A 57,671-nucleotide genomic window follows, 5' to 3' on the forward strand; every position below is an offset into this window, starting at 1 on the left:
TTAGCCAAATGGCTGGGCTGGGGAGAAGGCTCAATGAGTATCAAGGCGCTGCTGACGGACAATTTTTACGCTTCGCTCCAAAATTGCCGCAGAGCACGGCGTTAAATTGTACGAGGTAGTAAGTGGTATCACCTGAAATATTGCATGAACTTGCACTAAAGCATTCTGACAAAACTAAGTTTTTTACAGTTTCGTTTTTCTTCTTCTTAGTATGTTTCTTTTATATTGCAGGCAACAGTGCGAGTCAGCAGTTGAGCTTAACCGGAGTGTTCGGTTTGCTGTTTGGTTTTGCCGCAGCACAGTGCTTTTTTATCGTGTGTTTTTTGCTGTCCTTCAGAAGCTTGGGCTCCCGGCAATCCGCCGATCCAATGTGGTACTTAGTGAGCAGAGTTTTAGAATGGGTTAAAACCATTATTATGTTATTGGTGCTTCCAATGCCTTTAATAGCTCTAATAATCACAGTTTTTGTATTTATCGGGCAAGCAATTTAACAAATTGCTTAATTTCGTTCCGGCCGCAAAAAAAACGCGGCCTCCACCGGACTGCCTACGCGTTGCTTCGGCACCCGTTTATGGCGGCGTTAAATTTTTTAAGGATAGTTAAGTGGTCAAGGTCGCAATTATTTTTCACTCAGCATCAGGCACGACAAAGAAACTTGCTGAAGCAGTAGCTTCGGGCATTCGTTCTGTTTCTGGGGTTGATGCTGTTATTGCTGAAATTGTTGGTACTGATATTGTTGAGGGGCGTTTTAAAAACTTAGCGCTGATAGAACAACTCAAAGATGTCGATGCAATGGTTTTCGGCTCACCCACATTTATGGGTTGTGTATCGGCGCAATTCAAAGCTTTTGCTGATGCTACAGGCGATCTTTGGGCTGAAAAAGCTTGGTCTAATAAAATTGCCAGTGGTTTTACCATTGGCTCGAATTTAAGTGGTGATCAGTTGAACACCATTCAATACATGCAAATTTTCGCAAACCAACATGGCATGTTATGGGCAAGTTTAGATATACCAGGTAACTGTGATGCCGAAGGGCGTAACAGGCTTGGCGCTCAATCTGGCTTAATTGCACACTCTAAAGATGGCGAACTAAATGCGATCGATTTAGTAACAGCAAAGTATCTGGGGCAGCGTGTTGCCAATGTTGCCAAGAGATTTGTAGCATAAAAAAATATAACAATCTGTGTCATTCAGGGCCTACGCCCCTGCGATGCTCACAAGTTCGCGCGCATGCGCGGGGCGTTACGCGCTAAGTATTCATTTTCTTCGCACAACCATTTTTATTTGTGGTGTTTTTGCTGCGCTGCGTCAGCCCATTAGTAATGCGTTAGCAGGCTGCCTGGAATGTTTAGTTACAAATTTCAGTTTTCTTTTAACCCCCGCTGAAGTTAAGTTGTGCTTTCAATGTAAACAAACATCGGAGTTTGTATTATGCTGGTTTTTTTGCACATTTTGACTGGCACAGTCGCACTCATTAGTGGTGCATTAAGTTTTGCAGTGACAAAAGGCAGCAATTTACATAAAAAATTCGGGTTGGCTTTTGTTCTTTCAATGATAGTAATGACCATTTCAGGTGCATTATTAGCGTTTCTCGCTACGGAAAAGCTTAATATGGTTGCTGGTCTTGTAACATTTTATCTTGTGGTTACGGCTTATTTAACCGTTCACCCTCCTAAGAATAATGCATTAATAATCCATTCAATTTTTATGACTTTAGGTTTTACCATCGGAGTTTATGCAATTTATACCGGTTTAACCGCGTTAAACAATGGTTTGTCGTCAATAGACGGCAATCCTGTGCAAGCTATCATTGTTTTTGGTGTAATATCACTTTTAGCAGCGGCTTTAGATATCCGTGTGATAGCGAAAGGAAGGCTTAAGCACAAATGGCAACTCGTTCGCCATGTTTGGCGCATAGGTTTTGCCATGCTTATTGCCACCGCCTCTTTTTTTCTTGGGCAGTCTCAGGTTATTCCCGACGCGATGAGAAATATCTATACCCTTGCTGGGCCGGTGTTACTGGTTTTATGTTTAACAGCATATTGGGTTATTCGCGTTAGTATTTGGGGTTTAAAGAAGCGAACGACAGCGCAGACGCAAACGGCAGCTGCACAGTCGTCACGCTAAATTTTGGCATTAGCAGGTTTTCGGGTTTTAACGGTTTTATTCAGTAGTTTTATTCTGGCTTTGCTCGCGTTTGGTTTTGTTAGCGGCAGCGGCAAAAGTTTTAGTTCGCTAGTTTGTGGGTTTGCAGCAAACGGTTAGTAAATTGGCGTTGCTCTTCTTGGTTAGGTAAGCAAATGAAGTTGTTTTTATTTTCGGTATTGTTGCTGGTCTGTTTTACGTTGAGTGCCGCCACACCATATGAATTACCACGAAGTTCAGTGATTGAGCTTGAAGAAAAATCCAGTGGGCGTATTTACCCCGTGTTTATTCAGCTGCCTGCTTCCTACGCCGCGAATACTGACCAAACTTACCCGATTATTTACCTTACCGACGCGCATTACAGCTTTCCAATTGTGAGTGGTGCCATGCGTTTTCCGATGAACAGCGGCCTAATGCAGCATGTAATTATTGTGGCGGTATCGTATGAGAAAGGTTCGGCGGGTGCCAGCAGCAGGATCAGAGACTACACGCCAACATCAGCGAAAGCCTGGAAGCAGCAGACTGGCAATGCTAAAGCGCACATGGCTTTTTTACGTGAAACCGTAATGCCATTTATTGAGAGCCAATATAGGGCGAGCAAAACGGATCGAACCTTTGTCGGTAATTCACTGGGCGGTTTGTTTGGTGCTTATATTTTATTTACTGAACCGGATTTGTTTTCCAGCTACATATTGGGGAGCCCATCGGTTTGGTTTGATGATAACGCAATACTAAATATCCCCTTGACCAAAGCAAAGACGAAGATAAAAGTGTATTTATCCGTAGGCGAGTATGAAACGCCAGCTTTTGGCGAAGGGCAAGACATGGTTGCAGGTGCCATGCAGCTCAGAGACAGAATTACGGCATTAAGCAACGCAGAGATGGAGCTAAACTTTGTCGTCGTTGCAGGTGCCAGCCACGCCACAGCATTCCCGACTACGGCCATTCAAGGTTTGGATTGGCTATACGGTATAAAACGAAAATGATGTATCACAAACTGCGTCATTCAGAGCCTGCGGCCGCCGACGCTCATATGTTTACATGCACACGCTGGACTTAGCTCATTTAGGAAAAATAGGTGTTAATTTGATAGTTCGTGAAGCAAAGCCTGACGATGCGTTAAGATTGACTAAATGGTATAACCAGTTGGTTAATAACCCTGCAGTAAATGTAGAACCGGAACAAATACAGGCTTTTTCTGACGATGCTCGCTCAAAACTAGCGCCGCTACTTTTTACAGCTAACAACATTCAAGGATGAGAAATGCCCTCTGCTAACAATAAATATCTTCTGGCTGCGGCAATATGTTGTTTTGCCGCTGCACTTGCTCATCTTGGCTGCATTGTGTTTGGCGGCGATTGGTATCGCTTCTTTGGTGCAGGTGAGCAGATGGCCCGTATGGCGGAGCAGGGGCTTTGGTATCCGACTATCGTTACCGCTGTTATCGTTTTGGTGCTGTTAGTGTGGGCGCTGTATGCTCTGTCGGGCGCAGGAATAATAAAGCGTTTACCGCTGACAAGATTAGCGCTACTGCTGATTAGCAGTATATTTTTACTGCGTGGCGTTGCCTTTGTTGGCTTAATGCCAAGGTTCCCGGAAAACAGCCTGACGTTTTGGTTAGTGAGTTCGGCTATCTGTTTATTGATTGGTAGTCTTTTTGCGGTAGGTTGTTGGCAGCAATGGTCAGTGTTAAGTAATAAAAACGCTTAGTTGTTTTATCGGGCGCTTATTTAAAAGCAGAAGATTGCAAAAACGCCAACTTCTGTTTAGATTGAATAGCAACGCTAACCGACAAACAGGACGTAATAATGAAAACACGGCTAAGTGCAATGATTGCTGCGGCGATACTCACTGCAGGCACAGTATGTGCGGCAGCCCAGGCGAACACGCAAGACTATAAACTGGTGACGGTGGCTGGCTACCTGAACTTTTACTTGTTGAACTTAAATGCCTGTCAGGATTTTCACCCGTCGGTGCGCCAAAGCGCCTATGATGCAGAAAAAAATCTGTATCCGTATTTAGATAAACTGTACAGCAAAATGGGCGGTGAAAAGGGCGCAAACCAGCAAATGGTGTCTGACATCGTAATGAAGCGCCGCAACATGCTAAACGCGCAGATTGCTGAAGGTGATTTTACCGTAGAGCATTGCCAGGCCGTGGTGAAAATTTTAACTGAAGATGGCTTAGATAAAACCCTGCTAAGCGCTGTGGAATAAAAAAGGCGCTATGGAATAGTCGCAAGTGCAGTGGAATAGCACTAAGCATAGCCGTGTTACTTTTTCACCCGGTCACCAACGCCAGCCACGTGCTGGCGTTTTTCATTTTGCCGCTGTTGTCTATTGTCTGTTACACTTGGCGCCGCTCAGGTGCAGCTTAACGCTGCTGAAAAGGGAAGCAGGTGAAACGCCTGCACTGTACCCGCAACTGTAATACGCGCTGCAAGCAACAGCCACTGGTACCTTACCGGGAAGGCGCTTGTGGGGTATCGCGTTAAGTCAGGAGACCTGCCCGGGCTTACATAACGTCTCTGTGCGGGAGTTCACAGCAGCGCCAGAGCCCAGGTTTTGCCCCGGCTGGCTGCTGCATGGTCAGGAGTACTGGTGTGCTGAAGGTATCTGGGTTGTCGCTGCAGTTGGGGAGTCAGCTTGTACTGCAGGATATTGCATTTTCGCTGCCACAGCAGGGGATCTTGGGCGTTATTGGCCCCAATGGAGCCGGTAAAAGCAGCCTGCTTAAGCTTATTTCGCGCGCATTGCCGCCCACTTGTGGCCAGATTTTGCTGCGCCAACGTCCGCTTAGCCAATACACTAACCAGCAACTGGCCCGCACCCTGGCGGTGGTAAGCCAGCATCCGCCACCGCTGTTTGCGCTGACGGTATTTCAGGTAGCGGCCATGGGGCTGTTGCCGCATAAAAGCTGGTTTGAAACCACCAACAGCAGCGATCGCGCCAGTGTAACGCGGGCGCTAAATAAAGTAGGCCTTGCCAATAAGGCTGACGTCTTAATTGATACCTTATCCGGTGGTGAACTGCAGCGGCTGTATATCGCCCGCGCACTGGTACAGCAACCGGCGCTGTTGCTGCTGGACGAGCCCACTAACCATCTGGATGTACAATATCAGCATCAGGTGCTGCAGCTTCTGCGCGAGCTGAATATTCCGGTGCTGGTGTGTATCCACGATTTAAACCTGGCGGCGCTTTATTGCGACAGCTTGTTATTGCTAAATAAAGGCCATCAGGTGGCTTTTGGTACCCCAGAGCAGGTATTGCAGCATCAGCAGTTACAGCAGGTATTTGCACTAGAGTGCCAGGTAAGCCGCCATCCGGCGCTGGATAAACTGCAAATTACTTTTTTACCACCGGGAGCGGCATAACCATGGTTAAACTTGCCGCACGCTTAAGTTTGCCACGTCAGCGCAACTACCCGCTGATGTTACTTATTACCTTGCTGCTGTTAGTGGCCAGCGCTGTGTTCAGTTTAACCTTAGGCAGCGCTGAAATTTCTATCAATGACATCATCGCCGTATTGTTTGGCACAGCAGGTACGCCTGCACTGGCCGATACGGTGATCTGGCAGATCCGCCTGCCGCGTTTACTCTGCGCCATGCTGGTGGGGGCAGGGCTGGCCGTCAGCGGCGCCATTTTACAAAATGTCAGCCGTAACCCGCTGGCCGACCCTTATTTGTTTGGCTTAATGGCCGGCGCCGGCCTGGGCGCTACCATTGTTAGCGTAGTGCTGCCGGCGCAGTTATTCAGCGTGGCGGTGGGGGCTTTTGCCGGGGCCTTGCTTGCGGTAGCGCTGGTGTTTGTGTTTTGTGCCGGCCAGCACTGGCGCAAGGTCGAGGTGACCCTGTTGGCCGGCGTGGCGGTGTCTTTTATGTTAAGCGCGCTTAGCAGCTTTATTTTGTACTTTGCCGAGCCCTTTGCCGCCAACCGGGTGATGTTCTGGTTAATGGGCAGCTTAAGCCGCACCGACTGGCAAAGCGTATTGCTGCTGGCGCCGGTAACCCTGCTGGTGCTGCTATTGGCGCTGGCGCTGCGCCGGCAATTGGATGCGCTGCTGTTAAGCGATGAAAGCGCCCGTACCCTGGGGGTTAACACCAGCCGCTTACGGTTAGTGTTACTGCTGGCGACGGCGTTGTTAACCGCCTGCATTGTATCGCAGTGTGGCGGTATTGCCTTTGTCGGTCTGATGATCCCGCATTTGGTGCGCCGGTTGTTTGGCGTTACTTCGCTACATTTACTCACGGGTTCGGCGCTTTTGGGCGCTCTTTTTCTGATCTGGGTCGATAACCTGGCGCGTACTGTGCTGCCACAACAGGAGATCCCGCTGGGGGTAATTACCTCACTGGTGGGCAGCCTATTCTTTTTAACCCTAATGCGGGCAAAGCAGACCTAGCATGAGGCAACAATGACAGACAGCATAAAACAGCAGCGGCACCAGGCGCGCCAACAGCGGCTGAAAACACAGGTAGATGCAGCAGTGGCCGCCGCCACCACTGAAAAGGGCCTGCTGCTGGTGATAACCGGCAATGGTAAAGGCAAGTCTACTTCGGGTTTTGGCACGGTAGCGCGGGCGGTGGGGCATGGCCTGAGCGCCGCTGTGGTGCAATTTATTAAAGGCAGCTGGGATTGTGGCGAGCGCAATTTATTATCGCAGCATGGCGTGCAATTTGCCGTGATGGCCACCGGCTTTACCTGGGATACGCAGGATAAAGCCGCCGATATGGCAGCGGCTGAGCATGTGTGGCAGCAGGCCGAGCAGTTTTTAAGCGATGCTGCTATTGATCTGGTGTTGCTGGATGAACTGACCTACATGGTCAGTTATCACTATCTTGAGCTGGAGCGGGTAGAGCGCGCCTTAATAAATCGCCCGGCCGGGCAGCATGTGGTGATTACCGGCCGCGCTTGTCATCGCCGGCTGATAGAGCTGGCCGACACGGTAAGCGAAGTACAAAACCTCAAGCATGCTTTTGATAACGGCATTAAAGCGCAGCGGGGTATAGACTGGTGAAATACGCACTGTTGTTGCTGGTGCTGCTGTGCGCAGTTGCTAATGCCAGCACGGACACAAACACCGAAGCAGAGCGCACGCCGATGCGCATTATCGCGTTGGCGCCACATATTACCGAGATGCTGTTTGCCATCGGCGCCGGCGATAAAGTGGTGGCGGTAAGTGACTACAGCGACTACCCGGCGCAGGCGCAAAGCCTGCCCAGTGTCGCCAGTTATGCCAGTATTAACTTAGAAGCCGTGCTGGCGTTAAAACCAGATGTAGTTATTGCCTGGCGCAGCGGCAATCCGGCTGCTGAGCTGGCCCGCTTAGAGGCACTGGGTATCCGTATCGCCTACTCTGATCCGCTGACGCTTGACGATATCGCGAGCGAACTTATTCAGCTTGGTGAGCTAAGTGGCCAGCAAGCGCAGGCGCAAGCCGTGGCACAGGCATTTAGCCAGCAGTTAGCCGAGCTTAGAGCGCAGTACCAACATAAAAAGCCGCTGCCGGTATTTTTTGCCATGGGCACAGCGCCGCTGAGCACGGTGGCCAACAATGCCTGGCCGCAGCAAATGTTAACGCTGTGCGGCGCGCAAAATGTGTTTAACCGGGTTAAAGGCGATTATCCGCAAGTGGGTATAGAGCAGCTGCTGCTGGCGGCGCCAGAGCTGATTATTCAACCGGTAAAACAGGTTGATATGGCTGATTGGCGCTACTGGCAACGCTTTAGCGCGCTGCCAGCGGTTAAAAAGCAGCAGTTTTTAGCGATAGAGGCCGATCTTATTTACCGCACTACGCCCCGCACTATTAGCGGGATCCGCCAGCTGTGTCAGGGCATAGATGCGTATCGCTAGAGGGTTAACTGTTTAAGCTACTCATCAGCTCGTTGGCGCGGCGCATCAGGCGCTCTGCGGTGCGAACCTGGTTCGACTGCAGCAACTCGCCGGACATCGCCAGATATTTATCCGCCAGTTTGCGCCTAAGCGCCATATGCAGCGAGAAATCTGCCGGTACCTGAGCATTAAACTGCTGTAACTTATCATATACCGCATCAACATCATTGGCTTTGGCGCTTTGCTGTAATTCCTGCTCCAGTAGCGAAAAGCTGTGCTGATAGAATAGCTCAGCCGCCTGATAAGGAAACTCGGCTGGCTGGCCGGCATTCGCTGCCTGGCGATAGGCCGCCATCGCCTCTACTGCGCTGGCAAGCTGCCGGCCCTGACTTACCAGTGCCTGAGTGTCGCTATAATCGGCAAACATCAGCTCACCCACCCGGATCAGGTGTTTAAGTGCTACTGCATCATTGCTGGCCACGGCCTGGTTAAAGCTGTCGCGGTAAACGGCCGCCTCGTCGGCGCTTGGTTGCAGCAGATAACGCCGCTCAATGCGGGTTAATTCTGCTGCCAGCTTGTATGGATCATTGCCTTCTGGCTGCGGTGCATATTGCTGGTTTAGCAGCAGCTGGCTTAACTGGCCGCGCAGTACTTCAAGCGCTGTTTGCTTGCTGCGCGCCATACTGCTACTCAGATCGGTCAGATAATGTGAGTCGGGATAGAGTGCCGTGGCCTGCGCCAGAATTTGTTCAATTTCAGGGTAATTGGGGTAGTTAAAGCTGCGATCGCTTAACAGTAAATCAATTTGCTGCTCAAAATGGCTGATCAAGCGCCGTTGTTGGCTGCGTAGCACAGCTTCGCGCTGTAGCAAAGGGGTATCGGCTAGTTGCACGGCCTGTAATAGCTCGGCTGGCGACGACTCAGACAACTGCTGATACAACGCCTGCTGCGCTGTTAACTGCGCGCTTTGTGCCTCGGCTGCCAGCAGCACCTGTTGTTGTTGCTGATGATATTGCCAGGCGCCAACACCTAACAGCGCAACCGCCGCAGCGGCGCCAACCGGCCGCCACAGCGGCCGGCTAAGCTGTTGCATAATACCGCTAATGCTGGTGCTGCGTGCTGCGCCATCAAACACCAGACCGCGTTTTAATGCCTGCCACTGCAATACATTAACATGAGCGGGTTTAGGCGCTTTTTTTTGCGCCGCTGCGGCTTTATCGGCCGGTAGCCGGTCAAACGGATGTTTGCTGCTTAACAGCTCATACGTCAGGCAGGCAAAGGAAAACACATCATCGGCGACACAAGGGCTGTTGCCGGCCAGTAACTGGGCGCTGGCATAGGCCGGCGTGTAGCCACTTAACGGCGCGGTTTGGCTTTGCTGCTCGGCGGCGTAAATATCGTGATTAAGTTGCAGTTTTTGCGCCACGCCAAAATCCAGCACTTTAACTTCACCGGCACGGTTTACCATAATATTGGCCGGTTTAAGATCGGCGTGCACTATGCCTAAGCGATGGGCGTAATTCAGCGCGTCTGCTATCTGCTGTAGCAGCTTTAACGCTGACTTTAACGGCAGTCCCTTAGGTTTGTAGCGTTTAATAACCTGCTCCAGGCTCTCACCGTCCAGGTACTCCATCACAATAAAATACAGGCCGTTGTCACTATCAACATCGAACACCCGCACTATATTAGGGTGGGCAAGTTGCTGGGTTCTATGCGCTTCTTGCAACAACAGCTGCAACGCTTCGGTCTGATCAACAAATTGCTGCTGTAATACCTTAATCGCCACACTGGCGTTACTTACTCCGGCCTGTTGTAAAAAGATATCGGTAGCACGATAAATATCGCTCATACCACCAGAGCCAATTTTATGCTCCAGCAGATAACGCTGTTTAATCAGCATGCCCGTTTCCAGCGTGGTGGTGGCTTTGCTGCTGTCTTTGCTGGCTTTTAGTTTTACGGCAAAACGGGTTTTATCCGCATCCATAGCGGTGTCGTTGCTCAGGCTGTTAACACTGGTACTGTCCTGTGTTGTCATTATGTACTCCTTGCCAAACCCGGTGGGGTGAAAAAATCACTAACTGATGCAAAATGTCAAAATTTGCGCAATTATTTCACAAATATCCGCTATCGTCACGACTGTATTTAACTTATGTGTTAATTTATCCGCTATTGACGTAACAATAAATTTAACTTAACCTTTGCGGCCGATTTATGGTTAATAAATTGTGTTGCTGACAGCCAGGAGTTTAATGTGGGGCAAAGGGATATGTTACTTGAATTGTCAGTGTTGAGTTACCACCGTTTATCACCCCGTCAGGTCGCGGTAAAGCGCTTCGACAGCCAGGGCGGCAGTTTAGGCCGCAGTGAGCAGGCGGATTGGTATTTACCTGATCCCGAGCGGGTAGTGTCGGGCGTGCATGCCATTATCAGCTTTCAACAGGGCCAGTTCCGTATTACCGATCAGTCGACCAACGGCTTATTTGTTAACCGTTCGGTAGAGCCTTTAGGGCAGGGCAACAGCCACAGTTTACATCACGGTGACATTTTGTGTTTGGGCGATTACGAGATCCAGGTGGCGCTGATTGATAGTGTGTCAGCTGAGAAAAGCACCGAGCACAGCCTGATTGCAGAGAATACGCAAAAGCCGCCGCTTAACCGCCACACCGACGCAGCAGCGGGCTTAACCATTGGCCAGCTTGCACCAGCGGCCATTACGCCGACGTTTAATTCTCAGCCGCTGTTTAACGCCGCTACAAGTAGCACAACTAATGCCAGTAGTGTCACTGGCGCACCCGCCCGCCAGACGCCGGTGAGCAATAGTTTGGCGTTTAACGCAGAGAGCACTTTAACGCTGGATAACTTGGATCAGCACTTTCATGCCCCGGCGGCGCTTATTCCTGACGATTGGGAAAGCCCCTGGCAAGAGGAGCCGGCGACAGCCTTAAGCCCGGTAAAACAGCCACTTTCTGCTCCCAGCGGCAAAAGCCAGCCTGGTAACAGCAGCGACAGTGCCTGTGTACAGGCCTTTATCCGTGGCCTGGGGCTATCAGAGGCAAACCAGGCCGCCATGCAAAACGAACAGTGCTGGCTGCAACTGGGCCAGGCGCTGCAACAAGCGCTACAAGGCGTGATTGCAGTGATGCATGAACGCTCGCAGGTGAAAAGCAGTTTTCGCGTCAACCAAACCACTTTTCAGCAGCGGGAAAATAATCCGCTGAAATTCTCTGCCAATCTCGATGATGCCTTTCACAACCTGTTTAACCGCCCGGGCAGCAGCTTTATGCCGGCGCGTCAGGCCATTGCTGAAGCCTTTAGCGACATTAGCCGGCATGAGGCCGCGATTATCGCCGGTGCTCGCGGCGCCATGTCGGGCCTGATGGCAGAGTTGGCACCTGAAAGATTGGAAGCGGCTGATTATGGCAGCAACTTGTTTGATAAGTTAAATCCGGCACAGCGCCAGGCACGGTTATGGGCCAGATATAAAGCGCTGCATCAGGAATTGGCTGGCGAGGTTAATGATAAACACAAACAGGGCGTGAATGATGATTTTATCAGCGCCTACGAAGCTTATCTGCGTCAGGGTTAACACGCCGTTTTGGCAATAAAACCATCAGGAGTAGTACAAATGAATAGCTTAAAAGCACTGTTGTTGCTGCTATTAACCATGATCTTTTTAAGCGGTTGTCAGGCGGTATATGCCACCTTTCCACCGTCGACCAAGTTACATTTTCGGGTAGCGGCTGATATTAACCCCGATGCCGAGGGCCGCCCCTCGCCGGTGATCATTAAAGTGTATGAATTAGCCTCAAAAACGGTGTTTGAAAACCAGGATTTTTTTGCCCTGTATGACAACCCCGAGGCCATTTTACGCACCGATTTACTGAAAAAAGATGAGCTGGTGTTTGAACCGGGCCAGCGCAGCGAATATAAAATGGCGCTGCAACCGGCGACCAAGGCTGTGGCAGTAGTTGCCGCCTACCGGGATATTGAAGGCGCCCGCTGGCGCGCTGTGGTTGATGTAAAACCGACCGGCTATGACGATTTTTATGTCTATGTCGACAAACTGGCGGTGTATATCCGTGAGCATGACTTAGAGCGCAAGCGTTAAGCGGCCTTTGGAGCAACAGCCATGAGTGATTACAGCCGCATAGCCTGGTCTGAAGGCTTGTTTTTACGCCCGCAGCATTTTCAGCAGCAGGAGCGTTTTCATGATTATTGCCGCGTGCAGCAAATGGCGATGCAATTGCCATACAGCTATGGCATCCGGCAGCTGACGGTTGATCATCAGTGCCTGAAGTTTGGCCAATTCGCCCTGACCAAGCTAGAGGCGATATTAGCCGATGGCACTGTGCTGCAACTGCCGGAAGTTGAAGCGCTGCCTGAACCGGTACAGATCCCGAAAAGCTGCCGCGATCAGCTGGTGTATCTGTGTCTGGCGATAGATAAACCACACGGCCAGAATATCGCCGAAACGGGCAGCGACCATATCAGCCGTTACGGCTATGCCGAGCACAGTGTGGCGGATAACAGCCAAAGCGATGATGCGACTGAGCTGCTGCAACTGGCCAAGCTGCGTTTGCTGTTTAAGCTGGGTTCAGAAGACAGAGGCGGTTTTATCAGCTTGCCGGTGGCGCGCATTCGTGAAGTGACCGAGCAGGGTGAAGTTAAACTGCTAAAAAACTTTATTCCGCCGCTGTTGGATATTCAGCAAGACAGCGAGCTGACGGCCTTTGTCAGCGAAGCCCTTGGTATGCTGTGTCAGCGCGCTGATGCCTTAGCCGATCGCTTGGGCAAAGGCCAGGGCACCGCCAATTCGATTGCCGACTTTTTAATGCTGCAGGTGCTTAACCGCTATGAGCCGGTACTACGCCATTTAAAAACCGGCGTACTGGAGCATCCGCTTAACCTGTACCGCTTAATGGTGGCGATGCTGGGTGAGCTTTCTACCTTTACCGCCAGACAGAAACGCCCGCCGCAGTTTCCAGCTTACCAGCATGACGAGCTGACCACAGTATTTGGTAACTTAAGCGTGATCATGAACCAAACCTTAAGTGTGGTGCTTGAGCAAACGGCGCAGGCTTTGCCGCTGGAGCAGGCCAAGTTTGGCATTCTGGTGTCACCGCTTACCGACAAGAGCCTGCTGGAATATGCCCAGTTTGTGCTGGCAGTATCGGCCGATTTACCGGCCGACGATATTCGCAAGCACTTGCCGGCGCGCTTAAAAATTGGCCCGGTAGAGCATATACGTGAACTGGTGAACAACCAGTTGCCAGGTATAGCGGTAACCGGTTTACCGGTGGCACCCCGTCAGGTGCCTTACCATGCTGGCTACCATTATTTCCAACTGGATAAAGGCAGTATTTACTGGGAGCGCCTGGCAAACAGTGGTGGTTTAGCACTGCATCTGTCCGGTAACTACCCGGGGCTGAAACTGGAGCTTTGGGCGATTAAAGCCTGAGTGGGCTTCGCGCCACAGGACTAACAGGGATGGCAACGCATGTCAGATAAAACAGTAATGAAGCCACGGCCCGGTGGCCGCGGTATGGCCAAGGCCGCCGTTATGCCGGTAACGCCGGAAGATACCGGCAGTAACGATAAAACCCGCATTTCGGCCAATGTAAGACCCGCTGATGCCAGTCAGCGGCTGCAAGTGTTATCGGTCAGTGACAATGTGCTGATAGATGAGGCCGGGGCGTTGTTTTCCCTGGTGTCGCCTATTCGCAGCACGGCGTCACATGCCGATGTGGCCGGCCTTAAAACCCAGTGCATTCAGCTGATTAATCAGTATGAACAGCAGCTGCGTTATAAAAACGTCAGCACAGAGCTGATTGAAAAAGCCCGCTATTGTATGTGTGCTTTTATCGATGAAACCGTGCTCAACACCAGTTGGGGTGGTAACAGTGACTGGGCTCAGGAAAGCTTGTTGTCGACCTTTCACAACGAAACCTTTGGCGGTGAATACTTTTTTACCCTGCTGGAGGCTGCCATTAATGCACCACGGGAGCATTTACTGCTGCTGGAGCTGCAGTATCTGTGTCTGTCCTTTGGTTTTGTCGGCAAAATGCGCTTAGAAGAGCGCGGCTTTGAAAAGCTGGAAGGCTTTCGTGAACGCGCCTTTAAAGCCATTCGCTCGCAGCGCGGCGAGCCGCCGCGTGAGCTGTCGCCGGGCTGGCGCAGTCAGGTGGTTACCGCCAATCAGCTTGAAGCCGAGTTTCCGCTATGGGTGCTCTGCTCGGTAATAGGGGCGGCACTGTTGGGCTGCTATATGTTGTTAACCTATCAGATCAATGGTTACTCCAACGAGGTGCACCGCCAGTTAAACAATCTGGTGGTGCTAAAGCAGGATACGCCGCAACCGGCCTCGGCCAAGGCGCATCAGGATGCGATCCGGCTGCAACAACTGCTGCAAACTGAAATTCGTCGTCAGCTGCTGGAAGTCATAGAGCTGCCGGATCGGGTGCGTATTCGCGTTGGCTTAGACCAATTATTCAGCCCCGGCAGCACCGGCATTAATGAAGGCTTTGTGCCGGTAGCCACCAAAATTGCCCGCGCGCTGGAGGGCACTCAAGGCCGTATTCTGGTGAGTGGTTATACCGACGATCTGCCAATTTTTACCAGTAAGTACCCGTCAAACTGGCACTTATCACTGGCCAGAGCCAATGCCATGGCTGATGCGCTGGCCTCAGGTGCCGACTTGCGTGGCCGCTTATGGCCGGAAGGGCACGGTGATGCTAACCCGATAGCCCCCAACGACAGTGCCGCCAACCGGGCGCTGAACCGCCGCGTCGAAATAGACTTGTTACCCTAATGCGTAAGACAAGGGATATGTTATGAAAGCCAATGCCGTACTACGATCTGTGTTAGCGGTCGTGAAATCCAGTGTTTTTATTACTGTGCTGGGGCTGCTTGCACTGGCGCTGCTGATCTGGTTTGGTGGCCCGCTGCTGGCCATTGCCGGCCATGAACCCTTAGCCAGTGCCAGCGCCAGACTGGCGACCTTACTGGTGATTGCACTGGTATGGGGGGCCAGCCACTATATCAGAGGACTGCGCGAGAGCCGCTCGCACCGTCAGGCAGTAGACACCTTACTGAATGGCGATGAACACCAGCAACAGGATGAGCTGGCCAAACGTGATATTGAAGTGTTACGCCAGCGCATGCAAAAAGCGCTGGATATTTTAAAGCATGCCCGTTTTGGCAAAGCCCGTGATATCTATCAGCTACCCTGGTATATGCTGATTGGCCCGCCAGGCTCGGGTAAAACCACGGCGCTGCATAATTCCGGCCTGGAATTTCCGCTAAAAGAACATATGGGCGCCGACGCGATTAGCGGTATCGGCGGTACCCGCCAATGTGACTGGTGGTTCACCAATCAGGCCGTGTTAATAGATACAGCCGGGCGTTACACCACACAGGACAGCCACGCCGGCCAGGACTCCAGCGCCTGGCAGGGCTTTTTAGGCTTATTGCGCAAGCACAGGCCCAGACGGCCGATTAACGGTGTTATTGTCTTTGTCAGCCTGGCCGATTTACTCAGCCAAACCCGTACTGAGCGTAATCTGCACGCCCGTGCCATTAAGCAGCGGGTACAGGAATTACAAAACCAGCTGGGCATGAGTTTCCCGGTGTATGTGATGTTTACCAAGGCTGACCTTATCGCCGGCTTTACCGAGTATTTTGACAACCTGACCGAAGAAGAGCGCGAACAGGTATGGGGTATGACCTTTGACGCCAATCAGCTTGACAGTGAAAAAGGCGTGGTCAGCCAGTTTAACCGCGAGTTTCATGCCATTATCAACCGGCTGACGCAGCGCTTATTCAGCCGGCTGCAATACGAGCACGATCAGGAAAACCGCGCGGCCATTTACGAATTTCCGCGCCAGCTCAGGTTGTTACAAAGCGCAGCGGATGATTTTTTAAAGGAAATTTTTGCGCCCAACCCGTTTGAAAAAGCCACTATGCTGCGCGGCGTTTATATTGCCAGCGCCACGCAGGAAGGCGTGCCAATTGATAGGGTAATGTCGCAGTTAGGCAGCAATTTCGGCCTGGCCGAGCCGCCACTGCGCCGGCAAACCGGCGAGGGCAAAGGCTACTTTTTAAAGCGCTTTTTCGAAGAGATTGTTATTCCCGAGCGTGAGCTGGCCTCCGTTAACCTGCAACATAAAAACCGCCACCGGCTTATTCGCCGTGGAGTGTTAGCGGCAACAGCGCTTGGCGCGGCCTGGTTAGTGGCAGGCTGGGCGGGTAGCTACAGCTGGAATAAAGATCTGGTTGATCAGGTAGCAACTGAAATCCAAAGCTATCAGCAGTTAACGGCAACAGCGAGAACCGAGATAGACGTTGTTGCGCTTAATGACGAGCTGAATATGCTGCGCGACCTGCCCGCGGGTTATGCCGGCGTACTGCCTACTGATGGGCCGAAGAATTTAGGCTTGTACCAGGGGGATAAGCTGGGCCAGGCTGCAAAAACGGCGTATCAGAATGCCCTCTATCAGCGTTTTGTGCCTTATTTGCTGGCCAGTTTGACCGACGAGATGCAGGTAAATGCTGAGCATCGTGATTATTTATACGAAACGCTGAAAACCTATCTGATGATCTTCCGCCCTGAGCACTTTGAAGCGGAGCAAATAAATGCCTGGTTTGCGTTGTATACAGAGCGGCAGTATCCCGGTGATGTCAGCCAGAGCCTGCGCTTATCGCTGCAAAACCACCTGCAGGCTACGTTGGAGTTAGGCGTAAAAGGCGCGCAGCTTGATCAGGATGTCGTAGCCTCTGCCCGCGATATGTTGCTGACGGTGCCGCTGGCTGAGCGCGCTTATCAGCGCATCCGCACTGAGCTGGGTAAAAGCCATATTCCGGATTTTCGTCTGGTAGACGTGCTTGGCAGCGATGGCGTAAAAGTGGTGCAGCGTAAAAGTGGCCAGCCACTGCAGCAGGGCATTTCAGGCCTTTACACTTACAAGGGCTTTCATGGTCTGTTTAATGTGGAAAAACGCCGCATTATCCGCAGTTTGATGGAAGATAGCTGGGTATATGGTGAGCTGACAGACAATGGCGATGAAGCAGCCGATGGCACCCTGTCAGAGCAGGTAACGCAGAAATACCTGCGCGATTATGTCTATCTGTGGCAAGAGCTGCTGGCGGATATCAGCATCCGGCCGGTGACTGATGTTGAGCAGGGCGTGTTTGTTACCAAGGTGCTGGCGGGGCCGGAGCAGCCGGTGCAAAGCATTATCCGCGCGGTGCAGCAAAACGTGCGGTTAACGGCGTTGCCGGATTCTGCCGAAATGACGATGGCGGCCGATGTCGCCGGTAAGGTGGCACAAACGCAGTTTTCCGGCCAGACCTCCAGGTTGCAGCGCTTGTTACCGGAGGATATGTCGGCGTTAAAACAGCAGCTACCGGGCAAAGAAGTGGAACTGGCGTTTTTTGAGGTGCTGAATATCAGCGATGCCCAGCTGGAGCAAATTGCCCAGACCAGCCGCATGTACCATGACTATCTGGAACGCTTATATATTCCCGGTGGTATGGCCCGTCAGGCCTATGTTAACCAGTTAAATGGTGAAGGCGGTGATGAGCTTTCTGTGGCGCTGCGCCGGCTGAAAAGTGATGTGCCGGCACCGTTTTCTGACTGGCTATCCGATTTGTCGGCCGACACCGGCAAGTTATTTGCCCAGGGTAGCCGCCAGCATATTAATGAAGCCTGGCAGGGCAAAGTATTAGCCGAATACCGCAGGGCTATTGCCGGCCGTTACCCACTAAACCGGCGCAGTAAAGATGACATTAAGCTGCGCGATTTTGAACGCTTCTTTGGCTATGGCGGCACGCTGGACAGCTTTTTTAATGAGTATTTACAGCCTTTTGTGAATACCAGTCGCGCAACCTGGACCTTTAAACGCGATATTGGTCTGGATCACAGTGTGCTGAAAACCTTCCAGCAGGCCAGACAGATCAGAGCGGCATTCTTTGCTGATGGCAGCCAGAAACTGCAGGTCGGTTTTAGTTTAAAACCCGTCTATCTGGACAGGCACATTACCCACCTGCTGCTGGAGCTTGACGGGCAGGAGCTGTCTTACCGCCACGGCCCGACGCGCTCACGGCAGTTCTTCTGGCCCGGCGATCGCAATAAGCTACAAACCCGGCTGGTGTTTACACCGGCTAACTCTGGCTTGCCATCGAACATCAGTCAGGAAGGTGAGTGGTCCTGGTTCCGCTTCCTTGATGCGCTGACCGAACAGCGGCCACAAACCCGCACCGATATGACGCTGCATCTGGCAGTGCAGGGTAATAAAGCACGGGTCGAGCTGGTGCCAGATACTGTTAACAATCCGTTTTGGAGTAATGCGTTGGAGACTTTCAGTTGTCCGGTCAGTCTGTAAATTTAATTGGCATGTGCGGCAAAATTGCCAGCCGGGGCGATTTCGTCGCGCAGAATTTGTCCACCGCCTTTATCGACAGCTGGCAAGAATGGTTGCAGGCGGTGTTAGCGGTGAGCCGTGAGCAACTGGGCACGGCCTGGCTTGACACTTACCTGACCAGTCCGGTCTGGCACTTTGCACTCTCTGCAGGCGTGTGCGGTGAGGAGGCCATGTGCGGTACTTTGATGCCAAGTGTCGATCAGGTGGGCCGGCATTTTCCCTTTACCCTGGCCCGGCGCCTGCAAGGTACGCCGGTATCCGCGCGGCTGAACGATAGCTGGGCGCAGGCGCTGCAAGAGCAGATCCTGCAAACGCTGGAAGACGACTTTGTGTTTGAGCCCTGGTTAGCGGCGCTGTTAACTGCTGATATCAGCTGGCCGGTATCTGAAGCGCTAACCACGCCGGCAATGCCGCCAGCGCAGGGGCGTTCGGCTTGGGTGCTGACTGCAAACAACCCGCTTCAGGCTGAACAGCTGTTGCATCACAGCTACCGGCAACAGTTTGGCCGCTATTGTATCTGGTGGACTGATGGCTCGCCATTAGTTGAACCATGCACCCTGATCACCCAGGGGTTGCCGCAAGTCAGCCAGTTTGGCGCCATGCTTGACGGTCAGTGGCAACGCGGGCATTGGCAGCAAGCGCAAATTCTCAGCAATGGAACCGACAGTAAATGAAACAGGTGGTATCTCATGCCCAGACCCATAAAGGCTTGGTGCGCAAAATAAACGAAGACGCCTGTCTGGATCTGGCCGATAGCGGTGTCTGGCTGGTTGCCGATGGCATGGGCGGCCACGCCGCAGGCGACATTGCCAGTCAGTTGGTGGTAGATACCATTAAGGTGGCTGTACAGCGGGCGGCACAGGTATCTGTGCGGCTGTTAACAGAGTCGTTGTTACAGGCTAATGAGGAATTGTGCCGATACAGCGAAAAGCACCTGAACGGTCATACCGCAGGTTCCACCGTTGTGCTGCTGCTACTGGACAAATGGCATTATCACTTTCTCTGGGCCGGTGACAGCCGTGGCTACTTATTGCGTAACAATGTACTAAGACAGATTACCCGCGATCACTCTCAGGTCAATGAAATGGTAGAGCAGGGGTTACTGCGCAGTGAGGAGGCTGAGCATCATGAGCTGGCGAATGTGATCACCAGGGCGGTGGGCGTTGATCCGCATTTGAGTATTGATGTGATTAGCGGCGTCTGGCAGCCCGGTGATGTGTTTTTATTATGCAGTGACGGCCTGAATAAAGAACTGAGTGATGACGAGATTTATCAGTATCTGGCGCACAATAATATTGCTGAGGCTAACCGGGCACTATTACATTCTACCCTGGTGGCAGGGGCGCGTGACAACGTCACCTGTATTTTAGTCAAGGTGGATAACAACACTGAAAATGTAAACGAAAAAGACAAAACCATTCCGGTATTTATTAAAAATTAGAAAATATAAGTTAAATGTTGTCATTAATAAAACATTAAAGTAACATTATTCGCTGTTTCATGTTCGTATTCGGTTGTTGTGATGGATTACAGTGAATTAATTGATTTTGAATTGTTAATTAATGCGATATCTGCTGATTCGCCTAGCGGCATCGATCCGCGTAGCGATATCTCACCTACCTCACAGTATTATCAGCTGAAAGATATTCGCGGTCAGGCCAGAGCGAACGAGCGCTCATTACTGGCCGAAGATGAGGATTTTCAGGCGCTGGCCATAGATTGGCGGCCATTGTCGGAGCAAATTCCCACCTTGTTGTGCCAGCAGGTAAAAGATTTAGAGTACTGTGCCTGGCTAATTGAAGCCTTATGCCGTACCCACGGTTTTGTTGGCTTGGCTACCGGCTTTAAAACTACCCGCTTGCTGATTGAACATTTTTGGCCCACGGTTTACCCCTTGCCGGATGAAGATGGCATGGAAGTGCGCATTGCACCGCTGATTGGCTTAAATGGTTACGAAGGTGATGGTGCCCTGATCACGCCAATTTTAAGCATTCCGCTAACTGAGCTGACAGCACATGGTCAGTTTGCCTGCTGGCAGTATCAGCGTGCGGCAGATATTTCCCGCAAAGACGAGAAACGGCAAAAGCAAAAAGCCGATGCCGGTATTGCCAGCCTGGAGCAAATTAAAGACGCCGTGGCAGAAAGCTCAGCTGGCTTTTACCAGCAACTGGTGCAACAAATTGAAACGGCGATGGCCGAGTTTAACCTGTTGTCGCAAGCCATGGACGCGGCAATGAACGGCGAGCCCCAGCCTACCAGTGCCATCAGTAAGGCGATGCAAAAGTGTTTGGACGCGGTGCGTTACCTGGCAGCAGATAAGTTGGCACAGCAGGCTGAGCTAAATGCTGAACCGCAGCACGATGATGACGGCACCGTAGCAGCAGATCCGGTGCAAAAACAAGTGCAAAGCCGCGAGCAGGTGTTGCTTAGCCTGAAGCAGGCGGCTGAGTTTTTTCGCAAAACTGAGCCGCATTCGCCTATTTCTTACGCCCTCGAGCAGGTCGTGCATTGGAGTGGCCTCAGTTTGCCTGAGCTGCTACAGGAATTAATTGATGATAACAACAGCCGCAACCATTACTTCCGGCTGGCGGGGATCCCGCAACAAAAGTAGTGCTAACGCACTTACTGAAACACTTAACAGCTGAGTAACAGGAGAAAGTCAATGGAAAGTATTCATAGCAAGTTATCCCGGGTGCGTAAGCCCCGCGTGCATATTACTTATGACGTCGAAACAGAAGGAGCTGCGGTTAAGAAAGAGCTGCCGTTTGTTGTTGGCGTAATGGGTGATTTTGCCGGCCAGAATACCGAGGCGTTAAAGCCGTTAAAAGATCGTCGTTTTGTGCAGATAGACCGCGATAACTTTGATGAAGTGTTAAAACGGATGAACCCGAAACTGAATTTCAAAGTGGAAAATAAATTAGCCGCTGATGGCAGCGAGTTCAGTGTCGACCTGCAATTTAAGTCGATGCAGGATTTTGAACCGGCAGCCATTGTTAAGCAGGTAGAGCCGTTAGACAAGCTGATGGCCACACGCAATAAGCTGCGCGATTTGATGACCAAGATTGACCGTTCAGAAGAGCTGGAAAATATCCTGGAGCGCGTGCTGAACAATAACGAAGACTTGCAGAAGCTGGCGCAGGATCTGAGCGTGGAGAGCAAATAACATGAGCACTGAAGCCTTATTAGAACAACATGATAATGCTGCGCTGGCCAGCAGCTCGTTATTAGAGCAAGCGATTGGCGCCACTAAACAAACTGACGCCTCTCGTGCGGAAGAGTTACTGCGTACCCTAACCGAAGAAGCCTTAAGCGGCACGGTAAGCTGGAACAAGAACTTAACGGTAACCTTTAACGAAGCCATTAACCGGCTGGATAAGCTGATTTCTGAGCAGTTAGCCGCCATTATGCATGCTCCGGCATTTCAGAAGTTAGAAGGTAGCTGGCGTGGTTTGCACCATTTGGTGACGAACTCTGAGACCAGCGCTTCGCTTAAGATCCGCATGATCAGCATGAGTAAAAAAGAGCTGTATAAGGATTTAAGCAAAGCGGTCGAGTTTGACCAAAGCCAGACTTTCAAGAAAGTCTATGAGTCAGAATTTGGTACCCCGGGCGGTGAGCCATACGGCGCTATTATCGGTGATTACGAGTTCACCAATCACCCGGAAGATATTGAAACCTTAACCTACATGTCTAACGTGGCTGCAGCGGGTTTCTGTCCGTTTATTTCAGCCTCATCGCCGGCGTTATTTGGTTTTGATGACTGGACTGAACTATCTAAACCACGCGATTTAGAGAAAATTTTCGAGTCACTGGAATACACCAAATGGCGCTCGTTCCGTGACAGCGACGATTCACGCTTTGTTACCCTGACCATGCCACGGGTACTGGCGCGCCTGCCATATGGCGCGGCAACTGCGCCGATTGAAGAATTTGGCTTTGAAGAGTTCGAGCTTGACCCGCATAAAGGCGTAGCCAAAACCACTAACCATGCTGATTATTGCTGGATGAACGCTGCTTATGTCATGGGTACCAAGCTGACCAATGCCTTTGCTCAGTATGGTTTCTGTACTGCTATTCGTGGTGCAGAGGGTGGTGGCAAGGTTGAAGGTTTACCCAGCCATATCTTTATGAGTGACGATGGTGACCCGGATCTGAAGTGCCCAACCGAAATTGGTATTACTGACCGGCGTGAAGCTGAGCTGGGTAAAATGGGCTTTTTGCCACTGTGTCATTATAAAAATACCGACTATGCGGTGTTTTTCGGTGCCCAAACGGCGCAAAAACCGAAGAAATACGACACCCCTGAAGCGACAGCTAATGCGGCAATTTCAGCTCGTCTGCCTTATCTGATGGCAACGTCACGCTTTGCCCATTATTTAAAAGTTCTGGCGCGCGACAAGATCGGTAGTTTTATGGAAGCCGAAGATGTTGAAGTCTGGTTAAACCGCTGGATCCTGAACTACGTTAATGCCTCAGAAGGCAGTGGTCAGGAAGTGCGCGCGCGTTATCCGCTGGCCGATGCCAAAGTGCAGGTGCGTGAAATTCCGGGTCGTCCGGGTTCATATAATGCGGTGGCCTGGTTACGCCCCTGGTTACAGTTAGAAGAGCTGTCTACCTCACTGCGTTTAGTGGCAAAAATCCCTGAGATGGGTGGTTAATAACAACTTGGCGCAGCGGCCGTTATCCCCCGGTTGCTGTGCCTTGGTTGTCGCCCAAACTGAATGAAGTGGACGAGGATGTCATGGCTGACGCGGTAAGTTTCGTATCACAGGATGTGTTTACACAGCCATCTTTTAGTGATGCCATAGCACAAGATGCCAAGCAGCCGGCCTATACCCGGCTGGAGCGTAGTGGTGTGCTAGCGCGCTTTTTACGCGAGCAAGACCCGTTAGCCGCTATTTTGTACTGGCAACAACATGTTGCCGTTGCCAACGTTAACCGGGTTGATCAGGTCAGGGCGTTGTTATGCCGCGCTATTGCTGATATCGACCAGCTGATTAACCAGCAGTTAAACGCCATTATTCATCACAGTGCGTTTCAGCAGCTGGAAGCCAGCTGGCGTGGCTTGTTGTATCTGGCTGAGCAAACCGAGCGGCATGATCGCGAGCAGAAGATTAAAGTAAAGCTATTGTCGTTATCCTGGGCTGAGCTGAGTAAAGACATCAACCGCGCCATTGATTTTGATCAAAGTGACTTTTTTAAGCTGATTTATGACAACGAGTTTGACATGCCCGGCGGTGAGCCCTTTGGTGTGTTAATTGGCGATTATCAGATCAGCCACAAAATACGTCCCGGCCAGCTCAGTAACGATTTAGACACCCTAAAAGAAGTGGCCCGTACCGCAGCGGCAGCCTTTGCGCCCTTTATTTGCGCAGCGCACCCGTCGTTGTTCGGTGTCGATCATTTCTCTGAGCTTGGTCAGGTTGCTGACATTGGCAGCCAGTTTAAACAACCTGAATACATAAAATGGCGCTCATTACGGGCGATGGAAGATGCCCGCTTTTTAGGCGTGGTACTGCCGCAGATCCTGATGCGCAGCCCATACAAAGACGATGGCTCGCGCACGGAAGGTTTTGTGTTTCGGGAAACCCTGGCTAACAGCGAGCAGGATTACCTGTGGGGTAATGCCGCTTTTGCCTTTGCCGCTGTACTGGTCAGAGCCTACAGCGAATCCGGTTGGTTTGCCCAAATTCGCGGTATGAAAGCTGGCCAGCAAAGTTTTGGCCTGGTGTGTGATTTGCCGGTCAGCCGTTATGAGACAGAAAAGTATCAAAACGCCAATAAGCCGTCGGTCAATTTACTGGTGGGGTATCGTTTTGAATCGCAGTTATCTGACAATGGCTTTGTACCGCTGTCAGCCGTGCCGTACAGCGATTATTTTGCCTTTTATAACAATGCCTCGGTGCAACAGGCCAAAGTGTATGACGATAAGCTGTCGACCGTGAACGCCCGTTTATCCGCCATGTTGCAATACATCCTCTGTGTTGCCCGTTTTGCACATTATATCAAGGTGATAGGCCGCGATAAGGTGGGCGGCTATCAGTCTGCCGAGCATTGTGAGCAGGAGCTGCAGCGCTGGCTGCACAATTACACTACCGCCTCGACGGATGCGTCAACCGACGTCCGGGCGCGTCACCCGCTGCGCGAAGCGCGCATTCAGGTGCGGGAAAAGCGCGGCGAGCCGGGCCGCTATTACTCCATTATTCAACTGCAACCGCATTTTCAGTTAGATCAAATGATTACAACAGTAAAGTTGGTTGCCGAGTTATCACCTAAACAAGCTGCTACAGCGTGAGGTTAACCGTGAAACAATTACAGACTTTTATCAAACAAGGCGAACTGATAAGCGCAACTGAGCGCGCTATTGCCATACTGCGTGACGATCCGGCCAATGCCGATGTGCGGGCCTGTTACATCGAATTGTTGTGTATCCAGGGCGCGTTAGAAAAAGCCGACCAACAGCTGGATATGATGGTGCGCCAGCATCCGGATTTTCTGGTCGGTGCGGTTAACCTGCGCCAGTTGATCCGCGCCGCTTCTGCCCGGCAGGATTTTTACCAGGGCGGCATGACAGCGACCTTGTTTAGCGAACCGGATCAGCTGTTTGAAGCCTTGTTAACGCTACGGTTGGCGCTGAAGGAGCAGGATTATGCCGCTGCGGCTGAAGCGGCTGCGCAAATGGAAGCGGCCCGGCCGGCGGCGTCATTTGAGCTAAATGGCAGTACGGTGAGCGAGCTGCGTGATATTGACGATAGCCTGGGCGCGTACCTGGAGCTATTTGGCACCGATGGCAAGTTTTACCTGGCCCGCTTTGATGAAATTGACAGCCTGCAGCTGAAAAAGCCGGAATCTTTGCTCGATACCGTATGGCGGCGTGCGGAAATTGTTATTAAAGATGGCCCACAGGGCGAGGTGTTTGTGCCGCTGACCTATGTCGGCAGCAGCCGCATCTCTGAGCGGCTGGGTAAAGACACTGACTGGCAACAACTGCATGAACAACTGTTTACCGGCATCGGCCAGAAAATGCTGTTGGCCGGTGAGCAGGCGCTGCCGCTGGCAGAGCTAAAAAGCCTGGCGTTGTGTGACATGGCTGAAATGGCCTAGTCAGAGCGGGAGTGGGGCATTTGAAGCTACAGGCGAAACAACCGTTACAGCAGTCAATACTGGACCGGTTAATTGACGATGCTCCGGGCCAGCAGGACAGCGGCCGCAGCCGGCGCGGTTTTGATTTAAAAGCCCTGCGTCAGAGTGTGCGCCGCGATTTAGAAAACCTGCTTAACAGCCGGGTGCAGTGGCATACCTGGCCCGACAGCTATCAAGAGTTGTCACAAAGTCTGCTGAATTACGGTTTACCGGATTTCTCGGTAATGGTGGTGGACTCAGACGAGGGCCGTTTACAACTGTGCCGCGCAGTAGAGCAGAGTATTCGCCGGTTTGAACCGCGTTTTGTTGATGTTGAGGTCAGTGTGCCGGAGCAGGAGCATGGCATGGAGCGGGTGTTAAAACTGCGCATTCAGGCCTTATTGTATGCCGATCCGGAGCCGGAGCACATTATGTTCGACTCCGAAGTAGAGCCGGTGCATTTAGGATTGACCATCAGGGATTATCAGGCATGAATGATGAGTTATTGAAGTATTACAATCGTGAGCTGACCTATATCCGCCGCATGGGTGCCGAATTTGCCGAGCAATACCCGAAAATTGCCGGCCGCCTGAGGATTAGTGAAGAGAACGTTGAAGATCCGCACGTGTCCCGCCTAATCGAAGGCTTTGCGCTGTTAACCGCGCAGATCCGGCAAAAACTGGACGACAGCTTTCCTGAACTGACCGATGCTTTGCTCGGCCAGTTGTATCCGGATTATCAGGCGCCGATCCCGTCAACTTCGGTGCTTAAACTGAGCAGCCAGAACTTGTCTAACTCCGGCATTGCCATTAAAAAAGGTACCGAGTTTGAAACCCGCGTTGATGGCCTGAAACCCTGTACCTTCCAGTCTTGCTACGATCTTGACCTGTATCCGCTGGAAGTCAGCGCAGCCGAGTTTAAAAACGCGCCTTTTCATGCACCGCGCCCGCCGGTGCAGCAAAGTGCCAAAGCGCTGTTAAAACTGACCTTAAGCTGCGAGTTTGACAAAACCCGTCTGCATGAGCTGGACATCACCAAGCTCCGGTTTTACTTAAACGGCCAGCGTCATCATGTGTATCGCTTGTATGAGCTGTTGCTCAGTAAATTGCTCTGTATTGGCATAGCGTTACCAGGCCAGCCTGACAGCATCAGATTTATTAGCGCAACACAGCTTAACGCCGTTGGCTTTGCTGACGAGCATCAGGTGATACCTTATAGCCAGCGCAGCTTTGCCGGTTATCGTCTGCTGATAGAGCAGTTTTTATGTCCGGAGAAGTTTCTGTTTGTCGAGTTAACCGATTTAGACCCCGCCTGGAGCGGCTTTAAAGATCAAGCCGAGCTGTATTTTTATCTGGCGGACGGCGCCGATGAATTAGAGCGGCATATTACCGCGGACAGTATGCTACTGGGCTGTACGCCGGTAATTAACCTGTTTAGCCAGAAACTGGAGCCGGTGAAACTGGACGCGTCGCAATACGAGTACCGGCTGGTACCGCGTTACCTGGATGCCGATGTATGTGAAGTGGTACGGATAGAGCAGGTGCAGGCGTTTGACCCGTTCGGCAATGAGCTCACGCTAAACCCTTATTACAGCCAGGGCCATCCGGATTATCTGCAACAGCAGGACTTGTTCTGGCACGCCCGGCGCGAGTTTGCCGACTGGGCCGGTGGCTATTCTGAAACCGGCACTGAGGTGTATTTGTCGGTGATCGACCGTAAGTTTCAGGGTAAAGATGCAACCGAACAGGCAAAAGACTGGGTATTACAGGTACAGGCGCTGTGCAGTAACCGCAATTTACCAGCCTACTTACCCTTTGGCGGCGGTGAGCCGCGGTTTCTAATCAGTAAGCATGCCGATGTGGTTAAAGAGATCCGCTGCTTGCTGGCGCCGACGGCCAGTGTACGGCCGGCCTTGCAGGAGGCCAGCCGCTGGCAACTGGTTAACCATTTAACGCTGAACCACTTTACCGGTGATGATGCGCTAAAAAGGCTAAAAGAAACGCTGCAACTGTATGATTTTCGCTGTACACCCGAGTCCAAAGCGCTGATTGACGGTATCTGTCATCTGCGTATCAGTGCCGGCAGTGCCAGGGTAAGCCAGCAGGGCAGAACCGCGGTGTGTAGTGGCAGTGAAATCTTGCTCGAGTTCACCCAGGCTTCTTATGCCGGCAGCGGGATTTATTTTTTTGCCAGTGTACTGGATGTATTTTTTGCCCAGTACGCTACGGTCAATAGTTACACCCGTCTTAGTGTGAAGTTAAAAGAGCATGAACAGCTGTATCATCGCTGGCCGGCCCGCTGTGGCACTAAGGTGCTGTTATGACGCTGGAGCAATTAACCCAGGAGCCAAGCCGGTTTGACTTTTATCAGGCCGTATACGCGATAGAGCGGCAGTTCAGCAGTGAGCAAAAGCGCTGGCAGGGCGTGGGCCGCGATGGTTTCCCGGCTAAAGAGCTGGTGCGCTTTAAAAGCGTGCAGCACCTGGGTTTTCCGGGCCAGCCGATCAGCAAAATCACCCCGCAGCTAAATGCGCTACCTGCGGGCGACAATCAGCATAATAGCCAGGCGCATGCCGCTACTATGCATGTCAGCTTTATGGGGTTAACCGGCCCCAGTGGCGTGATGCCACAGCATTACACTGAGATGGTACTGCAGCGCTTAAAGCAGCGTGATAAAACCATGCGCGATTTCTTTGATCTGTTTAATCACCGGCTGATTTCGTTGTATTACCGGGCCTGGGAAAAGTACCGTTTTGCCTGCCAGTATGAAATGAGCCGTAACCATGACGATAGTTTCAGTCAGGTTATCAGGCATCTGTCTGGCGCACAAAGCACGCTGGGGCTTTATTATGCCGGTGCTTTTGCCCAGCATAACCGCAGCGCCCGTCAGTTAACGCAAATTCTTAGCGAGTTGCTTGGCTGCAACGTCGAATTAAACCCATTGCAAGGGCGCTGGCTTAAGCTGGGTGCTGATGAACAAAGCCGCCTGCCGATGCAGTATTTGCGCCAGGGCCAACATGCCCAGCTGGGGCGCTCTGCCATGTTAGGCAACCGTGTCTGGGATGTCAGCTCTGCTATTGATCTCACGGTAACGGTACCGTCAGGACAGGGGCAGTCATTACAGCCCGGCAGCCGGCGCTATCAGTTAATCAGTGCCGTTATTGCCGATTTTCTGCCGGCGGCGCTTAACGTGCGGTTGACGCTGTTGGGGCAGTACCGCGATTTTCCGTCAGCGCAATTAGGCGCTAATCAACTTTGTCTGGGCCGCAGCGGCAGTCTGGCCGTCAGCGCGCCGCACCAACACCATACCACCCGGCTGGGTTATCAGCTGGCCCGGAATTAATGCACAGGAAGCACTTATGTCTACTACTACGTTAAAAAGTCTGGTTGAAAAATTAAATCCGGCCAGCCGGCAATCGCTGGAGGCCGCGACTGCACGCTGTCAGTCACGCTCGCATTACAGCGTTGAAATTGAGCACTGGCTGGATGCGATGCTGGAGCAGGGCGATGGCGACCTGGCATTGCTACTGAGAAGCTTCGCTATCAATATCGACGTGGTGAAACAGCAGTTACAGCAAGCGCTGGAAAGCATGAAAACCGGCAACAATGCGCTGCCCACTATTTCGGTGCAGCTGATTAACCTGTTACGCACCAGCTGGCTAAGTACCACCATTGAGTTCGCTGATCAGCAAATTCGTAGCGCCTATCTGCTGTACACCTTATTAAAAGACGACAGTATGGCTGCCTTGCTGCTAAGGCGGGTACCGGCACTGGATAAACTCGATGCTGCCGAGCTGCTGCGGGTGTGGCCGCAACTTTGTAATCAAAGCCAGGAGCAGCAAGGCGCAACACCGGCTAACCCAACGCAACTGAGTGCAGGTAAAACACCGGCGTTAGATCAGTTCACCACCGATCTGACGGCGCAGGCGCGCGCCGGCAAAATTGACCCTATTGTTGGCCGTGATTACGAAATCCGCCAGATGATTGATATTTTGACCCGGCGGCGGCAAAACAACCCGATTTTAACCGGCGAAGCCGGTGTGGGTAAAACCGCGGTGGTGGAAGGGCTGGCACTGAAGATTGCCGCCGGTGAGGTACCGGATAAACTGAAGAATATCAGCCTCAGAGTGCTTGATTTAGCGCTGCTGCAAGCCGGTGCCGGCATGAAAGGTGAGTTCGAGAACCGGCTTAAAAATGTCATTAACGAAGTAAACCGCTCGGCGACACCGGTGATTTTGTTTATCGACGAAGCCCATACCATGATTGGCAGTGGTGGTCAGGCCGGCCAGAATGATGCCGCTAACCTGTTAAAACCGGCCCTGGCGCGCGGAGAACTGCGCACTATTGCTGCGACAACCTGGGCGGAATACAAAAAATACTTTGAGAAAGATGCGGCGCTGGCACGCCGCTTTCAGGTGGTAAAAGTAGAAGAGCCAACGCCTGAACTGGCGGCGGTAATGATGCGCGGCCTGCTGCCGGTGATGGAGCAGCACCATCAGGTCGCCATTACAGAGCAGGCACTGTTGGCCGCGGTCGGCTTGTCGCACCGTTATATCAATGGTCGTCAGCTGCCCGATAAAGCGGTCGGTTTGTTAGATACTGCCTGTGCGCGGGTAGCGATGAGCCAGGATGCGATACCGGGCGCGGTAGAGGATCTGCAGCGCAAGGTAGTACAGCTGCAGCAAGAAATCGCGGTACTGACGCGCGAACAGTGCCTGGGAGTTGATCATCAACAGGCGCTGGCGACACTGCAAAGCCGCGCTGAGCAGGCGGAGCTTGAGTTAGCCGCCGTAACAGAGGACTGGCAACAGCAAAAAGCGCTGGTGCTGGAAGCGCGTGAACTGGCCCGTCAGCTTACGGCAGAGCCACAAAGTGCAGACTCGCCTCTGTTGCAACGGCTGCTTGAGATTAAAGCACAGTTTGCTGCTATTAAAGCGCCGATGGTGCATTGGCAGGTTACCGAAGAGCTGGTGGCCGAAGTGGTGTCCGACTGGACCGGCATTCCGCTTGGCAAAATGCAGGCCGATGAAATTAACACTGTACTGGAGCTAAGCAGCTTCTTACGCCAGCGCGTGGTGGGCCAGGATCATGCGCTTGAGCTGATTGCCCGCACAGTGCAAACCTCACGCGCTCAGCTGGCGGATGAGAATAAACCTAATGGTATCTTTTTGCTGACCGGGCCAAGTGGGGTGGGTAAAACCGAAACCGCATTGGCCCTGGCTGAGCAAGTATACGGCAGTGAAGAGCAGCTTACTGTTATTAACATGTCGGAGTTTAAAGAAGAGCACAAAGTATCGCTGCTGCTGGGCTCACCACCAGGCTATGTCGGTTATGGTGAGGGCGGTGTATTGACCGAAGCGGTGCGGCGTAAACCCTACAGCGTGATCCTGCTGGATGAAATGGAAAAAGCCCACCCCGGTGTGCAGGATATTTTCTATCAGGTATTTGATAAAGGCACCATTAAAGACGGTGAAGGGCGCGATATCGATTTTAAAAATACCATCATTATTATGACGTCCAATGTGGGCACCGATACCACTATGCGGCTGTTTGAAGATGCGGACACCGCACCTTCCATCGACGGCCTGGGTAAGGCGCTAAAAGATGACTTATTAAAGGTATTTAAACCGGCGTTTCTCGGCCGGCTTAATCTGATCCCTTATCTGCCACTGGATGATGACAAGTTGTCATTGATCACCGGCTTGCAGCTTAACCGCATCGCTAAACGCCTGCAGCAACACTATCGCGCCAGTTTCAGCTATGGCCCTGAAGTAGTAGCGCAAATTGTCAGCCAGTGTCAGGACGCTGGCTCTGGCGCCCGTACTATTCACAATATTCTGCAAAACCAGCTTTTACCGGAGCTGTCTGTACGCATTTTGCAGCGTGTGGCGCAGCAGCAAAGTGTTAGCCAGGTGCAGTTACAAGTGGTCGATGAGCAGTTCGACTACCAAATTAACTAACTATTCACTGATGAATGTCAGCCTTAGCGGCTGGCATTTATTATTAAAGTTAAAAATTGCCAATTAAAAAGTTAATTATGTGTTGTCAATAATGGTTTTGACGATATAATTTGTGAAGTTTAAAAGCTGTGAATCAGATGTTGTGATTTATGCAAAGATTAAAAGTGTTTTGTTGTAATTTTTGTTTGAATTTTCTGATGGTTTTTAACGTTTTGTCCGGGTTTTACCCAGGCTACTCTTGATGCCTAATACTGGGCACCTGTTTAAATATGCAAAAGGAGCATAGCATGCAAGCAAATACCTACCTGAAATACGGCGCAATCAAAGGCGAGACCACCGCTGAAGAGTTCAAGGACATGATCACGGTATTATCAATGGACTGGGGCACTCAGCGTGAGCTGAGCTCGTACACTGGTACAGCGATGGACCGTGAAGCCAGCGCCACCCGGTTAAATGATATTGTTATCACTAAACTGCAGGATAAGGCTTCACCTGATCTGTTCAAAGAAGCCACTATCGGTAAAGGCCAGAAAGCGGTATTCCACATCACCAAGCAAGGTGACAAAGTGGAAGAGATCATGAAGATAGAACTGACTGATGCGATGATCAGCAGCTATCAGATGTCAGTTTCTGGTGACCGTCCTATCGAAACTATCGTGATCAGCTACACCGAGCTGATGATGACTGTGACGCCTACAGACGACAAAAACAACGTTACTGCACCGTTGGTATACGGTTACAGCGGCGTTAAAGGCTCTAAGCTGTAAGCAGTTCAGGCTGGTGTGGCGTGCCGCACCAGCTTTTTTTGGTTTTTTTACCGATCATCTTATCAGTAACCAGTTGAGGCGAATGGATGCAACAGGCAACCCAGGACGAGAATAGCATCAGAATTGATACGCCACTTGGCAAAGATGCATTAATTTTAACCCGGTTTGTATATCGCGAAGCGCTGTCACACCTGTTCAGTATTAAAGCTGAGGTGTATAGCAATGGCCGCGACATTAAAGCTGATGCGCTGATCGGTAAGGAAGTCACTATCACTTTAGAGTTGGGTGACAAAACCCAGCGTTATTTTCATGCGGTGGTGGCCGATGTCACGGCGCTGGGCGAGCGGGTAACAAAAGCCGCTGCTGAAGCAGAGTACCGCGATTACAGTCTGCAACTGGTGGCGAGTGCCTGGTATATGCAGCACCGGGTGAACAGCCGTATTTTTCGTAAGAAAAATGTGCTGAAAATCGTTGAGCAGTTGGCCGGTGAGCACGGCGTCAAGATAGATGTAGCAAGCAAAATCCAGGGTAGCTACCCGGATTACGATTTTAAAGTGCAGTATGAAGAGAGCGATCTGGACTTTATCCAGCGTTTATTACAGCACGAGGGCATCTTTTATTATTTTGAGCACAGCCAGAGCAGCCATAAGCTGATTTTGGCCGACAAAGCCTCTGCCTATGAGCCTTGTAGCCAGGAGCAGGTAAAATATTTCTCCGGCAGTTTAGCCGAGCCGCATATTCATCTGTGGCAACAGGCGCTGGTGATGGCGCCGGGCAAGTTTGTCCAGCGTGGCTTTGATTTGAAAAAGCCAACCGCATTGCCCACCGGTGAGGTGAGCAAGGGCAGCCTGGTAAGCGGCCATGCTGAGTACGAAGTGTTTAATTATGATGCCGAAGCGGACATTCACCCGCGGGCTAATGCTATCGCTGGTTTGCGCTTAGAGGCACTGCAGCGTGATATCAACCGGCGCAAGGGCGCCAGCAACTGCCGCAGTTTTAGCATCGGCAAAACCTTTACCCTTACCGAGCATGACGATAAAGCTGAAGCCGGCAAACAGTATGTACTGACAGAAGTGGTGTTAACCGCAGCCATTGCCAGCCAGACGGGCGCGAATAAGGTTGCATCACAGGATATCAGTAACACCTTTTATTGTGTGCCCAAAGCCGTCGCTTATCGGCCACAGCTGACCATCGCTAAGCCGGTCATTACCGGCGTACAGACGGCTACGGTGACCTGTCGCGGTGGTGAAGAGATCTCCGTCGATGAGCTTGGCAGGGTGACGGTCAAGTTTCACTGGGATCGCTCAGAGGTAAAAGACCACGAAAGCTCCTGTCCGATCCGGGTAAGCCAAAACTGGGCCGGTAAAAACTGGGGCGCGTTTTTCTTCCCGCGCCGCGATCAGGAAGTGCTGGTTGAGTTTTTAAACGGCGATCCGGATCAGCCGGTCATTATTGGTGCGGTGTATAACTCTGATCATATGCCGCCCTATACCTTACCAGCGGACAAAACCCAAAGTGGCATCAAAACCCGCTCCACCAAAGACGGTGGCGCGGCCAACTTCAACGAATTGCGCTTTGAAGACAAAAAAGGTGAAGAGCTGTTTTATCTACATGCTGAAAAAGACTTTGAACTGCAGGTTGAGCACAACCAAACTGATGTTGTGGCTAATGACAGGACTACCACCGTTAAGGGTAACGACACTGAAACGGTGAACAAAGATAGAAAAAATACCGTCGATGGCAGTGATACGCTGAAAGTCGGCAAGAAGCTGCTGATCGATGCCGGTGATGCCATCACCATTAAAACCGGTGCGGCGTCCATCTCGATGAAAAGCGACGGCTCTATTGATATTAAAGGCGTCAATATCACTATTAAAGGCAGTAAAGTCAGTATTAACTGATTATCGCAGGAAACAGGATACCGCTATGGCTAAACCCGCCGCCGTCATTGGCAGTATGCATGTGTGCCCCAAGGTAGATCCGGGCCCGAAGCCTCATGTTGGTGGCCCGGTAATGCAGGGCTCACCTAATGTGACGATCTGTGGCATACCGGCTGCGCGTAAAGGCGATAAGCTGGTATGTATAGGCCCGCCGGATACCATTAGCGGCGGCTCTGCCACGGTATTTATCAACGGTAAAAACGCCGCCCGCTTGGGTGATGCCACTGAACATGGCGGTAAAATCGTCGTAGGTATGCCCACTGTACTGATCGGTGGCTGATAAGCATGTTGCAAGTCGATGCCATTATCGGCCAGGCCGGATTGTTACTGCAGCAACGCCTCAGCTTTAAACAGCATCGTTATATTAATCCTGTTCAGTTGCGCCAGCACGATGCCCGCTTGACAGATTGCCTGCGGTTGTTAGCAGATATTGCACTTCCTCAGGATACCCCAGCCTGGTTAGCCTGGCTGCTTGCTAAAGCGCCAACAGCAGCGCTAACGCCAGAGCAACTGCCGGCAGTAACCGATAAAACCTACGCCTGGTTAATGCTGCATGAGATTAAGTACTTTGAACGGCCAGAACGCCTGTTAGCCACGCTAAAGCCGTTATACCTGCAACTTCCTAATGATATGAATGACAGTGAGCAGACTAAGCCAGCCGGGCTCGGCTGTTGGCTGGCGTTAAGGCTGGCGCCCACGGAAGTAGCCAACGATGCTGCTACTGCAGCGGCGTTGATGCAAACGAGCATTGGACTGATAGCGCTGGGATTAAGCCGAAAACGCCAGCTTTTACCGCAGATAAGTGAACTAGCGTCCACTTTATCTTTGACTGAGCCACGACACGGCGCGGTTTGTGCAGCGGCCTGGCTGCTGGGACAGCCAAAAGATGAAGTAACACTGCTCAAGCAATTGCTACAGAGCGGATGTCTGGTCAGCGATGCGCTGTTCTGTGACGTGCTATTAATGCTGCTAATGTGCGCTGCGCCTGACAAAGCACAGGATCAGATGGTGAATATGCTGGCTAACCTGAATACGGCCGGGCAGCCAACGCAGGGTACTGTACTGGCTATTCAGGCTATCGGCTTTAGCGGTCAGTTAAAGTTTGTGCCCTTGTTGTTGGAATTAAGCCAGCAGCCTGAGCTTAATGCGCTTGCTGTTAATGCGCTGGCGTTACTGCTTGGTGCATTGGACGCCGATGCGCTACTGGAGCGCGCTCAGATGGCAGATTTTGCTGGCGGTAAGGCGGGGCGTAGCCTGGCTGGCTGCACTGTTACGCCAACCCACCTTGCTATGGTGCTACAACGCGGTAACCCACAGCAGCGCCAGCTTGCGGCCTGTTATCAATTTTGGCAAAACCCCGATAGCCCGCTGTATTTTGCTGATGTATTTACCGGAGGGCGCACTGATGCCGGCACTGCCAGCGCTTAAGGCGGCAAGTTATACGCTACATTTAGCCAGCCTGCCACACGCCCGGCTACTGGAGCAGGTAGCGCTTGCCACCGTAACGCCCAAGATGCTGAGTTGGCAGCAAGCTGAAATTGCCACGGCATTTTTTGGCGATGAGCGGACAACTTTTAGCGAACAGCCGACAACACAAAGCCAGCGCTTATTGGCGCTGCTGGACGCTTTACTGGCGAAGATGCCTGCCAGGCCGGCACAGCAAATTGTTTATTTGCTGTTGCCGGAATTTAACAGCGCCGATGATGCGCTGCTAAGCACTTTTTTGCATCAGCTGATGCGTAATCACCCAGAGCTTTTGCAATCACCGCAGTGCAGGGTATTTCCTTATGGTGCGACAGCCAGTGTGATGGCGCTGAAGGCCGCAGCAGAATTGTTAGCTCAGCCGGAGCAGCAGAAAGAGATCTGGTTTATTGCAGTCGATAGTTTAAATGACGAAGCGGTGTTTAGCCGCTATGCAGCAGAGCAAAGTGCAACAGAGCAAAGCTGCCAGCTGTTGTCTGAAGGCGCTATAGCGCTTTACTTAACCGCGTCGGACACTGGCCTGCAATTAGCTTATGCTGCCTCTGATGCGCAGTTGGAGCCAAGTACTGATGACGACATGGCTACTGCAGGCTTATTGCGGCAAACTGCTCAGCTGCTAAGTATTGAGCAGGCACAGCTTAGCCTGATTTGTCTGCCCGACAGTGGAAACGACTACGCCTCACAATGCTGGCTTAATCAGATGTCACAGCTCAATGGTGTGGTAACAGAAGATACACAATATCTGCTGCCGGGCTACCAAATTGGTGAGCTGGGGGCCTGCGGCGGCTTGTACCGGCTGTTGCTGTTATTACACCAGGCGCAGCAGGGCCGTGTATCCGGTTTAATTTTACAGTATGAACAGTCGCTGCGCCGCTATCGCGGTGTAGCGCTTTATCAGGCGGTGTAACCGCAACATTATCGACAAGGACGTGTTCAGCATGACCATGCATAAACTCGACATTAAAGGCCGGTTAGGCGCGGTAATTCAATTTAGTACCAGCGCGGCCGCGGGTGGTGCAGCCGAGCGCTTTGCCTCTGCCAATGAGGCGGCAGAGTTTTTAAGCCGGCATTTTAATGATTATCACTATGCCAGGGGCTTACTGGGGGTTGCCGCAGGTTTGGGTATTTCCTGTGGCGACTTGCAGGTACAGCAGGCTAAACAGCAGCTGTTTATGCAGCTTGCACAGGCCATGAGTGAAGGCAAATTGCAGGTACGGGAATTGCCGGCACCCGAGCGCCAGCAAAGCGCGACAGCGCCGGCAGCCGCGCCGGCCAAAGCAGCACCGGCAAAAGCCAATAAACCCGGTGGCGCGGCGCAGGCTGAAACGGCTGTACCGACGGGCCCGGCAGGCAGCAATGAAACCGGTACTAACGGCAGCGGCGCTGTCACCCCGGATAAAACCCAGGTGGAATGCGTTGGCGATCCGGTAGCGACCTGTACTGGCGAGGAAATACTCGAACTTATTGATTTTGAGCTGCCTGGCCCGTTACCGCTGCAGTTTAAGCGTACTTACCGCTCTGGTCAGTGTCATGAAAACCTGGGCTTGGGGTATGGCTGGCGCAGTAATTTTCATCTGCAGATTGAAACCACCATAAATAGCGACGGCGAAACGCGCTTAATCTTGCACGATGACGAAGGCCGGCGTTTAAGCTTTATGCCGGTCGCGGCCGGTCAAACCAGCTACCAATTGGCCGAGGGGCTGGCACTGCGACACGAAGATAACGGCAGCCAGGTACTACTGCGCCCGGATAACACCCATTGGGTGTTTGTGCCGCTAAGCAGTGAAAAGCAACAGCCGGCGCGCTGGGCACTGCATCAGATCTTCGACAGTCTGGGTAATTATCTGCAACTGTATTACGACCGTTATCAGCGTTTAAGCCGGATAGATTACACCCGTAAGCGCGGTGTAGAGCTGCGTTACAACGAACAAGGCTTGTTAAGCACGATAGAAGCGGTAGTGCAAACCGGGCAGGGGTTAACATCGTTAAACGTGCAGCTGGCACAGTATCATTATGATGAGCAGCGTGACTTAATTGCGGCTACTGATCAGGCCAGACAGACCGAGCACTATGGTTATCAGGCGCACTTGCTGGCGGTCAGGCAACGAGCCAGCGGGTTTAAGCATTATTTCAGCTGGCTGGGTGAAGGCCCGAGCGCACGCTGCCGCCGTAACTGGGGTGATGATGGTTACTATGACTATCAGTTTGACTATGACGACAGCCAGCGTTTAACCATCAGCACGGATAGCCGCGGCCAGCGCTGGCAGTATTTTCATAATGAGCGTAATCAGCTGATTAAAAAGGTGGCACCGGATGGCGCCACCTGGCGTTACACCTGGAACAGCCAGGGTAAGAAAATTGCTGAAATAACGCCGGATGGCGCCGCTACGCGTTACTATTTTAATGAGCAGGGCCAGCTTATCACGGTAGAGCAAGCCGATGGCGCCATCAGTCATTTTCAATATAACGAGCTTGGCCAGCGCACAGGCTTTACCGATGCCGAGGGCCAGCACTGGCGCCGTGAGTACAGCGCGGCCGGTTTGTTAACAGCAGAAATCTCGGCCGATGGTGCGGTAAGCCGCTATCAGTACAATGCACAGGGGCAGCTAACCCAGCGTCAATTGCCGGATGGCCAGACAGAGCAGTATTTATGGAATGACGAAGGCCAGCTGCTGGCGCGTAAACAGGGCGAGGCAGTAAGCCGTTATAGTTACGATAATTTGGGCCGGTTAAACGGCATTGCTGATGCCGCTGGCCTTATTACTGAGTATCAGCGCAGTGTGGCTGGCCATATTACGCAGATAACACAATACCCGGCTGATGCGCCAGAGCAGGCCAGTATCGAAACGCTGCAGTATGACAACGCCGGCCGGCTTATCAGTAAAACCAATGCGCAAGGTGAGCAACGCCAGTGGCAGTATGAAGGCTTAGCCCAGCCGGTGGCGCATATTCAGGCCGACGGCAGCCGTTTTAGTTATGAGTACGACAAAGAGCGTAACCTTACGGCCATTATGCGCAGCGATGGTGCACGCTATCAACTGGATTACGACGGCCAGGAGCGGCCTGTCGCCTTACAGGGCTTCGACGGCCGCCAACAACGCTACCAGTATGATATTGCCGGGCGCATCAGCAGTGTTAACGACGGTAGCAAGCGGCAGATAAAACTTAAGCGTGACAGCCGCGGCCGTATTATTGAGCAAACGGCGCTATATGGCCAACAGCTGGCCAGCAACCATTTTCACTACGACAAATTAGGCCGGCCACTGCGTGCCAGTAACGCCCAGCGCAAACTGCGGTTTAATTACCATGCCAATGGCCAGCTAACTGAGCACTGGCAGGATGACTGGCGCATAGCACATCAGTATGACCAGGCCGGCCGGCGTTTAAGCACTTTACTGCCCGATGGCACCGCGCTGGACTACCGCTACAACGAACAAGGTTTGCTGGCGCAACTGGCGGTAAATCAGCAGCCGGTATTGTGGTGCAGCTTTGATAACGCCGGCCGTGAAACCGCACGGGAGTACCAAAGTGGCCTGCAGTTACAGCAAGAATTTGATGCCTTTAACCGCTTAACCGCTCAGCAATGGCAAACAGGTGCGCGAAGCCAGCAGCGGCAGTATTGCTACAGCGCGCTACACCAGCTAGTAGCGGTTACGGATAACCAAAATGGTGATGTCAAATATCAATATAACAATCTGGATCAGTTAGTTAGCAAGCAGCACAGCACAGATGCCAGCCAGAATGAACAGCAGCAGTGGGACAGCTTTGGTAACCCCACAGGTGATGGCATTGAGGTAAAGCAGGATCGTTTACTGCGTTTTCACGATAACCAATATCAATACGACGATAGCGGTAATCAGCTAAGTGCCACCGCACCGGGCAAACGCCAGCAGCGCGAGTTTAATGGCTTTAACCAGCTAACGGCGTTGCAGCATAATGACAGTGTAACGCGTTACGAATATGACGCCTTTGGCCGGCGTAGCGCTAAAATCACCGCCGCCGGGCGCACTGATTATCTGTGGGAAGGCAATACGCTGATTGGCGAATACTGTCAGGGTAAGTACCTCTGGTATGTGTTTGAGCCAAACAGCAATAAACCACTGGCACTGATAAGCTGTGGCCAGTTGTATTTTTACCAGTTAGACCAGTTAGGTACGCCGCTCAGCCTAACCGACAGCAACAACAACATCGTCTGGCAAGCGCATTACAGTGTATTTGGTAAAGCCACAATAACGGTTAACGACATTGATAACCCAATTCGCTTTCAGGGCCAGTACTATGACAGCGAAAGTGGCTTACACTACAACCACTTTAGGTATTACGACCCACAAACCGGCCGTTTTATCAGCCAGGATCCAATAGGGCTATTGGGTGGTATTAACCACTACCAATACGCGCCAAACCATATCAACTGGATAGATCCGCTGGGGTTGTGTAAAGAACATTCTCAGATTGATCCCCAGCCACTAGGAAGTCCATACCAACTTGATTCAAATGGGCGCTGGCACGATAAATTAGGAAAATTTTGTGCATTTAGCTGGCCGGCGCATGATGGTTTTGCTACTAGTAATGGAAAAATACTAGCGGAACGAGTTACTTTGGCACCAGGAACAAAGTTAGATAGATTTGGTGGGTACTTTGACGGAAACGGCGAGTTTAGAGATACAGGTAGATACTTTGCCGATGAAGGAATTGAGTTTGAAAAAAGAGCACTGCCTCCGAAAAGTAAACAGTTTAAGCCGCATACTTTTGAAGTAATTGAACCGTTCGATGTTTTATCCGGCCCTATTGCACCTTGGTTCGGAGAACCTGGGGGTGGTACGCAGTATTTTGTGCCTGAGGAGCACGGCGGCGTTGATGGTTTAATTAAAGCTGGCAAAATCAAACGGACAAGTGAGATACCTAAAAAATGAAAAAAAAGTACTTTAATCCTGACTTATCAAAAGGATACCCAGCAGGAAAAAAAATTCGCTATCAATGCGGTCTGTGTGCTGGAGAAATTGATTCATTACCTGAGCACTATGCATGTTGTGAGTGCGGAAACATATGTATCGATGCTGATTCTGCAAGAGTAACTGTTAAAAACAGCGAAAAGATTGCTTTCTATCGCTATTAGAATTTGCGGTTTCATAGCGGCTAAGATAGCAACTATTACTACTTTGTATTAATAGTTACAACACCGCCCTAACTGCAATCGAGAATGCCGCCACCATGCCGATAATCCATACTTCAGAGCGGGTGGTGGCGTAGTCGAGCCAATAACACACCAGATACGCCAGCCGGCTGACGATAAATACCCAGGCTAAAACCACTGTGGTGCTATCCACTGCTTCAAATGCTATGGCGCTGAATACGGCGCAGGCATAAATCAGCAAGGCTTCAAAACTATTGTAATGTGCTGCATTAGCGCGCTGAGCACACCGATTATCTGTGGGAAGGCAATACACTAATTGGCGAATACTGCCAGGGTGAATACCGCTGGTATGTGTTTGAGCCAAACACTAACAAACCGCTGGCACTGATAAGCGGTGGCCAGTTGTATTTTTACCAGTTAGACCAGTTAGGCACACCGCTCAGCCTAACCGACAGCAACAACAACATCGTCTGGCAAGCGCATTACAGTGTATTTGGTAAAGCCACAATAACGGTTAACGACATTGATAACCCAATTCGCTTTCAGGGCCAGTACTATGACAGCGAAAGCGGGCTACACTACAACCACTTTAGGTATTACGACCCACAAACCGGCCGCTTTATCAGCCAGGACCCGATAGGTCTTTTGGGTGGTATTAACCACTACCAATACGCACCAAACCATATCAACTGGATTGATCCATTGGGGTTGATGGCAAAACCTGAGGACTGCCCGAAGTTTGCAGGCAAAGCAGTAATTCATAAATATCAACCAACGGCTGGAAATCCATTTGGTCATTACAGTGTAGAAATTATCTCAAGCACTAAAACTTCACACACTCATCAGGTTATAACTGAAGGCACCACCACGATTGTTGACGTAGCTGAATGCAAGCCATCTGTGCCTGTAGTAGCCGTTGCTGAGGTCGATTTACCAGATGCACATGCTGCTCAGCTATATCAAAGCGCCGTAGAGTACATTGACATGGGGCCCTATGATCGGAAGTCTAATAGTTGCGTTACGCATGTATCAAATGTACTTCGGGCGGGAGGTGTTGATATACCACAATCCGCATTAGGCGAGTATAAATTCATGAAAAATCTGGGTATTTAAAAATGGCATATATAGCGTGTGATAAGCATGGTGGACAACTAGCAAGTCTGATATCCCACAAACTTTACCAAATGATAGAGGGTACGGAGGGTAATTCGGCAGTAGGCATTAAAACTATCAAATATGAAAGTCTTGGTGGGGAACAATTTAGTATGTTTGTAGATTCAGATACCTTTGAAGAGCTATCTGTTGCACATAATATTGACTTAGCAAAGACTATTACCGATGAAGAAAAGTTATTCGAGATAACGCTAGATTTTGTTGCAATATGTCCTGTATGTTTGAATGACTGGCTGGCAAATAGATCCAACGTCGTTGGAGACATTGATTAGCATAGTCTAGTCTAGGATTAAATTCTGACCCTATAAAATCGCTCTTAGCGCTATAGCAAAAGCCGCCACCATACCGATCATCCATACTGTGGAGCGGGTGGTGGCGTAGTCCAGCCAGTAACACACCAGGTACGCCAGCCGGCTGGCGATAAATACCCAGGCTAAAATCACCGTGGTGTTATCCACCGCCTCAAGTGCTATGGCGCTGAATACTGCGCAGGCATAAATCAGCAAGGCTTCAAAACTATTGTAATGCGCTGCATTAGCGCGCTGGCCAAAACCAGTTAAGCCGGCTTGCTGCGCGCGCGGGTTATGGTTGTCATAACCGCCGGCTTTTTGCATAGCAAAGGCCAGTGGCGCTTTGGCCAGAAACGGCAGTAGCATGGCAATAAACAGGGTAAGTAATAAACTGGAAACCATAAACGCTCCGGTGACACCTTGGTGGTAGTGGCCAGGCTGGTATGCTGACTTCGCCCGGCAAAATCTGCTAACCTGCCCCCGCGGGACTAATAATAACAACAGCCCGTGTTCTTACCACAAAAATGGAGCAAAAAAATTGAAGCATTATGTTATTCCTTTAATCGCCGTTGCCACTATGGCTGCGTGCTCAGAAAGCCCGCCTGACTCAGCAAACCTTGCCAGTGCCAACGGTGCGCTGGTGATGGTGGGCGGCGCGCTCAGCAGTTCAAATGCCGTGGTGTATCAACGCTTTATCAGCCTGGCTGGCGGTGCCGATAAGGCAAAAATTGCCGTTATTCCTGCCGCCAGTGGCCAGCCGGTAAAGTACTTTAACCAGTTTGTTACCGATATGCAGCGATATGGCGTAACGGCCTCACAGCTGAGGCTTATCCCGCTGGCGGTAAAAGATGATAAATCGACACCACAGCAGGACGAAAGCCAGTGGCAACACAATGCCAGCGACGCAGAGCTGGCGGCCAGTTTGCACGACTACACGGCAGTGTGGTTTTTAGGTGGTGATCAGCTAAATATCACCGGCACTTTACGCAAAGACAACCGCATAACGCCGCTGTTGGATGCCGTGTATAAGCTGTATCAGCGTGGCGGTGTGATTGGCGGTACCAGTGCCGGGGCTGCCATGATGAGCCAGGTGATGATCGCGGCGGGTGACTCCTGGGGCGCACTTACCCAGGGGCTGACCGACAGCTATAACGGCATGCAGGATCAGGAAAATAGCCCTTTACTGCTCAGCCAGGGGCTGGGATTTTTCCGGCATGGTATTATCGATCAGCATTTTGACCGCAAAGCCCGCTTTGGCCGTTTAGTGGTGGCCGCTGAGCTTAACAAGCAGCACTATCCACGTGGCTTTGGCATCGATGAAGATGCCGCTTTAGTGTATGAGGCGAAAACCGGCCTGGTACAGGCGATTGGTAATGGCGCGGTAACCCTGATTGATGTCAGTGAAGCCAAACGCATCGAAAACCCCAATGGCTACCATATTGAAAATGTGCGGATCAGCATTTTACAGGGCGATGATCAATACCATCTCAATGAGCAGCGTTTTATCCCTAATCCGCTAAAGCAGGCCACAGTGGGTAATGAGTACCTGAATATCAGCTCGCCTGTGGTATCCGGTGTGTTTAGCCGTAACACCCGGCTAAAAGATATGCTGACCTTTGATTTGGTAGACAATAAAGGCGCAGCAGAAGTTGTCAGTTACCTGATGCAAGGCGATGGCCCAGGCTTTACGCTGCGGTTTACTCAGGATGAGCAAACACAGGGTTACTGGCAATATCTGGATGGGTTAAAAGATAACGGCAGTGCCTACAATGTAAAGCTGGATATTATCCCCAGCCATTTTAATGTTACGCAGTTAGTGCCGTAACGCCGGCAAAAAAGGCCCGGACGCTAAGCTTTGGGCCTTTTCTATCCAGATCACAGCGCTTCAGCGACAAAATTCCGCTGTTTTAACGCCTCTGCCAATTGCTCCGAGCGGGCAATCACTTCCTGCCAATAGGCGATACGTACTTTGTCCGGCAGTTTAAAATCATTACGGTCAGGAATTTTGCCAAACGGCAGTGACTTTACCCATTGCTCGCTGGGACACAGCAGCACCACATTATGTAAATGTGCCGCTGTTGCCCGCCGCCATGGCAGGGCTTTATCAAACCAGCCTGGCGTTAACCTGGGGTAAAAATGCGGATACAGCACCAGGCCATTGTCGCTAAAGGGCAGGTCAAAGTGATAATCGGTCAGGCCGCCATCGTAATACCGGCCTCTGCCAGCACCGGCAATGTCCTCTACCGGGTTCAGTACCAGCGGAATAGCGCCGCTGGCCAGCACGGCCTGGCGCAGGTTAGTTTTGCTTAGCTCAACATGCTGGGTGGGCAATATACCGGCATGATGAAACGGTGCCTGGCTAGCGGGGGCATGAAACAGTACCCGCTGAAAAAAGTGTTGCAGGTGTTTGCGATGCAGCAAATTAGCAGCGGCAGCCAGCGTAAGCGCGCTGGCCTGGGTCAGCCTGTGCTGGCCGGCGGCAATGCGCCGGGCTTTGGCCACCACCAGATTAAGCTTAATCACCGGATTGGTTAACACTTGATCCAGCGCCGCTTCCGTTGGAAACACCTCGTCAATAATGCCGGCAGAAATCTCGCTGATAAGGTTAGTATCGGCGCCTTTGGGGTAGCAAATATGGCTGTAGGCGTGGCAAAAGCGCTGTGAAGCCGCCACCGGGTTGGCCTGGGCAAAGCACGCAAAGCGCCAGGCACCGGCAGAGCTGCCTAAAATATGCAAAGGCGCTGTACGGCCGGCGAAAAATTCGCCAAATAAGTACTGATCCAGCCCAAACAGGCTAAACCACTTAGGGCCGCCGCTGGCGCCCACCATCACGTTAATATCGGCCTGGCGCAAACCATGCTGCTGAATATGCGCAAGCGCAGTAGGGCCGGCCAGTACCCGAAGTACAGAAGAGGTCACAACACTGATGTCCTTAAATTGTCAGACCGCATTGGTATAGAGCCGGCGGTACATCAGCTCAGCGTAATCGTCGGTCATACCGGAGATGTAATCGCAAATCACCCGTGTTTTCAGCGCATCGGCCGCTTGTTGCCAGCGCAGCTGGGTGTTGGCTGGTAATAAGCGCGACGGATCTGAGCAAAAAGCGTCAAACAATGCCATCAGCATGTTTTGACAGCGAAAACGCGACTGCTGAATATCGGGTCTGGAAATAACGCAGCGATACACCAGCTGCTTTAAGCAGTGCAAAATGGCGTGCGGCGCTTCCGCCAGTACTGCATTGTAACGGATTAGTGGCTCTGTAGCGCCGGGCAACACTTCTGTCAGCGACACCGAGCTTATCAGCAGGTTTACCAAAGAGCCGATAGCATCTTTACGTAAATGATGCTGGTGGCTAAACAGCGCTGCGCCAATCTGCTGCATTTGCTGCGCCAGGGCAGTGGGCAGGTTATCCCAGTCGCTATTGGCCAGCCACTGGCTTTCGCTGATATTACCCAGCACTATGGCATCTTCCAAATCGTGTACGCCATAGGCTATGTCATCGGCCAGCTCCATAATAGACGCATCCAGCGATTTATAGCGTGATTTAATAAATGGCGATTGCTCAAGCGTATCCACCTGCTGAAATAAGCTGCGGTCGTTATCAGACAGCGGCGCGAGGATCCAATCGAGAATATCGCTATCGGCAGCAAAAATGGCTTTTGCCGGCTTCCAGGGCGTTAGGTTAAGCGGGTTTTGCAAAGGTAAGGGGGCAAGGCCCAGTTGGGGTTGCAACACCGGGTATTTTAATAAGCCCAGCAAGGTGCGCCGTGACAAGTCCATACCGTGCTGCTGGGTATAAGGCTCCAGTTTGGCAACGATGCGCAGCGTCTGGCCATTACCTTCAAAACCGCCATGGTTCAGCATTTTGTAATTCAATGCCGTTTCGCCACCATGGCCAAAAGGCGGATGGCCAATATCGTGTGCCAGGCAAAGTGCTTCCATTAACGCATCGGCCGGTAAGATACCGTTAAGCCCGGCACTGGTTTTACTGCGCAATTGACTGACTAAACCGGTGCCAATTTGCGCCGCTTCTAACGAGTGGGTGAGCCGGGTGCGGTAAAAATCATTCTGGCCAATGCCTAAGATCTGCGTCTTGGCTTGCAGGCGACGAAAGGCCGCCGAGTGTAAAATGCGGGCCCGGTCGCGTTGCCAGGGCGTACGCTGATCGCCCGGGCGCATGCTTTCTGCGCCGGAGCGGCGTTCAGACCAAACAGAATCAGCCATGATATTCCTTGTTAATCAAACTACTAGCGGCGCGGCGGCCGTTTGCACACTAAGGCTATAGTACGCCAATAGCGGCAAAACTTCGAGTAGACAAAAGTGGCAATAAAAGCATTAGACAGCATTGTGTTTATACTGTATAAAATAACAGTAATTTAATTCAGAGGGAAACACCATGGCTGTGATCATCAAATATGTGGTAGAACGTAACGGAGCGGAAAAAATGACTTTTACTTCTAAGGCCGAAGCCGATGCCTATGACAAAATGCTCGACACGGCGGATGAGCTGACCACAGTGTTAACGGAAAGCAAACTGCTAACCGATGATAACCAGACCGAAGCGCTGGCGCTGTACCTGGCACAGCATAAAGATGAGTTGTTAGTTGCACTGGGCGCCAAAAAGCCGGCAGCAAAAGACAAAGCCGTTGCTGATAAAACGGCAAAAGCGAAAATAGCGGCGGTAGAGCAGGCAGCTTAACGCGCCTGCTGTATTTTTTGCCAATAGGCGCTTAAGTCGGCTTTTACCTCAGGTAACAGCAGATAAAGCGCCAGTATATTGGGCACCGCCATTAAGAAAATCATCGAGTCGATAAAATCAAACACCGCCATTACATTGGGCACAGCACCAATAGACACAATAAAACAGAACAACACCTTATATAGCTGGGTAAGCCTGGGGTTAGTGCCTACCAGATAGCGCCAGCCGGTTAAGCCATAGTAAGACCAGCTTATTACGGTTGAAAAGCCAAATAGCAGCAGCGCCACCATTAGCACCCAGGGAAACCAGCTAAATACCGAGGCAAAGGCGCCAGAGGTAATTTGTACGCCATCCAGCCCCGGCGTTTGATAGGCACCGGTTAAAATAATCACCAAAGCGGTAATGGTACAAATCACTACAGTGTCGATAAAGGGCTCCAGTAAGCCAACAAAACCCTGGCTCACCGGATCTTTTACCTGAGCGGCTGCGTGTGCTATCGGCGACGAGCCAATACCGGCCTCGTTGGAGTAGGCCGCGCGGCGAAAGCCCTGAATAAGCACGCCGATAAAGCCGCCATAGCTGGCTTCGGGCGTAAAGGCGCTTTGTACAATCAGCCACAGCGCCGCAGGAATCGCGCTGTAATGGTTTAACATCACCAGCAAAGACGCAATTAGATAAATACCGCACATCAGCGGCACCAGTTTGCTGGTAACCCGGGCGATACTTTTTAAGCCGCCGATAATCACAGCACCCACCAACAGTGCATAACAGGCACCAAACAGCCAGGCGTTATCAAAGCCGGTTACGGTTTTTACCTGCACAAAGCCCTGATTCACATGAACAAAACCAGCCGAACCAAAAATAACAAACACCGAAAACGCCATTGCCAGTAAGGAGCCCAACAGCGGCAGATTAACTTTATCCAGTGCCGCTTTAATGTAATACATCGGGCCGCCCGACACGCTGCCATCGGCATTAAGTTGGCGGTATTTTACCGCCAGCGTACATTCGACAAATTTGGTCGACATACCCAAGAGGCCAGCCACTATCATCCAGAAGGTTGCCCCCGGGCCACCCAAACTTATCGCTACCGCCACGCCGGCAATATTGCCGGTGCCGACAGTGCCGGAAAGCGCCGTGCTTAACGCCTGAAACGGGGTAATTTCGCCTTTGCCGCCGGTGGGCTTATTGTTACGCAGTAAACTTAGGGCATGAGCAAAGCCCCGTAAATTGATAAAACCCAGGTAAGCGGTAAACACCAGGGCGCCGCTAATTAACCAGATAAGCACTAAGGGGATAGCTACGCCATTAATATTAAAGGCATAAAACACCACAGCTGATAACTGTGCGGTAAAATTTGCAAAGGCTTCACCAAAAGAAAACGCAGTAGTCATGTATTGTTAGCAGTATGGATGGCTGAATAATGCAGCAAGACTACTGTGTTCTAGATACAGATACAAGGGCCAATATTGCGTACCGTCTGACGTTGTATCTTATTGAATTTACTTTTAAGCTGCTAACAGGATTTGCTCTGGCGGGTAACGCAGGAATGACAAAACAGCATCATGGTCATCATTGTGGCCATCAGCACCATCATAGCGAGAGCAGTAATATTGCGCTGGCATTCTGGCTTAATTTTGGTTTTGCCCTGATTGAAATTGTCGGCGGCCTGTTAACCAATAGCGTGGCCATTATTGCTGACGCTATTCACGATTTAGGCGACAGCCTGGCCATTGGGTTTGCCTGGCTTGCCAGTAAAGTTGCCGGCAAAGCACCTGATGAACGTTATAGCTATGGCTACCGGCGCTGGTCTTTGCTTAGCGCCTTATTAACGGGGGTGATCCTGGTGCTGGGGTCAGTGTGGGTATTAGCCGAAGCAATACCGCGCTTATGGCAGCCGCAGTTACCCCATACCGGCGGCATGTTTGTGCTGGCACTGTTGGGTATAGCGGTAAATGGCGCTGCACTGCTGCGCTTGCGCCGTGGCAAAACGCAGAACGAGAAACTGCTCAGCTGGCATTTACTGGAAGACGTACTGGGCTGGGTCGCGGTGCTGATTGGCGCTGTGCTGATGTATTTTACCGGCTGGGCCTGGTTAGATCCGCTACTTTGTATCGGTTTTACCCTGTTTATCTTACTTAATGTAATAAAAAGCCTGCGTCAAACCCTGGCGTTATTTTTACAGGTATCACCAAGCCCGGCGTTACAGCAGGAAATTGGCACAGCGCTCAGACAACTGCCATTTGTTAAAGCCGTGCATCATCTGCATCTGTGGTCGCTGGATGGCGAGCAGCATGTACTTACCGTGCACCTGCAAGTGGTTACGCCGGCAGATCTGGCCGGGCAGCTTTATTACAAGCAGCAAGTTGCCGCTTCGCTGGCACCTTATCAGCTAAGTCATACCACCATTGAGTTTGAAATAGACGGTGAAGCCTGCCGGGATCTGGGCCAGGCAGGCTAAGTTGAATGTTATTGGCTATAAGCGGGTAAAAATTGCGCCAGTTTACCCAATGCCGCTTCTAACTGCTCTTTATGCGGTAAAAACACGATGCGAAAGTGATCCGGCTCTGGCCAGTTAAAGGCGCGGCCATGCACTAACAGCACCTTGTGCTGGCGCAGAAAATCCAGTACGAACAGCTCATCGTCTTTGATGCGAAATTTCTTGCGGTCAATCTTCGGAAATAAGTACATCGCACCTTTAGGCCGCATACAGCTTAAGCCATCAATTTGCGTCACCAGTTTATGCGCTAAATCCATCTGTTCGTATAAACGCCCGCCTGGCACCACCAATTCGTTAATGCTTTGATAGCCGCCCAGCGCCGTTTGCACCGCATGCTGGCAGGGCACGTTGGCACACAGCCGCATTGACGCCAGGATATTCAGGCCTTCGATGTAGTGGCGGGCTAAATGTTTGGCGCCGGAGATAAATAACCAGCCAACGCGAAAACCAGCGATACGGTAATTTTTCGATAAACCGCCAAAGGTCAGCATAATCAAATCATCGGCCAGAGATGCCGTGCTGACATGTTCGGTGCCGTCATACAGCACTTTGTCGTAAATCTCGTCGCTAAGCACGACCAGCCGGTGCTCACGGGCGATTTTGAGTAGCTCCAGCAAGAAGGCTTTGTCGTACACCGCACCAGTGGGGTTGTTCGGGTTGATCAGTACGATGGCTTTGGTTTTTTTACTGATTTTCTGTTTTATATCGTCTAAATCCGGGTACCAGTCCTGCTGCTCGTCACAGCGGTAATGCAGCGGTTTGCCGCCGGCCAGATTAACGGCAGCAGTCCAAAGCGGATAATCAGGTGAAGGAACCAGCACCTCGTCGCCATTATTCAACAGCGCCTGCAGCGACATTAAAATCAGCTCTGATACGCCATTACCAATGTACACATCATCGGCGTCAGCGCCTAAAATCCCGCGCTGTTGGTAATACTGCGCTACGGCAACTCTGGCAGAATATATCCCCTGCGAATCTGAGTACCCCTGTGCGGTAGGCAGGTTATGGATAACGTGTTTTAGAATTTCATCCGGTGCTTCAAAACCAAAGGGCGCAGGGTTGCCGATATTTAATTTAAGAATGCGATGGCCTTCTTCTTCCATGCGTTTGGCTTCCTGTGCGACAGGGCCGCGGATGTCATAACAGACACCGTCTAATTTAGTTGAGCGCTCAATGGGTTTCATAACAACGACCTTAATGCCTGAGTTTTATCCGTCCAGACAGCTAAATTGCTGTGAGGCACTGTTTTCACATAACTAGGGTTGCTTTGCAATGGTCAAAGCCGGGTTTTGCGTAAAAAAACTAAGCCAGCGCAGTTTTTGTTCGTATAAATGCACCTGTGCAGGTAAAATAGCGCGGTCTTGTTGTAACAAACAGGTTACTGTCACGGTAAAGGTATCGTGCAGGAAGAGTAACCAACAGGTGATAGATGTTGTTGAAAAAAATCATTATTTTACTTTTTTGGCTGCTGGTGGTAGTGGCCGCTTTAAGCCCTTTTACCGAGCTTGAGCCGGTAAAACAGCTAGACTCGCTGGAAGAGTGGCAAAAGCCCAGCCGCATTACTGCGTTAAACGATGCGGATAAAAAGAAAGTACTGCAGCGCCTGGCGTACACCCAAAGTGCGCCGGTGTTTAGCCGCCTGCCGGACTTTAACCAATATACCGATGTAACCGAGAAAAAACGGGCATTTTTTAACTACCTGCGCCCTTACGTTAAGCGCGAGAATGCCAGGTTGCGTTCGTTGCGGGCGCAACTTTTGGATATTCAGGAAAAAAAGCAAAAGCGTTTACGCATCTCCTTAGAGGAATATGCCTTTTTATACAGCCTGTATGATGAGTTCAGGATGGAAGTAGCCGAAACCGACGAAACCATGCTCGAAGAGCTGCTAAAGCGGGTAGATATTATTCCGGACACCCTGGTGTTAATGCAGGCTGCGAATGAATCTGCCTGGGGTACCAGCCGTTTTGCCGTTGAAGGTTATAACTTTTTTGGTCAGTGGTGTTTTCGCGAAGGTTGTGGGCTTATTCCTAACTCACGCCTCGAGGGGCAAAGCCATGAAGTGGCGAAATTTGATAACCCGGGTGCCAGTATTAAAAGTTATTTCTACAACCTGAATACTTTTCATACCTATGAGGGCTTGCGCGCTATCCGCGCCCGTTTGCGTGATGAGGGCAAGCCGGTGCGCGGTGAAATGCTGGCGGCAGGGCTGGGTTCTTACTCCGAGCGCGGTGACGAGTACATTGCCGAAATCAGCGGCATGATCCGTTTTAACCGTAAATTACTGGAAGAATAATATGCGCTCTTTGTTGCTGCTGGCACTGCTTATCGCCGCGCCGGTGTCGGCTGATTTACTGCTTAATTACAACGGTTTTTACAGCCGGATGAAAAAATTACAGCAGCCTGAGTACAGTGACATTACGCTGGCTTTTGCACTTACTGGTGAGCGTACAGGGCATGCCTGTCAGTTTTATCGCATTAAGCTGGTCAGTGACCGGCACGATCTAACGCTGGATACCGCAGCAAATGGTGAGATTAGCCTGCCGTATGATGAAGCGCTGAAAAACAGCAATGCCGTGCTTCAGGTGTTGCAGGCCGATAATGTTGAGCCCTGTCAGGTGCAGTTCAGGCTGCGCTCGCGTATGCGTTTGCCGGCGCAGTTAAGCTTAAGCCAGCTGGCGCATTATCGCAGCCAGTTTGATCTGCTGCTGGATGATATGGCCGGTCTGGGTGAATACTGGTTACCGCCGGTAAGTGGCGTCATAGTTGAGTTTGCTGAGGATGTTGCTATGCCAGACTTAACGGCCGCACAGCAGGCCGTAACACAGTGCAGCGCCAGACGCTGCACCATAGTGCTTGATGAAAGCTTAGCTGCCGATAGCCAGTGGCCGTTTAACCAGCGACCGGCGTATCTGTTACCCTTTATCAGTGCCGCTCAATAGCGGCCTGGTTTACACTAGCTTAGCGCGACGATTTGCACCGCATTGCGGTTGTCGTTATCCTCTGCGCTGTCTTCATCCGTGTTCAGGCCAACCGGTACTGCCGGCACGGCTTCTTTGTCAAAAGCGGTGTCGCGCATTGGCAGTGGGGTATCTTTGCTCAGGCCGGCAAAGTCAAACAGGGTGTTATCCACCATGTGCGACGGTACTATGTTCTGCATGGCCTGAAACATGGTTTCAATACGGCCCGGAAAGCGCTTATCCCAATCCTGCAGCATCTCTTTGACTACCTGACGCTGCAGGCCGTCCTGCGAGCCACACAGGTTGCACGGGATGATCGGGAACTGACGCGCTACCGAGTATTTTTCGATATCTTTTTCTTTGCAATACGCCAATGGCCGGATCACGATATGCTCGCCATTGTCGCTCACCAGCTTAGGTGGCATCGACTTCATCTTGCCGCCGTAAAACATATTCAAAAACAGCGTTTCGAGCATGTCGTCACGATGGTGGCCCAGGGCAATCTTGGTAGCACCTAACTCTTTGGCTGTGCGGTATAAAATGCCGCGGCGCAGCCTGGAGCACAGCGAGCAGGTGGTTTTACCCTCGGGGATCTTTTCTTTAACGATAGAGTAGGTATCTTCGGTAACGATTTTAAAATCAACGCCGATGCGGGTTAAGTAGCTGGGTAATACCTCTGCCGGAAAGCCTGGCTGCTTTTGATCTAAATTAACCGCTACGATGGAAAAGTTTACCGGCGCAGATTGTTGCAGGTTCAGCAGAATGTCCAACAGGGTGTAAGAGTCTTTACCGCCAGACAGGCACACCATCACCTTGTCGCCATCTTCAATCATATTAAAGTCGGCAATGGCCTGACCGACGCCGCGGCGCAGACGTTTATGCAGTTTATTCAGATTATATTGAGCTTTAGCTTGCGCAGCGTGAGTCATAACCACAGTACCCAGATGAAAAAGGCGCACATTATAGCCAAGTGTGCGCCAATACCAAAGCTGACAGCGGCTAAAAGCGTGAAAACTTACTCTTTTGCCAGCGGGCAAACAAAATTAGCCGGTTTTACCGCGAGTACATCACAGTCCAGCCGGTCGATAACATGCTCAGCGGTATTGCCAATAATGGCCGCCGATAAACCGGTACGTCCGATAGTGCCAATGATCACCATTTCAGCATCCAGTGTTTTGGCAATGGCGGGGATCACATCTTCCGGCATACCTTCCTGCACGTGGGAGTGCTCGGGAGCAATATCAAACTGCGTGGCTAGCTTGGTTAGCGCATCGGTGTGGTGATGTTTCATCGTGCTATTGTATTCTTGCGGGTTGAATTCCGGTATTTCGATGGCAATATTAACCGGCGTGCCGGGAAAGGCGTTAACCAAATGCGTTTTTGCACTTAGCATAGCGGCCATCTGCTGGGCTTTGGCGATTACACGTTGGTTTAATGACAAATGATGTTCCTGCTCGCTGCCGGCATTCACCGCTGCAATAATATTGCCGCCTTTGGGCCAGTCATGATCTTTCACCAGCAGCACCGGACAGGGGCATTTACGCAGAATATGCCAGTCGGTTGGGGTGAAAATCATCGATTTAAGCACATCATGATCATGGGTGCCTTTGATCACCAGGTCGTAGCTATCTTCCAGCACGGCATGCACTATGGCTTCAAACGGGCGGTTATGCCACACCACTTTAATATCAATATTAATACCGCCGGCACGTGGCGCTGCTAAGTACTCACTGATCCACAATTCGCGGTCTTTAATCACGGCTTGACGCATAGATTCACGTTCATCGCCAGATAACATGGTGGTCATTTCATAGGAAAAGTCATACACCGATAAAAACGCGGTGAGCTTGCCGCCCTGTAACCGAACCAGTTCTACGGCACGGTTCAGCGCTTTTTGTGGCTCGCTTGTGGGATCCAGTACCACCAGAATATTGTTATAAGTTGACATGGTTTACTCCAGGCTAAAACAGTTAACACTAAGTGTAGTCAACTTAGCCCGGATTGCTTAAACGGGGTTTGCGCCAGCGCAAAGTCGGCGCAGTTAAACAAGCGGCTCTAAAGGTGTACTAACAATGTGCGGTTAACGCCGCCAGGCGTGACAGCGCGCTCTGATCTTTGATGGTGATAAGCTTGCCATCCACCGCAATCAGCTGCTCTTTATCCAGTTTACTCAGTAAGCGGCTAATGGTTTCTACCGTTAAACCCAGATAGTTACCAATATCGCTGCGGGTCATGGTCAGGCGAAAAGCACTGCCGGAAAAGCCCCGGCTGGCATAGCGCTGACCTAACTGCGATAAAAAAGTGGCCAGCTTTTGCTCGGCAGTTTTGCGATTTAACAGCAACATCATTTGCTGATCGGCCTGAATGTCCTGGCTCATCAGTCGCATCATCTGCTGGCGCAGGCGGGGAAGCTGGTCGAGTAAGCCTTCCAGGTTAGGTAATGGAATTTCGCACACCATGGCGGTTTCCAGTGCTTCGGCGTAACTGGGGTGTTGCTGGCTACTTAAGCCATCAAAACCAACAATATCGCCCGGCAGATGAAAGCCGGTAATTTGCTGCTCGCCCTGATCGGTAAGGGTAAAGGTTTTAAACGAGCCGGTACGAATGGCATACAGCGACTTTTGCGCTACGCCTGATTCAAACAGCATATCGCCTTTATGCATTGGTTTTTTGCGCTGAATAATATCATCCAGTTTGGTCATTTCGGCATTGTTTAACGAAAATGGCAGGCACAGCTGACTAAAACCACAATCCTGACAATTTATTGCAGAGCGTTGCATGACGGCGTCCTTTACCTTTCTCTAAAATACCAACAGGTGTCTAGCTTAAAAAACCAGTCGACGGATAGCAAGCCAAATCGTGTAACAAGCATAACCGCCAAGCAATAAAGCGGCAATATAACGAAACCAGAGAGCGTTTTTAAGCTTAACCAGTGCGTTGGCGGCGCTGCCAGTGAGCAGTATTGCCGGTAAGGTACCCAGGCCAAACGCCAACATTAATAAGCCACCATGCAGGCTGCTGCCGCTGGCCAGGCTCCAGCCCAGTGTGCTGTACACCAGGCCACAGGGCAGGGCGCCCCAGCAAATACCATAAGCATAAGCTTTGGCGGCAGAGTTAAGCGGTAATAACTGCTTAGCAATGGGTTGAACGCGGCGCCACACCGTCTGGCCGAGCCGCTCCAGTTGCAGCAAACCAAACCAGATCCGGCTGATGTAAAGTGCCATCATCAACAGCAGTAAACCAGCCAGTAGACGCAGCCACAGCAGTGAGGCGCCGGCTACTTGCATAGCGCTGGCACCAAAATAGCCGACCAGGGCACCAAACAGACTGTAGGTGGTTAAGCGGCCCAGACTTAATAACAGTTGCAGAGAAAATTTGCGCTTTGCAGAGGCTGGCGGCATGGTCAGTTGCAGGGCGCTGGCAATACCGCCGCACATCACCAGACAGTGGCTACTGCCAATCAGACCAATTAGCAGTGCCGATAACAAATCTGTCGTCAGGTTTGTCATAGTGGCGTTTTATCGTTATCGCTGTTGCGCTTGGGTGTATTTTGCTCATCAAACAAAATACTGAAACCCTCTTTGTCCAAATCGTCGAACTGCCGCGAGCGCACTGCCCAAAAAAAGATGGCGAGGCCAATCAGTACAAACAAAATAGCAATAGGGATCAGCACATAAATAATACTCATTTTTTCAGTAACCTTAGTGAGTTAGATACGACGAGTAAGGAGCTGAACGACATGCCTAGCACCGCAATATAAGGTGAGACGAAACCTGCTACCGCCAGCGGGATAATCAGCAGATTATAGCCCACCGACCAGCGTAAATTCTGTTTAATGACTTGTTTAGCTGCCAGGCTGCCGTGCAATAAGTCATGTAGCAGCGTGATATTGGGTTGCAATAACACCACATCGGCCTGATTTTTAGATAAATCACTGCCGCTATCTAATGTTACTGAGACATGCGCAGCATGAAACGCCGGGCTGTCGTTGATACCATCGCCCAACATCATCACTTTATGGCCGTCCTCGACAAGGCGGGTTATTTCAGCCACTTTTTGCTCCGGGCTGCAGCCTTTTATCATCTGATCGAACTGAAGTTGCTGTTGCAGCGCATCTGCCTGGCTTGAACTGTCACCGGTTAACATCATTAACTGATAACCCTGTTGGCGCAGTGTTGCCAGTAGCTCTGGCACTTCCGGGCGCAGCGCATCTTGCAGGTTTACTGCTGCAATAGGCTGCTCGTCGATAGTCAGATTCACCATGGCGTCGCTTTGCAAAAGCCCACAAAAAGCAGCGCTGCCTACTTTGAGCTTTTTATCCTGATAGCGAGCACTGATGCCGCCACCTACGGTAATGCTAACGTCTTCAAGCGGCAGTTTCTGCGCAAGGTAACTGCTAAAGGCGCGGCTGATCGGGTGCTCGGAATAGGCTTCAAGATTGGCGATCAGGTTAAGTGCTTCAGTTTCGCTGACTGTATCGGTATATAGATGGCACTGCTGCAGCGAGAACCGGCCTTCAGTTAAGGTACCGGTTTTATCAAATACGACAATACTAAGTTCAGGCAACAGATCCAGCGCGGCAGAGTTTTTAATCAGCACGCCGCGGCGGTTCAAACTGGCCAGGGCACAGGTAACAGCCGTGGGGGCGGCCAGACTAAGGGCACAAGGGCAGGTGGCCACCAGCACCGATAACGTTACCCAAAAGGCGCGGTCGGCATCGAGCCAGAAATACCATAGCAGGAAGGTTGCAGCAGCGATGAGCAGCAAGCGTTCGACAAAGTAACGCGCCAGTTTGTCGGTTTTCTCCAGCACGGCGGGTTTTTGGCTCAGCGTACGTTGCTGCAGCTGAATAATCTGGCCAAGCCTGGAATTATCAAGGGCGTTGGTTACTTGAACCTGCAACAGACCATCATGGTTTACTGTGCCAGCCAGTACGTTATCGCCAACAGTTTTGGCAATGGGTCGGTATTCGCCGGTTAACATCGACTCGTCAGTCGAACTGCTGCCCAATAAAACTTCACCATCCGCCGCCAGGGTTTCACCGGGTTTTACCAGAATAATATCGCCCGGCCGCAAGCGCTTGGCAGACACTGTTTCTTGCTGTTGGCCTTTTAGCAAGGTGGCACTTACCGGCATAATTTTAAGCAGATTGCTGGTGGCATCACGCGCTCTGGCACGGGCGCGGTACTCAAAAAACTTACCCAGCTGCAATAAGAAGGTAAACATGCAGACCGATTCAAAATAGACTTCGCCGGTA

General features: G+C 51.3%; 54 protein-coding genes and 1 riboswitch (1 of these 55 running past the window's edge). Of the genes, 41 read left to right on the plus strand and 13 right to left on the minus strand.

Annotation, left to right across the window (positions count from 1 at the left end; all coding sequences use genetic code 11):
- Positions 1 to 122: 122 nt before the first annotated feature.
- From RNAN_RS09670 to RNAN_RS09720, 11 genes are all read left to right on the plus strand, one after another.
- Positions 123 to 491: a hypothetical protein gene (locus RNAN_RS09670; protein WP_040551971.1), complete on the plus strand. Its 369-nt coding sequence runs from the start codon at positions 123 to 125 to the stop codon at positions 489 to 491.
- Positions 492 to 603: 112 nt separating this feature from the next.
- Positions 604 to 1,167 carry a flavodoxin family protein gene (locus RNAN_RS09675; protein WP_008221253.1) on the plus strand — a complete coding sequence of 188 codons (564 nt, stop codon included), beginning with the start codon at positions 604 to 606 and terminating at the stop codon, positions 1,165 to 1,167.
- A gap of 264 nt (positions 1,168 to 1,431) precedes the next feature.
- On the plus strand, positions 1,432 to 2,127 hold the full coding sequence (locus RNAN_RS09680) for a DUF2306 domain-containing protein (protein WP_008221254.1): 696 nt from the start codon (positions 1,432 to 1,434) through the stop codon (positions 2,125 to 2,127).
- Between the two features lie 173 nt (positions 2,128 to 2,300).
- Positions 2,301 to 3,131 (plus strand): alpha/beta hydrolase, encoded by an 831-nt coding sequence (locus RNAN_RS09685; RefSeq protein WP_040551972.1) that lies wholly within the window; start codon positions 2,301 to 2,303, stop codon positions 3,129 to 3,131.
- Between the two features lie 55 nt (positions 3,132 to 3,186).
- The gene (locus RNAN_RS09690; protein ID WP_040551973.1) at positions 3,187 to 3,405 is read left to right on the plus strand and encodes a hypothetical protein; all 219 of its coding nucleotides are present in this window, start codon (positions 3,187 to 3,189) and stop codon (positions 3,403 to 3,405) included.
- Positions 3,406 to 3,408: 3 nt separating this feature from the next.
- Positions 3,409 to 3,855 carry a hypothetical protein gene (locus RNAN_RS09695; RefSeq protein WP_008221257.1) on the plus strand — a complete coding sequence of 149 codons (447 nt, stop codon included), beginning with the start codon at positions 3,409 to 3,411 and terminating at the stop codon, positions 3,853 to 3,855.
- A gap of 98 nt (positions 3,856 to 3,953) precedes the next feature.
- Positions 3,954 to 4,361, plus strand: a complete 408-nt coding sequence (locus tag RNAN_RS09700) for a hypothetical protein (RefSeq protein WP_008221259.1) — start codon at positions 3,954 to 3,956, stop codon at positions 4,359 to 4,361.
- A gap of 131 nt (positions 4,362 to 4,492) precedes the next feature.
- Positions 4,493 to 4,671, plus strand: a riboswitch (cobalamin riboswitch).
- 76 nt (positions 4,672 to 4,747) lie between these two features.
- Positions 4,748 to 5,518, plus strand: a complete 771-nt coding sequence (locus tag RNAN_RS09705) for an ABC transporter ATP-binding protein (protein ID WP_008221261.1) — start codon at positions 4,748 to 4,750, stop codon at positions 5,516 to 5,518.
- 2 nt (positions 5,519 to 5,520) lie between these two features.
- Positions 5,521 to 6,543: a FecCD family ABC transporter permease gene (locus tag RNAN_RS09710; RefSeq protein ID WP_008221262.1), complete on the plus strand. Its 1,023-nt coding sequence runs from the start codon at positions 5,521 to 5,523 to the stop codon at positions 6,541 to 6,543.
- A gap of 12 nt (positions 6,544 to 6,555) precedes the next feature.
- The gene (gene cobO, locus RNAN_RS09715; RefSeq protein ID WP_008221263.1) at positions 6,556 to 7,158 is read left to right on the plus strand and encodes a cob(I)yrinic acid a,c-diamide adenosyltransferase; all 603 of its coding nucleotides are present in this window, start codon (positions 6,556 to 6,558) and stop codon (positions 7,156 to 7,158) included.
- Complete coding sequence (locus RNAN_RS09720) at positions 7,155 to 7,994, plus strand: cobalamin-binding protein (protein WP_008221265.1); 840 nt, start codon at positions 7,155 to 7,157, stop codon at positions 7,992 to 7,994. Before cobO ends, RNAN_RS09720 begins: the two co-directional genes overlap by 4 nt.
- Before the next feature lie 4 nt (positions 7,995 to 7,998).
- On the opposite strand, the gene RNAN_RS09725 is transcribed toward RNAN_RS09720, so the two are convergent.
- Positions 7,999 to 10,008, minus strand: coding sequence for a serine/threonine-protein kinase (locus RNAN_RS09725; RefSeq protein WP_008221267.1), 2,010 nt, complete (start codon positions 10,006 to 10,008; stop codon positions 7,999 to 8,001).
- Between the two features lie 216 nt (positions 10,009 to 10,224).
- On the opposite strand from RNAN_RS09725, the gene tagH reads away from it, so the two are divergent.
- From tagH to RNAN_RS19105, 23 genes are all read left to right on the plus strand, one after another.
- Positions 10,225 to 11,559 (plus strand): type VI secretion system-associated FHA domain protein TagH, encoded by a 1,335-nt coding sequence (gene tagH, locus RNAN_RS09730; RefSeq protein ID WP_008221268.1) that lies wholly within the window; start codon positions 10,225 to 10,227, stop codon positions 11,557 to 11,559.
- A gap of 39 nt (positions 11,560 to 11,598) precedes the next feature.
- Positions 11,599 to 12,081, plus strand: a complete 483-nt coding sequence (gene tssJ / locus RNAN_RS09735; protein WP_008221271.1) for a type VI secretion system lipoprotein TssJ — start codon at positions 11,599 to 11,601, stop codon at positions 12,079 to 12,081.
- A 21-nt stretch (positions 12,082 to 12,102) separates the two neighbouring features.
- Complete coding sequence (gene tssK, locus RNAN_RS09740; protein ID WP_008221272.1) at positions 12,103 to 13,431, plus strand: type VI secretion system baseplate subunit TssK; 1,329 nt, start codon at positions 12,103 to 12,105, stop codon at positions 13,429 to 13,431.
- Between the two features lie 39 nt (positions 13,432 to 13,470).
- A complete protein-coding gene (tssL, locus tag RNAN_RS09745) occupies positions 13,471 to 14,781 on the plus strand; it encodes a type VI secretion system protein TssL, long form (RefSeq protein WP_008221274.1) in 1,311 nt (436 codons plus the stop codon).
- 22 nt (positions 14,782 to 14,803) lie between these two features.
- On the plus strand, positions 14,804 to 18,352 hold the full coding sequence (tssM, locus tag RNAN_RS09750) for a type VI secretion system membrane subunit TssM (RefSeq protein ID WP_008221276.1): 3,549 nt from the start codon (positions 14,804 to 14,806) through the stop codon (positions 18,350 to 18,352).
- Positions 18,334 to 19,065 carry a type VI secretion system-associated protein TagF gene (gene tagF, locus RNAN_RS09755; protein WP_008221278.1) on the plus strand — a complete coding sequence of 244 codons (732 nt, stop codon included), beginning with the start codon at positions 18,334 to 18,336 and terminating at the stop codon, positions 19,063 to 19,065. The genes tssM and tagF overlap by 19 nt, the downstream gene beginning before the upstream one ends.
- Positions 19,062 to 19,832 carry a PP2C family protein-serine/threonine phosphatase gene (locus RNAN_RS09760; RefSeq protein ID WP_008221280.1) on the plus strand — a complete coding sequence of 257 codons (771 nt, stop codon included), beginning with the start codon at positions 19,062 to 19,064 and terminating at the stop codon, positions 19,830 to 19,832. The genes tagF and RNAN_RS09760 overlap by 4 nt, the downstream gene beginning before the upstream one ends.
- A gap of 81 nt (positions 19,833 to 19,913) precedes the next feature.
- Positions 19,914 to 21,002, plus strand: a complete 1,089-nt coding sequence (tssA, locus tag RNAN_RS09765; protein WP_008221281.1) for a type VI secretion system protein TssA — start codon at positions 19,914 to 19,916, stop codon at positions 21,000 to 21,002.
- A gap of 51 nt (positions 21,003 to 21,053) precedes the next feature.
- Positions 21,054 to 21,554: a type VI secretion system contractile sheath small subunit gene (gene tssB / locus RNAN_RS09770; protein WP_008221282.1), complete on the plus strand. Its 501-nt coding sequence runs from the start codon at positions 21,054 to 21,056 to the stop codon at positions 21,552 to 21,554.
- Position 21,555: 1 nt separating this feature from the next.
- Positions 21,556 to 23,049 (plus strand): type VI secretion system contractile sheath large subunit, encoded by a 1,494-nt coding sequence (gene tssC, locus RNAN_RS09775; protein WP_008221285.1) that lies wholly within the window; start codon positions 21,556 to 21,558, stop codon positions 23,047 to 23,049.
- Between the two features lie 38 nt (positions 23,050 to 23,087).
- On the plus strand, positions 23,088 to 24,686 hold the full coding sequence (tssC, locus tag RNAN_RS09780; protein ID WP_202802288.1) for a type VI secretion system contractile sheath large subunit: 1,599 nt from the start codon (positions 23,088 to 23,090) through the stop codon (positions 24,684 to 24,686).
- Positions 24,687 to 24,694: 8 nt separating this feature from the next.
- Positions 24,695 to 25,495 carry a type VI secretion system accessory protein TagJ gene (locus RNAN_RS09785; RefSeq protein ID WP_008221290.1) on the plus strand — a complete coding sequence of 267 codons (801 nt, stop codon included), beginning with the start codon at positions 24,695 to 24,697 and terminating at the stop codon, positions 25,493 to 25,495.
- An 11-nt stretch (positions 25,496 to 25,506) separates the two neighbouring features.
- Complete coding sequence (gene tssE, locus RNAN_RS09790) at positions 25,507 to 26,007, plus strand: type VI secretion system baseplate subunit TssE (protein ID WP_439645778.1); 501 nt, start codon at positions 25,507 to 25,509, stop codon at positions 26,005 to 26,007.
- Entirely contained in the window at positions 26,004 to 27,836 is a 1,833-nt protein-coding gene (gene tssF, locus RNAN_RS09795) for a type VI secretion system baseplate subunit TssF (RefSeq protein ID WP_008221294.1), read from the plus strand. Before tssE ends, tssF begins: the two co-directional genes overlap by 4 nt.
- Positions 27,833 to 28,855 carry a type VI secretion system baseplate subunit TssG gene (gene tssG, locus RNAN_RS09800; protein ID WP_008221296.1) on the plus strand — a complete coding sequence of 341 codons (1,023 nt, stop codon included), beginning with the start codon at positions 27,833 to 27,835 and terminating at the stop codon, positions 28,853 to 28,855. Before tssF ends, tssG begins: the two co-directional genes overlap by 4 nt.
- 16 nt (positions 28,856 to 28,871) lie before the next feature.
- Positions 28,872 to 31,472 carry a type VI secretion system ATPase TssH gene (gene tssH / locus RNAN_RS09805; RefSeq protein WP_008221298.1) on the plus strand — a complete coding sequence of 867 codons (2,601 nt, stop codon included), beginning with the start codon at positions 28,872 to 28,874 and terminating at the stop codon, positions 31,470 to 31,472.
- Positions 31,473 to 31,759: 287 nt separating this feature from the next.
- Positions 31,760 to 32,239 carry an Hcp family type VI secretion system effector gene (locus tag RNAN_RS09810; RefSeq protein ID WP_008221300.1) on the plus strand — a complete coding sequence of 160 codons (480 nt, stop codon included), beginning with the start codon at positions 31,760 to 31,762 and terminating at the stop codon, positions 32,237 to 32,239.
- Between the two features lie 86 nt (positions 32,240 to 32,325).
- Positions 32,326 to 34,140 (plus strand): type VI secretion system tip protein TssI/VgrG, encoded by a 1,815-nt coding sequence (gene tssI / locus RNAN_RS09815; RefSeq protein ID WP_008221302.1) that lies wholly within the window; start codon positions 32,326 to 32,328, stop codon positions 34,138 to 34,140.
- Positions 34,141 to 34,165: 25 nt separating this feature from the next.
- A complete protein-coding gene (locus RNAN_RS09820) occupies positions 34,166 to 34,459 on the plus strand; it encodes a PAAR domain-containing protein (RefSeq protein ID WP_008221304.1) in 294 nt (97 codons plus the stop codon).
- A gap of 5 nt (positions 34,460 to 34,464) precedes the next feature.
- Entirely contained in the window at positions 34,465 to 35,607 is a 1,143-nt protein-coding gene (locus RNAN_RS09825; RefSeq protein ID WP_008221306.1) for a hypothetical protein, read from the plus strand.
- The gene (locus tag RNAN_RS09830) at positions 35,585 to 36,568 is read left to right on the plus strand and encodes a hypothetical protein (protein ID WP_008221309.1); all 984 of its coding nucleotides are present in this window, start codon (positions 35,585 to 35,587) and stop codon (positions 36,566 to 36,568) included. The genes RNAN_RS09825 and RNAN_RS09830 overlap by 23 nt, the downstream gene beginning before the upstream one ends.
- 31 nt (positions 36,569 to 36,599) lie before the next feature.
- Positions 36,600 to 40,574, plus strand: coding sequence for an RHS repeat-associated core domain-containing protein (locus RNAN_RS09835; RefSeq protein WP_008221311.1), 3,975 nt, complete (start codon positions 36,600 to 36,602; stop codon positions 40,572 to 40,574).
- On the plus strand, positions 40,571 to 40,777 hold the full coding sequence (locus tag RNAN_RS19105) for a hypothetical protein (protein ID WP_148275702.1): 207 nt from the start codon (positions 40,571 to 40,573) through the stop codon (positions 40,775 to 40,777). Before RNAN_RS09835 ends, RNAN_RS19105 begins: the two co-directional genes overlap by 4 nt.
- A 55-nt stretch (positions 40,778 to 40,832) precedes the next feature.
- Here the strand turns inward: RNAN_RS19105 and RNAN_RS09840 are convergent, their stop codons facing one another.
- A complete protein-coding gene (locus RNAN_RS09840; RefSeq protein WP_081502285.1) occupies positions 40,833 to 41,159 on the minus strand; it encodes an MAPEG family protein in 327 nt (108 codons plus the stop codon).
- 38 nt (positions 41,160 to 41,197) lie between these two features.
- Between RNAN_RS09840 and RNAN_RS19515 the strand changes: the two genes are divergently transcribed.
- Positions 41,198 to 41,908, plus strand: a complete 711-nt coding sequence (locus RNAN_RS19515; RefSeq protein WP_272942686.1) for an RHS repeat-associated core domain-containing protein — start codon at positions 41,198 to 41,200, stop codon at positions 41,906 to 41,908.
- A gap of 2 nt (positions 41,909 to 41,910) precedes the next feature.
- Positions 41,911 to 42,240, plus strand: a complete 330-nt coding sequence (locus RNAN_RS09850) for a hypothetical protein (RefSeq protein WP_040551975.1) — start codon at positions 41,911 to 41,913, stop codon at positions 42,238 to 42,240.
- A gap of 30 nt (positions 42,241 to 42,270) precedes the next feature.
- Here the strand turns inward: RNAN_RS09850 and RNAN_RS09855 are convergent, their stop codons facing one another.
- On the minus strand, positions 42,271 to 42,660 hold the full coding sequence (locus tag RNAN_RS09855) for an MAPEG family protein (protein ID WP_008221316.1): 390 nt from the start codon (positions 42,658 to 42,660) through the stop codon (positions 42,271 to 42,273).
- 136 nt (positions 42,661 to 42,796) lie between these two features.
- Here RNAN_RS09855 and RNAN_RS09860 point away from each other — a divergent pair, with 136 nt between their 5' ends.
- Positions 42,797 to 44,083, plus strand: a complete 1,287-nt coding sequence (locus RNAN_RS09860; RefSeq protein ID WP_008221317.1) for a cyanophycinase — start codon at positions 42,797 to 42,799, stop codon at positions 44,081 to 44,083.
- 50 nt (positions 44,084 to 44,133) lie between these two features.
- On the opposite strand, the gene RNAN_RS09865 is transcribed toward RNAN_RS09860, so the two are convergent.
- Positions 44,134 to 45,177: a patatin-like phospholipase family protein gene (locus RNAN_RS09865; protein WP_008221319.1), complete on the minus strand. Its 1,044-nt coding sequence runs from the start codon at positions 45,175 to 45,177 to the stop codon at positions 44,134 to 44,136.
- Between the two features lie 21 nt (positions 45,178 to 45,198).
- On the minus strand, positions 45,199 to 46,482 hold the full coding sequence (locus tag RNAN_RS09870) for an anti-phage deoxyguanosine triphosphatase (RefSeq protein ID WP_008221322.1): 1,284 nt from the start codon (positions 46,480 to 46,482) through the stop codon (positions 45,199 to 45,201).
- A 172-nt stretch (positions 46,483 to 46,654) separates the two neighbouring features.
- Here RNAN_RS09870 and RNAN_RS09875 point away from each other — a divergent pair, with 172 nt between their 5' ends.
- The gene (locus RNAN_RS09875; RefSeq protein ID WP_008221324.1) at positions 46,655 to 46,957 is read left to right on the plus strand and encodes a YebG family protein; all 303 of its coding nucleotides are present in this window, start codon (positions 46,655 to 46,657) and stop codon (positions 46,955 to 46,957) included.
- Here RNAN_RS09875 and RNAN_RS09880 read toward each other — a convergent pair.
- The gene (locus RNAN_RS09880) at positions 46,954 to 48,351 is read right to left on the minus strand and encodes an alanine/glycine:cation symporter family protein (protein ID WP_008221326.1); all 1,398 of its coding nucleotides are present in this window, start codon (positions 48,349 to 48,351) and stop codon (positions 46,954 to 46,956) included. The genes RNAN_RS09875 and RNAN_RS09880 overlap by 4 nt on opposite strands.
- Positions 48,352 to 48,506: 155 nt before the next feature.
- Here RNAN_RS09880 and RNAN_RS09885 point away from each other — a divergent pair, with 155 nt between their 5' ends.
- Complete coding sequence (locus tag RNAN_RS09885; protein WP_040551976.1) at positions 48,507 to 49,418, plus strand: cation diffusion facilitator family transporter; 912 nt, start codon at positions 48,507 to 48,509, stop codon at positions 49,416 to 49,418.
- A gap of 8 nt (positions 49,419 to 49,426) precedes the next feature.
- Here the strand turns inward: RNAN_RS09885 and RNAN_RS09890 are convergent, their stop codons facing one another.
- Entirely contained in the window at positions 49,427 to 50,641 is a 1,215-nt protein-coding gene (locus RNAN_RS09890; protein ID WP_008221330.1) for a pyridoxal phosphate-dependent aminotransferase, read from the minus strand.
- Positions 50,642 to 50,886: 245 nt separating this feature from the next.
- On the opposite strand from RNAN_RS09890, the gene RNAN_RS09895 reads away from it, so the two are divergent.
- On the plus strand, positions 50,887 to 51,750 hold the full coding sequence (locus tag RNAN_RS09895; RefSeq protein ID WP_008221333.1) for a glucosaminidase domain-containing protein: 864 nt from the start codon (positions 50,887 to 50,889) through the stop codon (positions 51,748 to 51,750).
- 1 nt (position 51,751) lies between these two features.
- Positions 51,752 to 52,396, plus strand: a complete 645-nt coding sequence (locus tag RNAN_RS09900) for a DUF2987 domain-containing protein (RefSeq protein WP_008221335.1) — start codon at positions 51,752 to 51,754, stop codon at positions 52,394 to 52,396.
- A 14-nt stretch (positions 52,397 to 52,410) separates the two neighbouring features.
- Here RNAN_RS09900 and ttcA read toward each other — a convergent pair whose 3' ends face one another.
- The 6 genes from ttcA to RNAN_RS09930 form a co-directional block, all read right to left on the minus strand.
- Complete coding sequence (gene ttcA / locus RNAN_RS09905) at positions 52,411 to 53,343, minus strand: tRNA 2-thiocytidine(32) synthetase TtcA (RefSeq protein ID WP_008221337.1); 933 nt, start codon at positions 53,341 to 53,343, stop codon at positions 52,411 to 52,413.
- An 86-nt stretch (positions 53,344 to 53,429) separates the two neighbouring features.
- Positions 53,430 to 54,362, minus strand: a complete 933-nt coding sequence (uspE, locus tag RNAN_RS09910) for a universal stress protein UspE (RefSeq protein ID WP_008221339.1) — start codon at positions 54,360 to 54,362, stop codon at positions 53,430 to 53,432.
- 118 nt (positions 54,363 to 54,480) lie between these two features.
- Positions 54,481 to 55,194: a fumarate/nitrate reduction transcriptional regulator Fnr gene (gene fnr, locus RNAN_RS09915; RefSeq protein WP_008221340.1), complete on the minus strand. Its 714-nt coding sequence runs from the start codon at positions 55,192 to 55,194 to the stop codon at positions 54,481 to 54,483.
- A 45-nt stretch (positions 55,195 to 55,239) separates the two neighbouring features.
- Positions 55,240 to 55,923 (minus strand): sulfite exporter TauE/SafE family protein, encoded by a 684-nt coding sequence (locus RNAN_RS09920; protein ID WP_008221342.1) that lies wholly within the window; start codon positions 55,921 to 55,923, stop codon positions 55,240 to 55,242.
- Positions 55,920 to 56,102: a cbb3-type cytochrome oxidase assembly protein CcoS gene (gene ccoS / locus RNAN_RS09925; RefSeq protein WP_008221344.1), complete on the minus strand. Its 183-nt coding sequence runs from the start codon at positions 56,100 to 56,102 to the stop codon at positions 55,920 to 55,922. The genes RNAN_RS09920 and ccoS overlap by 4 nt, the downstream gene beginning before the upstream one ends.
- A protein-coding gene (locus RNAN_RS09930; protein WP_008221346.1) for a heavy metal translocating P-type ATPase crosses the window boundary here: on the minus strand, positions 56,099 to 57,671 show its 3' portion. The gene runs 806 nt beyond the window's last position; 1,573 of the gene's 2,379 nt are visible here — the last part of the coding sequence; its start codon lies off the right edge, out of view — the gene reads right to left on this strand; the stop codon is at positions 56,099 to 56,101. The genes ccoS and RNAN_RS09930 overlap by 4 nt, the downstream gene beginning before the upstream one ends.

The organism is Rheinheimera nanhaiensis E407-8 (assembly GCF_000296695.1).
Taxonomy (GTDB): Bacteria; Pseudomonadota; Gammaproteobacteria; order Enterobacterales; family Alteromonadaceae; genus Alishewanella; species Alishewanella nanhaiensis.

Bases quoted from the DNA above. Each gene is read 5' to 3' on its own strand.
- RNAN_RS09920 (WP_008221342.1), bottom strand. From the start codon at position 55,923: ATGACAAACCTGACGACAGATTTGTTATCGGCACTGCTAATTGGTCTG.
- tssA (WP_008221281.1), top strand. From the start codon at position 19,914: ATGGATTACAGTGAATTAATTGATTTTGAATTGTTAATTAATGCGATA.
- RNAN_RS09830 (WP_008221309.1), top strand. From the start codon at position 35,585: ATGCCGGCACTGCCAGCGCTTAAGGCGGCAAGTTATACGCTACATTTA.
- tssH (WP_008221298.1), top strand. From the start codon at position 28,872: ATGTCTACTACTACGTTAAAAAGTCTGGTTGAAAAATTAAATCCGGCC.
- RNAN_RS09725 (WP_008221267.1), bottom strand. From the start codon at position 10,008: ATGACAACACAGGACAGTACCAGTGTTAACAGCCTGAGCAACGACACC.
- RNAN_RS09825 (WP_008221306.1), top strand. From the start codon at position 34,465: ATGTTGCAAGTCGATGCCATTATCGGCCAGGCCGGATTGTTACTGCAG.
- uspE (WP_008221339.1), bottom strand. From the start codon at position 54,362: ATGTCAACTTATAACAATATTCTGGTGGTACTGGATCCCACAAGCGAG.
- tssF (WP_008221294.1), top strand. From the start codon at position 26,004: ATGAATGATGAGTTATTGAAGTATTACAATCGTGAGCTGACCTATATC.
- tssG (WP_008221296.1), top strand. From the start codon at position 27,833: ATGACGCTGGAGCAATTAACCCAGGAGCCAAGCCGGTTTGACTTTTAT.
- RNAN_RS19105 (WP_148275702.1), top strand. From the start codon at position 40,571: ATGAAAAAAAAGTACTTTAATCCTGACTTATCAAAAGGATACCCAGCA.
- cobO (WP_008221263.1), top strand. From the start codon at position 6,556: ATGACAGACAGCATAAAACAGCAGCGGCACCAGGCGCGCCAACAGCGG.
- RNAN_RS09885 (WP_040551976.1), top strand. From the start codon at position 48,507: ATGACAAAACAGCATCATGGTCATCATTGTGGCCATCAGCACCATCAT.
- RNAN_RS09900 (WP_008221335.1), top strand. From the start codon at position 51,752: ATGCGCTCTTTGTTGCTGCTGGCACTGCTTATCGCCGCGCCGGTGTCG.
- RNAN_RS09895 (WP_008221333.1), top strand. From the start codon at position 50,887: ATGTTGTTGAAAAAAATCATTATTTTACTTTTTTGGCTGCTGGTGGTA.
- tssK (WP_008221272.1), top strand. From the start codon at position 12,103: ATGAGTGATTACAGCCGCATAGCCTGGTCTGAAGGCTTGTTTTTACGC.
- RNAN_RS09875 (WP_008221324.1), top strand. From the start codon at position 46,655: ATGGCTGTGATCATCAAATATGTGGTAGAACGTAACGGAGCGGAAAAA.
- RNAN_RS09700 (WP_008221259.1), top strand. From the start codon at position 3,954: ATGAAAACACGGCTAAGTGCAATGATTGCTGCGGCGATACTCACTGCA.
- RNAN_RS09680 (WP_008221254.1), top strand. From the start codon at position 1,432: ATGCTGGTTTTTTTGCACATTTTGACTGGCACAGTCGCACTCATTAGT.
- RNAN_RS09760 (WP_008221280.1), top strand. From the start codon at position 19,062: ATGAAACAGGTGGTATCTCATGCCCAGACCCATAAAGGCTTGGTGCGC.
- RNAN_RS09695 (WP_008221257.1), top strand. From the start codon at position 3,409: ATGCCCTCTGCTAACAATAAATATCTTCTGGCTGCGGCAATATGTTGT.
- RNAN_RS09810 (WP_008221300.1), top strand. From the start codon at position 31,760: ATGCAAGCAAATACCTACCTGAAATACGGCGCAATCAAAGGCGAGACC.
- ttcA (WP_008221337.1), bottom strand. From the start codon at position 53,343: ATGACTCACGCTGCGCAAGCTAAAGCTCAATATAATCTGAATAAACTG.
- tssB (WP_008221282.1), top strand. From the start codon at position 21,054: ATGGAAAGTATTCATAGCAAGTTATCCCGGGTGCGTAAGCCCCGCGTG.
- RNAN_RS09820 (WP_008221304.1), top strand. From the start codon at position 34,166: ATGGCTAAACCCGCCGCCGTCATTGGCAGTATGCATGTGTGCCCCAAG.
- ccoS (WP_008221344.1), bottom strand. From the start codon at position 56,102: ATGAGTATTATTTATGTGCTGATCCCTATTGCTATTTTGTTTGTACTG.
- RNAN_RS09685 (WP_040551972.1), top strand. From the start codon at position 2,301: ATGAAGTTGTTTTTATTTTCGGTATTGTTGCTGGTCTGTTTTACGTTG.
- tssL (WP_008221274.1), top strand. From the start codon at position 13,471: ATGTCAGATAAAACAGTAATGAAGCCACGGCCCGGTGGCCGCGGTATG.
- fnr (WP_008221340.1), bottom strand. From the start codon at position 55,194: ATGCAACGCTCTGCAATAAATTGTCAGGATTGTGGTTTTAGTCAGCTG.
- tssI (WP_008221302.1), top strand. From the start codon at position 32,326: ATGCAACAGGCAACCCAGGACGAGAATAGCATCAGAATTGATACGCCA.
- RNAN_RS09690 (WP_040551973.1), top strand. From the start codon at position 3,187: ATGCACACGCTGGACTTAGCTCATTTAGGAAAAATAGGTGTTAATTTG.
- RNAN_RS09850 (WP_040551975.1), top strand. From the start codon at position 41,911: ATGGCATATATAGCGTGTGATAAGCATGGTGGACAACTAGCAAGTCTG.
- tssM (WP_008221276.1), top strand. From the start codon at position 14,804: ATGAAAGCCAATGCCGTACTACGATCTGTGTTAGCGGTCGTGAAATCC.
- RNAN_RS09710 (WP_008221262.1), top strand. From the start codon at position 5,521: ATGGTTAAACTTGCCGCACGCTTAAGTTTGCCACGTCAGCGCAACTAC.
- RNAN_RS09835 (WP_008221311.1), top strand. From the start codon at position 36,600: ATGACCATGCATAAACTCGACATTAAAGGCCGGTTAGGCGCGGTAATT.
- tssC (WP_008221285.1), top strand. From the start codon at position 21,556: ATGAGCACTGAAGCCTTATTAGAACAACATGATAATGCTGCGCTGGCC.
- RNAN_RS09880 (WP_008221326.1), bottom strand. From the start codon at position 48,351: ATGACTACTGCGTTTTCTTTTGGTGAAGCCTTTGCAAATTTTACCGCA.
- RNAN_RS09855 (WP_008221316.1), bottom strand. From the start codon at position 42,660: ATGGTTTCCAGTTTATTACTTACCCTGTTTATTGCCATGCTACTGCCG.
- RNAN_RS09870 (WP_008221322.1), bottom strand. From the start codon at position 46,482: ATGGCTGATTCTGTTTGGTCTGAACGCCGCTCCGGCGCAGAAAGCATG.
- tssJ (WP_008221271.1), top strand. From the start codon at position 11,599: ATGAATAGCTTAAAAGCACTGTTGTTGCTGCTATTAACCATGATCTTT.
- RNAN_RS09890 (WP_008221330.1), bottom strand. From the start codon at position 50,641: ATGAAACCCATTGAGCGCTCAACTAAATTAGACGGTGTCTGTTATGAC.